The 57,671-nt window shown below is 39.6% G+C and carries 21 protein-coding genes (1 of these 21 running past the window's edge); 1 reads left to right on the top strand and 20 read right to left on the bottom strand.

Features of this window, described 5'->3' with window-relative positions:
* From VEI_RS00105 to VEI_RS00095, 3 genes are all read right to left on the bottom strand, one after another.
* Positions 1-8,287, bottom strand: partial view of an ESPR-type extended signal peptide-containing protein gene (locus VEI_RS00105; protein ID WP_059360998.1) — the 5' portion only. 2,921 nt of this gene lie to the left of the window's left edge; the window shows 8,287 of its 11,208 coding nt (coding positions 1-8,287); the start codon lies at positions 8,285-8,287; its stop codon lies beyond the left edge, outside the window.
* A gap of 691 nt (positions 8,288-8,978) precedes the next feature.
* Complete coding sequence (locus VEI_RS00100; protein WP_059360996.1) at positions 8,979-9,782, bottom strand: hypothetical protein; 804 nt, start codon at positions 9,780-9,782, stop codon at positions 8,979-8,981.
* A gap of 97 nt (positions 9,783-9,879) precedes the next feature.
* Positions 9,880-21,474, bottom strand: coding sequence for an ESPR-type extended signal peptide-containing protein (locus VEI_RS00095; protein WP_059360993.1), 11,595 nt, complete (start codon positions 21,472-21,474; stop codon positions 9,880-9,882).
* Positions 21,475-22,276: 802 nt separating this feature from the next.
* Between VEI_RS00095 and VEI_RS00090 the strand changes: the two genes are divergently transcribed.
* A complete protein-coding gene (locus VEI_RS00090; RefSeq protein WP_059360991.1) occupies positions 22,277-23,905 on the top strand; it encodes a class I SAM-dependent methyltransferase in 1,629 nt (542 codons plus the stop codon).
* A 202-nt stretch (positions 23,906-24,107) separates the two neighbouring features.
* Here the strand turns inward: VEI_RS00090 and VEI_RS00085 are convergent, their stop codons facing one another.
* From VEI_RS00085 to VEI_RS00005, 17 genes are all read right to left on the bottom strand, one after another.
* Positions 24,108-33,542 (bottom strand): YadA-like family protein, encoded by a 9,435-nt coding sequence (locus VEI_RS00085; RefSeq protein ID WP_059360988.1) that lies wholly within the window; start codon positions 33,540-33,542, stop codon positions 24,108-24,110.
* Positions 33,543-33,872: 330 nt separating this feature from the next.
* The gene (locus VEI_RS00080) at positions 33,873-36,032 is read right to left on the bottom strand and encodes an S-layer homology domain-containing protein (RefSeq protein WP_059360985.1); all 2,160 of its coding nucleotides are present in this window, start codon (positions 36,030-36,032) and stop codon (positions 33,873-33,875) included.
* A gap of 286 nt (positions 36,033-36,318) precedes the next feature.
* Positions 36,319-37,599 (bottom strand): YadA-like family protein, encoded by a 1,281-nt coding sequence (locus tag VEI_RS00075; RefSeq protein ID WP_059360983.1) that lies wholly within the window; start codon positions 37,597-37,599, stop codon positions 36,319-36,321.
* A gap of 35 nt (positions 37,600-37,634) precedes the next feature.
* Entirely contained in the window at positions 37,635-38,240 is a 606-nt protein-coding gene (locus VEI_RS00070) for a hypothetical protein (protein ID WP_005379131.1), read from the bottom strand.
* Between the two features lie 172 nt (positions 38,241-38,412).
* Complete coding sequence (locus VEI_RS00065) at positions 38,413-39,144, bottom strand: sigma-70 family RNA polymerase sigma factor (protein ID WP_059360981.1); 732 nt, start codon at positions 39,142-39,144, stop codon at positions 38,413-38,415.
* Between the two features lie 243 nt (positions 39,145-39,387).
* Positions 39,388-40,425 (bottom strand): AAA family ATPase, encoded by a 1,038-nt coding sequence (locus VEI_RS00060; RefSeq protein ID WP_059360979.1) that lies wholly within the window; start codon positions 40,423-40,425, stop codon positions 39,388-39,390.
* Positions 40,426-40,629: 204 nt separating this feature from the next.
* Positions 40,630-41,772 carry a glycoside hydrolase family 3 N-terminal domain-containing protein gene (locus VEI_RS00055; RefSeq protein WP_059360978.1) on the bottom strand — a complete coding sequence of 381 codons (1,143 nt, stop codon included), beginning with the start codon at positions 41,770-41,772 and terminating at the stop codon, positions 40,630-40,632.
* 339 nt (positions 41,773-42,111) lie between these two features.
* Positions 42,112-42,702: a hypothetical protein gene (locus VEI_RS00050; RefSeq protein WP_059360976.1), complete on the bottom strand. Its 591-nt coding sequence runs from the start codon at positions 42,700-42,702 to the stop codon at positions 42,112-42,114.
* Between the two features lie 102 nt (positions 42,703-42,804).
* Positions 42,805-44,019: a Fic family protein gene (locus VEI_RS00045; RefSeq protein ID WP_059360974.1), complete on the bottom strand. Its 1,215-nt coding sequence runs from the start codon at positions 44,017-44,019 to the stop codon at positions 42,805-42,807.
* Positions 44,020-44,178: 159 nt separating this feature from the next.
* Entirely contained in the window at positions 44,179-45,258 is a 1,080-nt protein-coding gene (locus VEI_RS00040) for an acyltransferase (RefSeq protein ID WP_059360969.1), read from the bottom strand.
* A 305-nt stretch (positions 45,259-45,563) separates the two neighbouring features.
* Positions 45,564-47,792: an autotransporter outer membrane beta-barrel domain-containing protein gene (locus VEI_RS00035; RefSeq protein ID WP_059360967.1), complete on the bottom strand. Its 2,229-nt coding sequence runs from the start codon at positions 47,790-47,792 to the stop codon at positions 45,564-45,566.
* Positions 47,793-48,071: 279 nt separating this feature from the next.
* Positions 48,072-49,280, bottom strand: coding sequence for a tetratricopeptide repeat protein (locus VEI_RS00030; protein ID WP_059360965.1), 1,209 nt, complete (start codon positions 49,278-49,280; stop codon positions 48,072-48,074).
* A gap of 749 nt (positions 49,281-50,029) precedes the next feature.
* Positions 50,030-51,349: a putative porin gene (locus tag VEI_RS00025; protein WP_059360963.1), complete on the bottom strand. Its 1,320-nt coding sequence runs from the start codon at positions 51,347-51,349 to the stop codon at positions 50,030-50,032.
* Positions 51,350-51,653: 304 nt separating this feature from the next.
* On the bottom strand, positions 51,654-52,985 hold the full coding sequence (locus VEI_RS00020; protein WP_059360961.1) for an S-layer homology domain-containing protein: 1,332 nt from the start codon (positions 52,983-52,985) through the stop codon (positions 51,654-51,656).
* A gap of 46 nt (positions 52,986-53,031) precedes the next feature.
* A complete protein-coding gene (locus tag VEI_RS00015; RefSeq protein ID WP_059360959.1) occupies positions 53,032-54,348 on the bottom strand; it encodes an S-layer homology domain-containing protein in 1,317 nt (438 codons plus the stop codon).
* 271 nt (positions 54,349-54,619) lie between these two features.
* Positions 54,620-55,906, bottom strand: a complete 1,287-nt coding sequence (locus VEI_RS00010; RefSeq protein WP_059360957.1) for a putative porin — start codon at positions 55,904-55,906, stop codon at positions 54,620-54,622.
* Positions 55,907-56,175: 269 nt separating this feature from the next.
* Positions 56,176-57,393: a putative porin gene (locus tag VEI_RS00005; RefSeq protein WP_059360955.1), complete on the bottom strand. Its 1,218-nt coding sequence runs from the start codon at positions 57,391-57,393 to the stop codon at positions 56,176-56,178.
* Positions 57,394-57,671 lie beyond the last annotated feature (278 nt).

Below are 57,671 nucleotides of genomic sequence, written 5' to 3'. Positions count from 1 at the left end.
TGAGGCCGATGGAGCCGTCTTTACCATTGATGACAACGGAGGAACCATCTTTACCGTTTACGCCGATCTTACCGTCAACACCTGGTTTACCATCTTTGCCGTCATGACCAACTTTAATATCATCGGACAATGCATAGTTGTATGTATGATCGCCAGTTACAGCATTAACGATTTGTTCTACAGTTAAGTTTTTACCTGCACCGAAGTTTACAGTTGTGCCAGGTTTAACGATTGTTGCAGTGTGGTTATTCACTGTGTTACCAGTAACATCACCTTTCCAGCCGGAGTTGTTGATTGTATCAACTACAGTTTTAACTGTTGCGATACCATCTTTACCATCTACGCCTGGTTTACCGTCAACGCCGTCTTTCACCTTACCGATTGTTACGTCGTATTTAACTTGACCATTTACATCAACAGAAGCAGATGTGTAGTTACCGTCAACGAAGTTCAAGCCTTGAGACAATTTAACGGATTGCGTATTAGTGCCGTTAGCGGAGTATTTCAATACTGCATCGCCAAGAGCTACGTCGTTCGCATTAACAGTGTAAATTGTATGACCGTCATTACCATAAGTTGTGTCTACAGTTACGTTATTACCAGCTTTAACTTCTGTTTTAGCTTTTTTCAATTGTTGTACGTTAACTGCATCAGTGTCGTTTACACCAGCATCTACGTTAACAATTGTTTTATTACCAGCGTTGATACCAGTCTTAGTGATGGAAGGACCACCAGAGATAGTCAAGCCATTGTTATTAACTACAGTATCGCCAATTGTTAAGGAACCAGACGGAGTCAAGTTAACTTCTTTGGACAATTGAACTTTCAACTTGCCATCTACGTTGTTCACGCCGATGTTGTTGTCAGTCAATTTGGATTTATCTGCACCACCAACAACGTCCATAGTTTCGTTCAATTTCTTAGCGATAACTTTGGATTTATCTGCGCCTTGTGCATCGTCGCCAGCATATTTCATGCCGTCATCCAAAGTAGCCACTTCGTGTGTATGCTTGCTGTTATCTTCGTATACGATACGAGTGATACCATCTTTACCGTTTACACCAGGTTGACCGTCTTTTGCTTTCATAGTAAGACCATCTTTGCCGTCCTTACCATTAAGGCCGATAGAACCGTCTTTACCGTTGATGACAACAGAGGAGCCGTCTTTACCGTTTACACCGATTTTACCGTCAACACCTGGTTTGCCATCTTTGCCATCGTTACCAACTTTGATGTCATTAGACAATGCATATGTATAAGTTTGTTCACCAGTTGCATTATCGATATGTTGAGCAATTGTCAAATTATCGCCTGCTGCGTAGGATACAGTTTTGCCATTGCCTACAGCTGTTACAGCATGGTTACCAACTACGTTGCCTTTTGCATCTGTAGAGAAGGAGTAGCCGTCTTTAATTTGATCAGCCAAACCGGACAAGTCGATTTTCGCGATTGTACCAGTTTGTGTAGTGCCGTTGCCATCGTTGTATTTCAAAGTAACGGATTTATCTGCAGTGTTATATGCATATGTTGCAGTTGTTTCACCAGCACGATCAGATGTAGTAGGTGCAATATGTAAATCGTTAGCTTTGGAGATACGTTTTACGTCGCCAATGTTAGCAGCGTTGTTGATTACATCGCCACCAGATTTAAGGTTTGTGATGTTGTTGTCGCCCATATTCACATTGCCGCCGCTGAATTTGAATTCATTGCCGCCAATTGTCAATGTTGCAGGACCATCATTCTTAATCGTAGTGATGTTTTTCAAATCTTTGTTCAATTGAACTTCTAGAGTATCAGTACCATCAGCTTTTACGTTGATGTTACCAGTAGCGCTCTTGAAAGTAGCAGAAGTTGTTTTATCTACGCCTTCACCTTGAACTTTTACAAGGCTGTTCAATTTATGGTTGTTCACTGTGTCAGTGTTATTACCAGTGAATTTTAAACCGTCATCCAAAGTAGCCACTTCGTGTTTAGTATTTGTTTTATCTTCGTATACGATACGAGTGATGCCATCTTTACCGTTTACGCCAGGTTGGCCATTTTCAGCTTTCATAGTAAGACCATCTTTACCGTCTTTACCATTTAAACCGATGGAGCCGTCTTTACCGTTAATCACAACAGAGGAACCATCTTTACCGTTTACGCCGATAGAACCATCTTTACCTGGTTTACCATCTTTACCGTCGTTACCAACTTTGATGTCATCAGATAAAGCGTATTCAACTTTAGCACCGTCATTGTTGCTAGTTTGTTTAACAGTTAAGTTTTTGCCTGCTACCATTTCAACTGTTTTACCATCAGTAATAGTTTTTGCAGTTGCTTCGGAATCAGCAGTTGTATTACCAGAGGATTTCACATTCCATACGGATTGTGCAGCACCTGGGGCTACGTGCAAGTCATAAGTAATTTGGTTACCAGATTCTGTCTTGTTGATTGTTACAGAATTATCGTTAGAAGTTACTAATGTACGAGCATCTTTCAATTGTTGTACGTTAACCGCATCAGTGTTATTTACGCCAGCTTTCACATTTGTAATGTTCAAGTTACCAGCGTTGATGCCAGTCTTAGTGATGGAAGGACCACCAGAGATAGTCAAGCCACCATTGTTAACGATAGTGTCACCAATTTTCAAGGAACCATTCGGAGTCAAATCGATATTGTTGTTAAGATCGTATTTAACCACGCCATCAGCAGCTACGGAAGCTGTTGTGTTGGAACCGTTTGTGAAGTTCAAACCTTTATCCAATGTAACTGTTTGAGCATTTTGGCCATTCGCTTTGTATGTCAAAGGAATTTGAGTAGCTGCTTTGTTACCATCGAATGTTACTTGGTAAGTTGTGTTGTGGTTTGTTTCATCTTGAACAGGTGTCACAGTAATAGGGTTGTTAGTTGTATTTGTAGTATTTACAGTTACCGCTTCACGAGCTGCGTCTTTTACGTCGTTACGAGATACGTTTACTTCATAAGTTGCGCCAGCATCACCAAATTGGTCGCCTGCTTGAGGAGTAACTTTAGCGATATTTTTGTCGCTAGAACCAGCTACGTCTGCTTTTGCTTGAACTTTTTCAGTAGAAGCTGCAGTTGGTTTTACATTATCAACATCTACAGTGTAGATTGTTTTCTTGCCACCATCAGCTGTATTTTCTGTTACAGAAGTAACCTTCGCAGCATTTTTACCACGAACTTCTACAGTGTTATTCAACTTAGCTTTTGCATCATCGGACAAATCAACAGCTACGTTGCTACCTGCTGCCGTTGTTTTGATGTATTGGCCATTGTTAGCACCAATTACGCCAAAGCTCAAACCACCAGCTTGATTTAATTTTTGAAGATCAGTAGCGCCTGTGTTACCAGTCAAGCCAACTGTATTATTGAAGCCGTTGTTAACAATCTTCAATTGCTCTTCAGTTGCTGCACGGCCTTTAGTAGCGAAATCAGCGGAATTCAATGTTACATTAGTCAAACCAGTGATATCGCCAGCTTTAGCATTAAGAGCGATGTTGTGGTCGCCTGCTACGTTAACAGTTTGGTTACCAACAAAGGATACTTTACCGTCACCAGTTTTGTTAGTGATGGATGTAACGTCTGTCAAATCACCTTCAACGTCTACTTTGAAAGTTTTAACGCCATTTACATCACGGTTGCTAGCTTTTGTATTCTTGCCGTCTTCCATATCAATGGATTTTTTAGCAATATTTTGAATGACAGTTTCGCCACCCTTGGTGATATTCGACAAATCAGATTTAGCAATGCCTGTGATAACAGCAGTTTCGTTAGAAATTTCTTTATTGTTACCATCAACATATGTCATGGTTACTTTGCCATTGTTATCTACACCATATTCACCCGGCTTGATATGTTTATCGTTAGCTTTGGAAATACGATTTACGTCACCAATGTTAGCTGCGTTGTTGATTACATCGCCACCAGATTTAAGATTAGTGATGTTGTTGTCGCCCATGTTCACATTGCCGCCTTCGAATTTGAATTCGTTACCGCCAATTGTGAAAGTTGCAGGACCTTCATTTTTAATCGTGTTGATGTTAGTCAAGTTACCAGATAAAGCGTATTCAACTTTAGCGCCGTCATTGTTGCTAGTTTGTTTAACAGTTAAGTTTTTGCCTGCTACCATTTCAACTGTTTTACCATCAGTGATAGTTTTTGCAGCTGTTTCGGAATCAGCAGTTGTGTTGCCAGTGGACTTCACATTCCATACGGATTGTGCAGCGCCTGGGGCTACATGCAAGTCATAAGTAATTTGGTTACCAGATTCTGTCTTGTTAATTGTTACAGAATTATCGTTAGAAGTTACTAATGTACGAGCATCTTTCAATTGTTGTACGTTAACCGCATCAGTGTTATTTACGCCAGCTTTCACATTTGTAATGTTCAAGTTACCAGCGTTGATGCCAGTCTTAGTGATGGATGGACCACCAGAGATAGTCAAGCCACCATTGTTAACAATTGTATCACCGATTTTTAAGGAACCATTTGGTGTTAAATCGATGTTGTTGTTAAGATCGTATTTAACAACGCCTTCAGCATCTACAGAAGCTGTTGTGTTTCTGCCGTTTGTGAAGTTCAAACCTTTATCCAATGTAACTGTTTGAGCATTTTGGCCATTCGCTTTGTATGTCAAAGGAATTTGAGTAGCTGCTTTGTTACCATCGAATGTTACTGTGTAAGTTGTGTTATGGTTTGTTTCATCTTGTACAGGTGTAACAGTGATAGAGTTGTTAGTTGTATTGCTAGTATTTACAGTAATTGCTTCACGAGCTGCGTCTTTTACGTCGTTACGGGATACGTTTACTTCGTATGTTGCGCCAGCATCACCGAAGTTTTCACCAGCTTTAGGTGCAACTTTAGCGATATTTTTGTCGCTAGAACCAGCTACGTCTGCTTTAGCTTGTACTTTTTCAGTAGAAGCTGCAGTAGGTTTTACGTTGTTAACATCTACAGTATATACAGTTTTTGTGCTGCCATCTGCATTTTGAATTACATTGCTTGTTACTCTCGCAGCATTTTTACCTTCTACTACAACAGTGCTGTTCAATTTGTTTTTAGCGTCAGCAGACAAATCTGCTACTACATTGCTACCAGCAGCAGTTGTTGTAATGTATTGGCCATTGTTAGCACCAACTACACCAAAGCTCAAGCCGCCTTGTTTGTTCAATTTTTGTAATTCAGTAGCACCTGTGTTACCAGTTAAACCAACTGTATTATTGAAACCGTTGTTAACGATCTTCAATTGTTCTTCAGTAGCGGCGCGACCTTTTTTAGCGAAGTCAGGAGCATCCAAAGTTACATTAGTTAAACCAGTGATGTCACCAACTTTAGCATTCAAGTTAATGTTGTGGTCACCTGTTACGTTAACAGTTTGGTTACCACCGAATACAACCTTGCCATCGCCAGCTTTGTTTGTGATGGATGTAATGTCGTTTAAATCACCTTCAACGTCTACTTTGAAAGTTTTAACGCCATTGATTTCACGGTTGCTAACCTTTGTATTCTTACCGTTTTCCATATCGATGGATTTTTTAGCAAGATTTTGGATAACTGTTTCGCCACCCTTATTGATATTGGAAAGATCTTGTTTAGCAATACCTGTGATAACAGCCGTTTCGTTAGCAACATCTTTGTTGTTACCGTCAAGGTATGTCATCGTTACTTTGCCGTTATTATCAACTGCGTATTCACCAGGTTTGATGTGACGTTCGTCAGCACGAACTTGTTTCAATTGGCTAACATTAACTGCATCGTTATCGTTTATGCCAGCTTTCACATTAGTAATCTTCAAATCACCAGCATTGATACCAGTTTTAGTAATGGAAGGACCACCGTTGATAGTCAAACCATTGTCAGTGATGTTAGTATCACCGATTTTGATAGACCCATCTGGAGTCAAATCGATGTCTTTGTTCAATGCAAATTCAACAGCGGCATTACCATTTTTATTAGTTTGTTTAATGGTCATGTTTTTGCCGGCTTGCATTTCCACAGTTTTGCCATCACGAATTTCTTGAATACCAGCGGAACCTTGTGCCACTTTACCTTCTGTAGCAGAAGATTTCACGTTGAAGGAGCTCATGTCGCCAGTTTTCAAACCGCTCAAGTCGATAACTGCTTTAGGACCGTTAACAGTTTTGCCATTACCATCTTGGTAAGTCAATGTAACCTTTTTATTAGCGTCTACAGTGTATTCAGTCACATTGTTGTTAGTGCCTGCTGTAGGTGCAATATGTAAATCATTAGCTTTGGAAATACGGATAACATCGCCAATATTTGCAGCATTATCAACTGTATCCCCACCGGAATGAAGGTGAGTGATATTTTGATCACCAAGATCTAAATTACCACCAGTAACACTAATATTGTTATCACCAAAGTTTAATGTCGGACCACCATTGTTAGTGATAGATGTAATTTCTTTTAAATCCTTGTTCAAGGAATATGTATAGGTTTGTTCACCAGCAGATTGGTTGATATCTTGTTTAACTGTTAAGTTTTTACCAGCTGCATAGCTAACCGTAGTACCACTTTCAACCTTAGTAGGTGTTGCAGTGCCATCTAATTTACCGCCATTAGCTTTTGCATTTGTTAAGAAATCGTATTTAGCAGCAGCGTCAGCAGCATGAATAGTGTAAGTAGTTCTACCGTTTACAGTTACTTCATCAACCTTAACGTTTTTACCAGCTTTCACCATGCCTTTGTCATCAAAGCCAACAGTGATTTTGGAATCTTTTGCACCATCATGAGCCGCTACAGTAGATACACGACCTTCGCCGATAACGTTTAATTTACCACCGTCAGCCAAGAAATCACTAGAACCAGTGTTACCAGTTACAGCAACACCAACGTTTTTCAATTGAGCTACGTTAACAGCATCAGTATCTGCTGTACCTGCAGCAAGGCCTGTCAATTGACGAGTCAATGTACTACCATTACCGATGGATACAGCAGCAGTAGTAGCTGTGCGAACATTGTTAGCTAAGTTTGTGTAATGACGTGTATGGTCATCTGAAGGATTGTAACCTTTAACACCTTTATCTGTTGTTGTAACAGAGCTAGAGCCTAGTGCTACACCATTGGCAATGTTAGCCTCTGCTGCATTACCTAATGCAGTAGCAGCTTCTGCATTCGCTTTAGTTTTACGACCTAATGCGACGCCATATTTACCACCAGCACGAGAGCCAGCACCTTCAGCGATGGCAGCTTCCCCAGTAGCTTGAGATTGCATACCGATAGCAATGGAGTTTACACCAGATGCAATTACTTTAGGAGAACCTTTACCACTTTGACCGATAGCAATAGAATTGTCACCAGAAGCCTCTGCACGAGCACCGACTACAGTAGAGCCAGAACCAGATGCAGTTGTTTCACGACCGATAGCAATCGTATCTAGGTGAGTTGCAACGTTGTCACGACCGATAGCGATTTGAGAGTTTTCATCTTTAGTATTTGCAGCATTTCGACCATCATTAGAAGAATCAGTCAAGTTATTTTTACCAATGGAGATACCACCCATTGTTTTTGCATTATTAAATTGACCCAAAGTTACAGTGTCTGCCACGTGGGATGTATTTTCAGAACCAATAGCAACTGAGTTTTGACCCTTTGCATTATTGTTGTAACCAGCAGCAAAGGAACCTGCACCAGTAGCATTAGTATATACACCCATAGCGGATGCACTTGTACCAGTTGCACTGGAGTAATTACCTACTACAGTAGAATATTCACCTGCTTGTTTAGGTGTTGTTTGCCAAGAGCCTTTGGTGTAATTAACATTATTGTAGGTACCAATAGCAATAGCAGCCTTAGCATCGGCATTATTTACATTACCAAGAGCAACAGAAGCTTTACCAGAAGCAGTATTACCAGCACCAACGGCTGTTGCCGCACCACCTGTAGCTTTATTTTCATTACCTACAGCTGTAGAAGCGTTATTTGTGGATGTATTTTTAGCACCAATTGCTACTTTACCATCATGGCCAGCTACGTTATCAGTAGTATTTTGATAACCTACAACGATAGAGTTTTGACCAACATTATAGTTTTGACCATTGCCCTTTGGATTTGTATCTGCCCAGATATTAACATGGCTATTGCCAGTATCTACTCCAGCCATTGCTTGTTGAGGAGCAATACCGCCAACAACGCCAGCTACAGCTAAACCAGCCAATACGCTAGCTAGGACTTTCTTTTTGCCGTTATTATTTTTCGCAGTTTCAGGTACTACAACGTAGCAGCCTTTAGATTTGCTATAAACGACTTTAAAGACCTTATTCATAAAACCTTTGAACCCCTTTCTCATAAGTACATGAAAAATGTAACTTTTACACTTTAGTTCACTTCATGAAGGGTGGAATTTCTCTCATTCACTCACACTTCATATAGGATAACCTAATAATATCAATTTATTAACTAATTGTAAATACTTTTAGACTTAATTATTTAATGAAATTTTATATTTTAGATGAAAATAAACTGAAATTTATATATATGTGTAAAAATCAACTCATTTCTATAAAAGTGCATTATAACAGCGTTTATACCTTATTTTAGATTAATTTCTTCACTTACTTTTCATATATTCGTCGGTTCTTTTTAGTTTATAAATATGTTAAATAGTACAAAGATAGTCACTTTTACGACTACATGTGGGCTTCTTTTAACTATAAATTCAATAAACTTACAATTAGTAATAATATAGTAAATACAAGGGTTTAATGGCAATAGCAAGACTTCTTATATTAAACAAATATACTGCTCATTTTTAATATTAATTAATATATATCTATTAATATATGTTTCTATTATAAAGATAACAATCGATTTGCTATAAAAGATGAAAAAATCATATGCACAAAAAAACGCCCACACCGTAGTGTGAGCGTCTTTTTATAGGCCCCCATAAAGAAAGGGGGGGAAAGTAAGAGTTGCTATGAGGGCCATATACGATTGTAATTGTTCTACTAGTCTTATCGACTAATAGCATCACGTAAATTAACTTTACGTGATTCTGGTTGTTCAACAGGTGGTTTTGCCATCGCTGCACGAAGATCTACTTCATGGTCATCGCCCACAGTAGGTTCTTCACTCGCTTTGTTTTTCACCGTTTGTTTTGAAGCAAACCAGATTGTGTCGTTCATGTAATGACGAAGTTCATCGTTATTTACATGTTCTTGTTCATGAGCCATGATATCCAAAATTGCATCTTCCAAAGCTTGAGATTCTTCGTCAGTCATAGGACCACCGATTTTCTTTTGCTCTTGGATAACTGCGTTAATTTGGTCTACCATGCTACGAAGTACATTATAACCGTAGCTATTAGTAAAACCATCTTGTTCATTATATTTCGGCATATCAAAGTATTCATATTCATTTTTGTTGCGGTTTTCACCGTTCCAGTTCATGAATACTTCTTGACCATGCACACGACCGATAGAATGTGTACGGAAATAGTCAGCATAATTATGTTTGTCATAAGAATGTAACCATTTTACGTCCGCTTTAGTTAATTGTTCATGATTATCGCGTTTTACCTTAGCTTTTGCGATGTTGATTTCCGCATTTTGCCAAGCTTTCACATAATCATGAACAGCAGCCACAGTTTGTGGACTCGCTACAGGAACGAGTACAACAGAACCAAGTTGTGGCGTCATAACAGGGTTTTTAACGATTAATACGTCATCATATGTAGGTGCACTAGCTGCGTGACCAGTAAGGGATGCAGCACTCATTAATACTGCTGCTGTGAAAGCAAGCATTGTAGATTTTTTCATATCTATTCCTCTTTTCTTAGTCGAATTAAAGGGGATTCGAGGATTCTCATTGATGAGAACCCTCATCCCAGCATCTGTGAAAGTTTAACGTTTCAAATTATAAACCTAATTTTGCCATCATTGCAGCAATTTGAGCTTTCATTTGTTCATTTTCTGCTTTCAAATCAGATACTTCGCCTTTTAATCCGGCATTTTGAGCTTTCATAGCTGCCATTTCTTGTTGCATTGCATATGTAGAGCTGATAGGACCTTTGCGGTAACGATCTGCTACTGCAGCTTCGCTATCACGGTTACCAACTTTCCAAGTTACACCAGCGTTCGCCATCATATGGCTAGAACCGCCAGCCCAGGATACGCCACCATGGATTAATGTAGATTCATTTTTGTAATGAGCTACGCCAAGAGCCACGGCAGAGTTACCACGGTAGTTACCATAACCAGCCATGATTTGAGTTGGTTCTAATGGATCGTATTGGATAGGTTTCAACGCTGCAAGAGCTGCGCCTTGAGCACCTACACGACCGATTTCTTCACCAAGTTTATCAACTCGAGGATCTGCACCAGGAACACCAGTTACAGACAAGTCGTAAACTTTAGCACCATTAGCATCTGTAGATTCAGTAATACCTACAGAGTTATTAGAGGATTTAACCTTAGTCAATTGACCTACTGTTGCAGCATCAGATACATCTGAACCTTTCTTAAGATTAGTAATTTTGTTACCACCCATGTTAAGGTCGCCACCAGAGATTTGTACTGCAGGAGTATTAGTTGCACCACCAGGATTGCTGTTAAACGTAATGGAAGAACCACCGTTGGAGATCTTATTGATGCCAGCTAATTCATTAGCTAATTGAACTTTCAATTTACCACCATCGTTATTCACGCCGATGTTATTGTCAGTCAATTTAGTTTTATCTGCACCACCAACGATATCGATAGTTTGGTTCAATTTTTTGGAGATAACTTTAGTTTTATCTGTACCTTGAGCGTCATCACCAGCGTATTTTACGCCATCATCGTGAGTTGCTACTTCATGATCGTTACCATCTTTATCTTTGTATACGATACGAGTAATACCATCAGTACCATTTAAACCAGGTTGGCCTTCTTTAACAGTAATATCAGCCGTTGCATTTTTACCATCTTTACCAGCAGGGCCAGTTAAACCAATGTGACCGATACCGTCTTTACCGGAGATAGATACAGCATCTTTGCCGTCTTTACCGATAGAAACTTTACCGTCAACACCATTCGCACCATCTTTACCAGTAATGGATACACCGTCTTGACCATCAACGCCATCTTTACCAGGAACGCTAACAGATTCTAAACCTTTAAGGTTTTTATTAAGACCAATCTTAACAGTTGTATTGCCAGCTCCATCTTGCTCGATGTTAGTTCTGATATTATCAGTGTTGTATTTATCTGCAAAGTTTTCGGTAGTACCGAGAGCGCCTGTACCAGCAATAGTTACTTTAGAACCAAGTTTGTTAGTCTTAGGATCTCCGTTATTTGCATCGAATACAAGGCCTTTGTCAATAAGAGCATCAGATGTAGATTTGAGGTCAGTTACATTAACTGCACCATACTTAGCATTAGGATCACCTGCTGCTGTATTAATCTTATCTAAGAATGTAGTACCAGTTTTATCAGCGATGGAGGAACCAACGTTTTGTAACTTAGTAGGATCTGTAGAAGAGTTACCAGCACTGTTCATAGATGCAATCACTTGGTTTGCAGGAACTACTGTACCACTACCATCAATATTTGTAGTGAAAGTACCATCTGGTTGTTTGTAAACTTTAGTGCCATCTTCCTTAGTATATACAACAGGAGTTTGTGCATTATTTACAACACCTTGGTTATTGACAGTGATGTCATATTGGTGACCTTTAGTTGCATCATAAGTTGCAGATGTAGGGTCGTTTTTATCAACTACTTTGATGGAGCTATCAGAGGATGTAACAGTTGTAACATTATCTTTCAATTGTTTTACGTTTACTGCATCAGTATTAGCTGTGCCAGCTGCAACATTAGTAATTTTGTTACCACCATTATCAAGACCTTGGTTAGTCAACTTAACATCAGTTGTAGTTGTACCAGGAGTTGTAGGAGCTTTAATAGTAATGCCATCGTTATTTACAACAGTATCACCCATTGTTACAGAGCCATCTTTAGTGAGGTTAAGATCTTTGTTCATCTTAACAGTTAGAGTATTTCGACCATCCGCTTCAACTGCGATGTTACCGGCTGCAGATTTGAACTCTTGACCATTAGCTTCTAATTTACCAGCTGTATTTTCAGTAACGCCTTCACCTTGAACCTTCACAAGAGAATTCATTTCTTGTTTATTTTCTTTAGAAATATTGTTACCAGTGAAACGCAAGCCATCATCCATAGTTGCTACTTCACGTTTAATATCGTTGCCATCAGCATCTTTCAATGGGTTGCCATTAGCATCTTTTGGTACGTAAACAATACGTTGAGATTGATTACCATTATTTGCTTCTGGTTTCACAAGAGTTTGTTTACCATTTTCAGTAGAAATATCTACAGATTTGCCGTTTGTACCAGCAGGGCCTTGAGGACCTGTCAAACCGATTGTACCAACGCCATCTTTACCAGCGATAGAAACAGCATCTTTACCGTCTTTACCAGAGATACCAACTTTACCATCGATACCATTTGTACCAGGAATGCCAGGGGCACCAGTAGCACCTTGAGGACCAACGATAGTTACGCCATCTTTACCAGCAATACCATCTTTACCATTTACAACAACTTTGTCTAAGTTAGTAAGATCTTTGTCTAAGCTAAATGTATAAGTTTGAGTTTTGTTAGTAGCATCAATATCTTGTTTTACAGTCAAGTTTTTGCCTGCTGCAAAGTTAACAGTACCACCATTTTCAACAGCTGTTGCCGCTGCAGGAGTTGTAGCATCATTTGCTACTGTACCACCATTAGCAGTTGCATTAGCTTTGAAACCAAAGTTATTGCCACCTGCTGGAATGTTCAAGTCAGTGAAATCAAGAACTGCTTTAGGGCCAGTTACAGCTTTACCATTACCATCGTTGTAAGTCAATGTAATAGTCTTACTAGCTGCGTCGTATTTGTATACCATATCAGTGGAGCCAGCAGTTTTTACTACGCCACCTTTATCAGTATCAGTACCACCAGATGTAGGTGCAATGTGAAGTTCATTTGCTTTCAACGCATCAGCAGTAGTCTTAAGATCTCTTACGTTAACCGCTGCAAACGGAGTGTTAGTAGCTGCATTATCAAGCTTAGTTAAGAATGTATTACCAGTAGCTGTACCAGGTTTATCGATTGCAGAACCAACGTTATTAACAATGGAGTTACCACCAGTTCTGTTACCAGCTGCATCTTGGAAGGATACGATTACATCGCTTGCAGGTACATCGTTACCAGCTGAACCATCAAGGTTAGTTGTGAAAGTACCATCTGGACGTTTAACTACTTTAGTACCATCAGCTTTAGTGTAAACCGCTGGAATTACAGCGTTTACAGTGTAAGTTGTTTGACCAGTCTTAGTATCAGATGTAGATGTAACAGTTACGTTATCGCCTGCTTTTACGATAGAACCAAGTTTAGTGATATTTTTCTTACCAGTCTCAGTGATGTTAGAAAGATCAGAATTAGCTACGCCTTTGATCTTAGTCATAATAGGATTGTTAGCTGGATCTTTAACAAGATCACCATTACCATCAGTGTAGGTTAATGTTACTTCATCATCAGCTGCATTAGTATCGATAGTTTTATCGCCAACTGTATAGTTGCCTTGAGTGATATGTTTTTCATCAGCAAGGTTAGCTACTTTATTAGTCTTTGTTGCACCAGGTGTTGCACCAGGAGTAGTGTCTGGAGAAGTGATAGTAATGTGATCACCATCAGTCTTAATTGTATTACCACCAAGTTCAACACTATTCAAACCTGTAAGGTCTTTAGCTAATTGAACATTCAATGTTGCATTATTAGTAGTTGGGTCAATGCCAGATGTAACACCAATGTTGTTACCAGTAGCTAATTTATTTGTATCTGTAATACCACCTTTAACGTCAACTTGTTTGTTGAGTTTTACAGAGTTTACAGTACCCATATCGCCACCGAATTTCAAGCCATCGTCCATAGTTGCTACTTCACGTACAATGTTCTTGCCATTAGCATCTTGAATAGGGTTGCCACTAGCATCTTTTGGAACATATACGATACGTTCTGCTTTGTCAGTATCAGCACTATGAGCTGGATCACGGTTGATAAGAACTTGTTCACCTTTAGCAGATGTCATGGAGATGTTAGCACCATCACGGCCATTGATACCATCTTTACCATCTTGGCCTTTAGGACCAGTCATGCCGATAGAACCATCTTTACCGTTAAGAACTACGGAAGAGCCGTCTTTACCAGTGGCACCAACAGAACCATCTTTACCATTAGCACCATCTTTACCAGCTGTGATGTTATCGGATAAGGAGAATTCTACAGTAGCATTACCATTAGTAGTATCATTAGTTTGTTTTACTACTAAGTTTTTGCCAGACTGGAATTCTACACCTTTACCATCTGCAATATTTTGAGCGTTTGCATTATGGTTATCAGCAACAGCACCACCATCTGTAGTATTAGCAGAAGACTTAACATTCCAAGAGGATGCAGTTGTACCACCAGTATTCAAGTCGGAGAAGTCAATAACTGCTTTAGGACCAGCTACAGCTTTACCATTACCGTCATTGAATGTCAATTCAACTTGTTTAGTTGTTGCATTGTATTTGTATGCTTGAGCTGCTGCGCCTGGGTTAGTATTTCCAGATGCTACGCCACCTTTATCAGCGTCTTTACCACCAACTGTTGGAGCAATATGCAATTCAGAAGCTTTCAATGCTTCAGCAGTGTTATGAAGATCAGATACATTAACCGCTGCATTCTTAACATTAGAATTGTCATCAGCTGCTGCTTTCAATTTATCCAAGTATGTAGCAGTTTGACCTGCAGGCATTGTTGGAGTTTGATTTTTAATAGCAGAACCAACATTGTTAACGATCATGCCGCCATCTTTTGTTGTTTGACCAGCTGCTGCTTTAGGGTTTTCGAAAGATGTGATGATATCGCCAGTATATTCAGCTGTTTCACCAACTTTATGGAATTTACCGTCTTTATCTTTCGTTAATTTTTCACCATCTGGAGTTGTGTAAACTGCTGGAGTTACAGCATTTACAGTATAAACAGTATGGTTATCCGTTGCATCCACATCAGAAGTTACAACTACATTGTCACCAGCTTTAACTTCTGTACGATTTTGTTTCAATTGTTTAACGTTAACTGCATCAGTATTATTCGTACCTTCAGCAACATTAGTAATTTTGTTACCGCCATTATCAAGGCCAGTATTAGTCAATTTAACATCAGTTGTAGTTGTACCAGGAGTTGTAGGAGCCTTAATTGTAATGCCATCGTTATTAACTTTAGTACCACCAACAGTTAAGGAACCAGCATTAGTCAAATCAACATCTTTAGCCAATTGAACTTTCAATTTGCCGCCATCGTTATTAACACCGATGTTGTTATCAGTTAATGTACCGGTAGCACCACCAATGATATCTACTTGTTGGTTAAGTTGTTTAGCAATTACTTTATTAGCATTTGTTTGACCATCATCACCAGCAAATTTCAAGCCATCATCCATAGTTGCTACTTCACGTTTAATATCGTTACCATCAGCATCTTTCAATGGGTTGCCATTAGCATCTTTTGGTATGTAAACAATACGTTGAGATTGATTACCATTGTTTGCTTCTGGTTTAACAAGAGTTTGTTTGCCATTTTCAGTAGAAATGTCTACAGATTTGCCGTTTGTACCAGCAGGGCCTTGAGGACCTGTTAAGCCGATTGTACCAACGCCATCTTTACCAGCGATAGAAACAGCATCTTTTCCATCTTTACCAGAGATACCAACTTTACCATCGATACCATTTGTACCAGGAATGCCAGGGGCACCAGTAGCACCTTGAGGACCAACGATAGTTACGCCATCTTTACCAGCAATACCATCTTTACCATTAACAACAACTTTGTCCAAGTTAGTAAGATCTTTGTCTAAGCTGTATGTATATGTATGAGTTTTGTTAGTAGCATCAATCTCTTGTTTTACAGTCAAGTTTTTGCCTGCTGCATAGTTAATTGTGCCACCGTTTTCAACAGCTGTTGCTACTGCAGGAGTTGCAGTATCATTTGCTACTGTACCACCATTTGCGGTTGCATTTGCACTGAAAGTATAACCGCTTGTAATTTGGTTAGCCAAATCGGACAAGTCGATAACTGCTTTAGGACCAGTTACGGCTTTACCATTACCATCATTGAATGTTAACTCAACTTGTTTAGTGTTTGTATTATACTTATATGCTTGTGTAGCTGCGCCAGCTGCAGTAGCTGTTGCGCTTGGAGTTACTCCTACGCCACCTTTATCTGCATCCTTACCACCAGCAGTTGGAGCAATGTGCAATTCAGAAGCTTTCAATGCTTCAGCAGTGTTATGAAGGTCAGATACATTAACCGCTGCATTCTTAACATTAGAACCAGCATCAGCTGCTGCTTTCAATTTATCCAAGTATGTAGCAGTTTGACCTGCAGGCATTGTTGGAGTTTGGTTTTTAATAGCAGAACCAACATTGTTAACGATCATGCCGCCATCTTTTGTTGTTTGACCAGCTGCTGCTTTAGGGTTTTCAAAAGATGTGATGATATCGCCAGTATATTCAGCTGTTTCGCCAACTTTATGGAATTTACCATCTTTATCTTTCGTTAATTTTTCACCGTCTGGAGTTGTGTAAACTGCTGGAGTTACAGCGTTTACAGTGTAAATAGTGTGATTATCTGTTGCATCCGCAGCTGAAGTTACAACTACATTGTCACCAGCTTTTACTTCTGTACGGTTTTCTTTCAATTGTTTTACGTTAACTGCATCAGTATTATTCGTACCTTCAGCAACATTAGTAATTTTGTTACCACCATTATCTAAGCCAGTATTTGTCAACTTAACATCTGTAGTAGTAGGTGTTGTACCAGCCGCAGGTGTAGGAGCCTTAATTGTAATGCCATCGTTATTAACTTTAGTACCACCAACAGTTAAGGAACCAGCATTAGTCAAATCAACATCTTTAGCCAATTGAACTTTCAATTTGCCGCCATCGTTATTAACACCGATGTTATTATCAGTCAATGTACCGGTAGCACCACCAATGATATCTACTTGTTGGTTAAGTTGTTTAGCAATTACTTTATTAGCATTTGTTTGACCATCATCACCAGCAAATTTCAAGCCATCATCCATAGTTGCTACTTCACGTTTAATATCGTTACCATCAGCATCTTTCAATGGGTTGCCATTAGCATCTTTTGGTATGTAAACAATACGTTGAGATTGATTACCATTGTTTGCTTCTGGTTTAACAAGAGTTTGTTTGCCATTTTCAGTAGAAATGTCTACAGATTTGCCGTTTGTACCAGCAGGGCCTTGAGGACCTGTTAAGCCGATTGTACCAACGCCATCTTTACCAGCGATAGAAACAGCATCTTTTCCATCTTTACCAGAGATACCAACTTTACCATCGATACCATTTGTACCAGGAATGCCAGGGGCACCAGTAGCACCTTGAGGACCAACGATAGTTACGCCATCTTTACCAGCAATACCATCTTTACCATTAACAACAACTTTATCTAAGTTAGTTAAATCTTTATCTAAGGAATATGCAACAGATGTATTACCATTACCGTCATTAGTTTGTTTAACTGTTAAGTTTTTACCAGCTTGCATTGTTACAGATTTAGTATCAGCAATCGTTTGAGTCGTATCACCAGAGTGAGTACCTTCTGTAGCAGATGCTACACCAGATTTAAGATCCCAAGTAGATTTAGATACTGTACCAGTAGTTGCTACTTTCAAATCATATGTTACTTGACCTGTTGTAGAATTTTCATTAGATGTAACCGTTACAGATTTATCTGTGGATGTTACAACTGTACGCATACCTTTCAATTGGTTCAAGTTAACTGCGTCAGTGCCATCTGTGCCAGGCGCCAAGTTCACAATCTTATTGTTAGCTGTGCCATTACCCATGGACAAGTTGCCGCCAGAGATAGTTACAGCAGGAGTAGTTGCACCAGCTGGAACATCACTAATAGTGATAGAAGAACTGCCATTAGAGATGGAGTTGATACCTTTCAATGCTTTAGCTAAACCAACATTAATTGTAGTGTTGCCATCAGTTCCTTGTTCAATATTAGTTCTGATATTAGCTGTGTTGTATTCATCAGCATATGCTTTACCAGTAGATAAAGCACCAGTACCTTGAACTGTTACTTTAGAACCAAGTTTATTAGTTTGTTCGCCACCTTCGTTAGCATCAAAACGTAAACCTTTGTCAATTAAAGCATCAGATGTATTTTTAAGGTCAGATACGTTTACTACTGCATTTTTAACATTAGAGTTATTATCAGCTGCTGCTTTCAATTTGTCTAGGTATGTTGCACCAGTTTGATTTTTAATAGCAGAACCAACATTGTTAACGATCATGCCGCCATCTTTTGTTGTTTGGCCAGCTGCTGCTTTAGGGTTTTCAAAGGATGTAATGATATCGCCAGTATATTCAGCTGTTTCACCAACTTTATGGAATTTACCGTCTTTATCTTTCGTTAATTTTTCACCGTCTGGAGTTGTGTAAACTGCTGGAGTTACAGCGTTTACAGTGTAAATAGTGTGATTATCTGTTGCATCCGCAGCTGAAGTTACAACTACATTGTCACCAGCTTTTACTTCGGTACGATTTGCTTTTAATTGTTTTACGTTAACTGCATCAGTATTATTTTGACCTTCAGCAACATTAGTAATTGTATTACCGCCATTATCTAAGCCAGTATTAGTCAATTTAACATCAGTTGTAGTTGTACCAGGAGTTGTAGGAGCCTTAATTGTAATACCACCATTATTAACTGTAGTACCACCAACCTTTAAGGAACCAGTATTAGACAAATCAACGTCTTTGTTCAAATTGTACTTAACAACACCATCATTACCGATTTCTGCTGTTGTATTTGTACCATTTGTAAAGTCTAAACCTTTTTCTAATGTAACAGTTTTAGCACCATTGCCATTAGCTTTGTATGTCAACGGAATTTGTTTAGCTGCTTTATTACCATCGAATGTCACAGCATAAGATGTGTTGTGGTTAGTATCATCTTTAGTTGGTGTTACAGAGATAGGATTGTTTGAATCAGCTGTATAAGAACCATCAGCTTTTGTAGTACCACCATTATTTACTGTTACAGCTTCACGAGCTGCGTCTTTAACGGCATTACGGGATACGGATACTTCGTATTTAGCACCTACATCACCAGTATTTTTATTATCGGCTACAGAAATGTCAGCAATGTTTGTATCGTTTGTTGCAGCGGCCTTTTTAACTACGCTTTCAGTGGAAGTTGCACCGCCTGCTGCTGCATCAATTTCGAATACAGTTTTACCGCCTTCAGTTTTTTGATTTACAGTTACGGAAGAACCAGCTTTAGCTTTCACCAAGCCATTGTAATCAAATTTAACATTTACGTTAGCATCTTTACCGTTTGCATCGTTTTCGGATACAGTTGTAACACGGTTATTATCGCCTTTAATGTTTAATTGACCATTGTATGCAAGGAAATCTGCGGCAACTTTGTTTGTGCCGATTGTAGCTGTATTTGTATCAGCACCAACACGAACGCCAACGTTTTTCAATTGCGCTACGTTAACAGCATCAGTATCTTGGTTACCAGCTGCTACGTTGATGATTTGACGTTTTTGATTGTCATTACCAACGGAAACGGCACCAAGTTGAGCACCATCATCCCATTTATCGCCTGCTGCAGTAACCGTCGCTTCATATGAACGATTACGGACTTTTGTACCATCTACGTATTTAGTATTAAGACCGATACTTTTAGTGTCACTTGTTTTACGACTTACTTCAGAGCCAGAACCGAGTGCTACACCAGATGTTACATCAGTAACTTGAGCACCAGAACCAATTGCTAATGCGTCATACGCAGTTGTACCAGAAACTGTTGCACCAAAACCAATAGCTTGGGAACGAACATTACCAGTACCAGATACGTTAGCAGTCTGACCGATGGCAATACTTTCACGAGCTTTTACATAGGAACCTTGACCTACTACAACGCCATCGGAAGCATTAGCATAGGAGTCTTTACCAACAACTACAGAGTAATGTGCATTGCCTTCTGTTTTCGCACCTTTACCAATTACTACTGCTGCATTGGATTCATCACTTACAGATGCACTAGAACCAATAGCGATTTCATCACCAGACCCGTAAATATCATTAGCACCATCTGTACCAGCTGTACTATGAATTGTTTTTGTAGATGTATTAACACCGCCAACTATAGCTCCACCTGTACCAGAATAGGAATATGTAGAATTAGCTTTTTGAGCAGTTACATTAGATTTTAAACCCATAGCAATAGATCGTTCAGCTGCTGCAGTTGCTGCACCACCTTGAGCGATGGAGCGACTACCCGTAGCTTTTGCTTTGAAACCAACGGCTACAGAATAATCAGCTGCTTCAACGGTACCACCTGCTGAGGAATTCCCGATAGCAACTGCATAGTCACCAGTTGCATTGATACGAGAACCTAAACCAACAGCTCCTGTACCGGTAGATTTTACTTCACGACCAACGGCTACTGTATCAATATGTGTTGCTTCATTATCACGACCGATTGCGATTTGGGAATTTTCGTTCCCACGACCACCACCTGTTTGTGTACCTTTATTAGTAGAGTCAGCTAAATTATTTTTACCAATCGCAATGCCACCACCAGTACTAGCAGTATTACTAGTACCCATTGTGATCGTATCTTCTACTTTAGATGTATTAGTTTCACCAATGGCAATAGCACGATCACCAGATGCTTTATTTTGGTTACCAACAGCTACGGCACCAGCTACTTGTGTACCATCAATAGTATTACCTGTACCAACAGCAGTAGAATGATCGCCAGTTACTTTATTGTTATAACCAAAAGCACTCGAATGTTGACCAGTCGCTCTACTCCAACCACCAACAGTAGTAGAGTATTCACCAGCAGTCAAACCATAACCAGCACCAGTAGTTGTATTAGTTGTCTCATAGTTAGTACGAGTACCAATTGCAATAGCACCCTTATTAGTTGCTTGAGATAAATTACCAAGAGCGACAGAAGCGGCTCCACTAGCTACAGTATTACTACCAATCGCGGTAGCGGAACCACCAGTTGCTGTATTACTACTACCTAAAGCAGTTGAAGAATTGCCAGTTGCGGTATTATAGCCACCATATGCAACTGTACCCTCTTCGTTATTAGTTGTATTAGCGTAACCAACGACCGTAGAGTTCTTACCTACACTATTTTTTTGAGATGCAGGAATATTATCTGGTTGAATATTAACCGCACTATTCTTATACTCTGCACCCGCTTGTACAGGTGTACCCATTTGTGCAGCAACGCCTACCATAGCCAAACCAGCCAATACGCTAGCTAACACTTTTTTCTTACCACCATTGTTTTTCGCAACTTCAGATACTACTACGTAGCATTCTTTTGTTTTGCTCCAAACAACTTTAAAAATCTTATTCATAGAAACTATGAACCCCTTTCTTAGTTAGACACAATTACAATCAAAATGATTTCTTACAATTCGATGAGTCAGTATATATACATTAAACGCTGTCCGAAACTATCGATTTTACAGCGTTTCATTTTTTACTCATCTTGCGTCATATATAAGATAGCAGAAAAAAGGCTTTTTGTAAATAGCTTTCTTCATTTTTCACTCACTTATTTTCAATATTTTAATTTCATTTATATTAATTTTATATTTTTACATAAAAAACATACATTTTATGAGTATTTTTTTGTTCTTTATAATTGCTCTTTTTATAATTTTCGATATAGTACTAGTTTTTTCGATGAATGTATCAGTTTTACTTATAAATTATCCATTTATCGTTTTAATGACTTTCACAAATATCGATATAATAAAAATTCATATATTATCCATGTTTTCTAATTTTCAATTTACTTTGTTATATCGCCATTATTTCATTTTTTAAATTTCATAAAACTGTTTATTTCGGGAAAATACACAGGGAATTATTGGTACATAAAAACAGCAGACTATCGATACATTACATCGACTGTCTGCTGTTCCTATTCATAACTATATACAATTACTATATAATCTAAACTTTTAATTCATAATACTGTTTACTGTCTACTCACTGTCTATTTACTGTCTATTGCCAATATATTACCATAAACAGTTAAAGGTGTTACACTCTATGTAACAAAAGTATATAATCCCTTTTCTACCTATGCGTAAAAAATGTCTTTGTAGTATACTAAGTAAATAAAGAGGTTAGTACTAAGGGGACTTTCATATGAAAAATAAAAATACCGAATTAGATACACAAACAACTGAGCCGACTGTAGCACAACATATTGCACCACCAGCTCATGATATAGCCGAGGCGCAAGCGGGGATTGATGAGTTAAAAGATTCATATGATAATTTTCTCTATGTCTCTAAAGCCTTTCCAAATACGAATATTAACTCGCTCCTAGCGAAGGGCAAAATATATGGACTTAACCCAGCACCTCTTAAAGGGGCTCGCGTGTTAGAGCTAGGTTCATCTTGCGGTGGGAATATTATTCCCCAAGCGTTGTATTATCCAGAGGCGACTTTCACAGGCATCGACCTTTCATCGGTACAGGTACAGCATGGTAATGAGCTCATTCATTCGATGGGGCTTACGAATGTGACATTGCTAGAAAAGAATATTATGGATATCGATGACAATTTTGGTACCTTTGATTACATTTTGGTGCATGGCATTTGGTCTTGGGTACCAGATGTGGTAAAGGATAAAATCCTCTCCATTTGTAATCGTAATCTATCTGACCGCGGTATCGCCTATATATCCTATAATACGTATCCTGGTTGGAAACGTCTGGAACAGCTGCGCGACATCATGCTCTATTCGGAAAAGCATGTACCTCATGATTCCTTAAAGGATCGCACTGTATATACAAAGAATGTGTTAAAGCTCATCGCTGAAACGATGAAGATGGACGAGCGATCTCGTGTACAATCTGATTACAAAATCAACAATATCAATCGTGTAATCGAGTCAAATGACTATTATGTAGGGCACGAATATCTAGAAACCTTCAATGACCCTGTGTATGTATCACAGTTTGTGGAACGGGCCGAACGTTTAGGTTGCACCTATGTTGGTGACGAGTCGTTACAACGTTCCTTTATTACGTGGCTTGACGATGCGGTGGTAGAAAACATCAACGCTTTATCCCAAGGAAATCATGTAGATAAGGAACAGTATTACGACTATGTCTACGATACACAGTTCCGCATGGCTTTACTCACTAAACCGAGAAATGCGGACAGAATCATTCGCAACGAAACCGTTACGATAGACACATTAAATAAGCTCTATTTCTATACAGCCATCAATGAATTTAATGGAGCGCCACCAGAATGGACAAATCCCGTATTTATTTCTATTAAGGAATTGATGGACCTTAGAAAACCATTCAATGTACAGGATGTAGTGAATTATGTGAAAGAGCATCATCCTCATATCGAAATCGATATGGATGCTATATATAAACGATTGTTCCTATTGGCTATCGTGGGACAGGTTTACGTTCTTGGTGAAAGATACGAGCAATTGCCGTTTATAGAAAATGAAACATATATTCCAGAACGGTTTATTAAATACATAGAAACACTCACCGAAGGTGGGGGCCAACAATATATGACCGTAGGCAATATGTATAATCAAATCGATCAAACTGTAGACCATGGCCTCTTATTCGTCATGAGATTGCTTGAAAAACCAACTACTAAAGAAGCAATGATAGCTATTATGGACTCCAACTTAAAGGTAGAACATACCAATAGTGACGGAACTACATTCATCGTACCGAGCGAAGAATATTTAGAACAAAAATTACTACATATTGAAGGATTGGGATTTTTTAGAAAATAATTAGCCTATTCGGCATATAAAAATAGCAGCTACTAGCCCTTAAAGGGGGTTGGTAACTGCTATTTTTCATTACATATCTAGCTAGTATCAATGAATGTCCATATGCTATTTTAATACTATTTACTACTGTGGTAGCTTCAGTAAAATTTTGTTTTATGTATTACATCATCTTAAATTCTATATAGTATCTTATATCATACTATTATTGTAATTTAGCAAGAATCATATCGATTTTACGTTGCATATCGTCATTTTGTTTGCGAAGTACATCAATCTCATCAGCTTGTTTAGAGATAATAGCATCCTTTTCTTGGTCTTTTGCCAATAAAGCTTGCATTTCATCTTGCATTACATAGATGGAGCTAATCGGTCCCCCCTTGTAGCGATCAGGGATAGCTTTCTTTTCAGGACTATATCCAAATTTATGGGTTATACCAGCGTTAACCATATTATCATGGCTATCGAGAGATATGCCGATGTTAAACATGGTATTTTCGTTGGTATAATGCGCCATACCGAGTGCCACAGCAGTTTGTGATTTGTAATTACCCACGCCGGCCATAATTTGTGTTGGCTCTAATGGATCATATTGAATTGGCTTCAATGCTGCTAAAGCGGCTGCATTGGCGCCAGCCTTACTAGCATATTGTCTTGCTGCATTGTCTGCCATACCCGTAAGTCCACGAAGGGCTTGATCCACTTGTTGTTTATTTACCGCATCGGTTGGTTTTTCCGCAGGACCTACACCGGTAATACGATGGCCGCCCATATCCAAATTAGAATTAATGGACACATTGGCTGGGGTATTGCCATTTTGACTGTTGAAAGTCATCATTGGCGCTCCATTACCAGCACCGGTAATGGACGTGATACCAGACAAGTTAGAGTTCAGCGCATAATGAATAACACCATTGTTGACTGCATCTTGAGTAACTTGAATGTTGCCATCGCCTTTAAAATCAAATCCTGTTGACAAGGCAACGGAACGTACTGGTGTGCTACCAGCGCGATCAGTAGTACTGCTGGTTGTATAGTTAATATTGCTTACACCAGAAATCGCATTGTCTAATTGTTGTTTATTTACTGCAGAATTTGCTGTTGTACCAGCAGCCACATTTTTAATTTCCTTGTTACCGGCATCCATACCATTGTTATCGAGGGTCATACCACCAACAATGACCTTGTTAAAGGTTACATCATCTTTAGTGGCAACAGTAATCTCTCTGCCAGTGTTGGTAATTGTAATATTCTTACCATCCACGAAGTTAACATTATCCCCACCGGACACGGCTGTTGTAGCACCACCATTGGTTTGAACATTCCAGGATGCAGCAGATTTTGCCAAGTCTTTGATACGGGATTCACCATTCGCACTAAGATTGGATAAATCTTTATTAGCTGCATTTTCAGCAGCCGCTACAGCATTACTCAATTTCGCAGTAGATGCGATAGATACGGTATTACCCGATGCAGTTGTTGTAATCAACGCATTGGCACCGCTTTCACCATTAATATTAAATTGAATACCACCAAATGTATTCAATTTTTGTGCATTAGTAGAACCAGTATTGCCACCAAGGGTAATTGTATTATTACCCAAAGCTGTTGTAGCATCGGAAGCTGCTTTTACAGCATCATCCATTTGTTTCTTATTAACCGCAGCATCGTCGGTAGTGGCTTTGCCAACATTCTTAATTTGTGTATTACCAGCATCGATACCAGAACCATTCAACTTAACAGTGTTAGTACCATCGGTTGCAGTGACACCAGTCGGTGCTACTGTCGTTGTATTCGTACCGTCAGTGGTAGATAGACCACCTTTAGTCATAGTGGTTGTATTACCTGCACCATCAGAAATGATAGAGGACGCACCTGTTAGCGTTTGTGTATTACCGGATGCATCTGTGAACGTAGCAGATGTTAAACCGCTCAATACCTTAGCAAGGCGAATGTTCAATGTGCCGGCCCCATCGGATACAACACCGATATTACCTGCTACTAAATCAGCAGGATTGGTTACGCCACCTTTGATGGATAATACTTCGCCATGTTTACGTACAGATGTGGTACCTGTATCACCATCAAATTTATGCTCTGCATCAGCTAATGCTTGAGCAGTATTCGCATTGGATTTAGTAATCGCATCGTTAATAGCAGTTGCTACGTTTTGGGTTGTAGCTACGCCATCAGTACCTACGGCACCACCTGCGCCTGTTGCACCAGCAGCACCCGCTTGTCCATTGCCATCTACTACTAAATTACCAGCCTTCACATCTACAGTGTATATTTTTACACCACCTGCTGTATTGTTAGATACTGTAGCAAGGCCTGTACCTGTTACATTAACAGCATCTTGTGCAGATGTTACTGCCAAGTCTTTGATCACTGTTTTGCCAGCAGATGAAATATTAGACAAATCCTTATCAGCAGATTTTTCTGCAGCTGTCACAGCCGCTGTCAATTTAGCAGTTGGTGCAACAGTTACATCATCACCGGTAGCAGATGTAGTGATCAAGGCGTTAGCACCTGTATCACCTTTAATATTGAATGTAATAGCATTTGTGCTAAGTTTCTTCGCTGTTGTAGAACCAGCATCACTACCAAGAGCAATTGTATTGTTACCTAAAGCTGTAGTTGCATCGGTAGCGGCTTTTACAGCGTCATCCATTTGTTTCTTGTTAACCGCAGCATCATCTGTAGTAGCTTTGCTAACATTCTTAATTTGTGTATTACCAGCATCGATACCAGAACCATTTAACTTAACAGTGTTGGTACCATCGGTTGCAGTGACACCAGTCGGTGCTACTGTCGTTGTATTCGTACCGTCAGTGGTAGATAGACCCGCTTTAGTCATAGCAGTTGTGTGACCTGCACCATCTGTAATAGTAGAGGAACCACCTGTTACAGTTTGTGTATTGCCGGATCCATCTGTAAATGTGGCAGATGTTAAGCCGCTCAATACCTTCGCAAGACGAATGTTTAATGTGCCTGCCCCATCGGATACGACACCGATGTTGCCGGTTGCTAAATCAGCTGGCGTTGTTACGCCACCTTTAATGGATAATACTTCACCGTGTTTACGTACAGATGTTGTACCTGTATCACCATCAAATTTATGTTCTGCATCGGCTAAGGCTTGTGTTGTGCTTGCTTTTGCCTTAGTTACAGCATCGTTAATAGCAGTCGCTACGTTTTGTGTTGTAGCTACGCCATTTTTACCAGCTGTAGTACCTTGTGTAGCACCATTAGCACCGATTTGGCCGGTTGTATCATCGAGGACAAGTTTACCTTCTTCTACATTAACAGTATATGTTTTTACACCGCCAGTTGTATTATCAGATACTGTAGCAAGACCTGTACCTGTTACCTTAACAGCATCTTGTGCAGATGTTACTGCCAAGTTTTTAATTACTGTTTCACCAGCAGATGTAATATTGGACAAATCTTTATCAGCAGATTTTTCTGCAGCTGTCACAGCCGCTATCAATTTAGCAGTTGGCGCAATAGTTACATCATCACCGGTAGCAGATGTAGTGATTAAAGCATTAGCACCTGTATCACCTTTAATGTTGAATGTAATAGCATTTGTGCTAAGTTTCTTCGCTGTTGTAGAACCAGCATCACTACCAAGAGCAATTGTATTGTTACCTAAAGCTGTAGTTGCATCGGTAGCGGCTTTTACAGCGTCATCCATTTGTTTCTTATTAACCGCAGCATCATCTGTAGTAGCTTTGGCAACATTCTTAATTTGTGTATTACCAGCATCGATACCAGAACCATTTAACTTAACAGTGTTGGTACCATCGGTTGCAGTGACACCAGTCGGTGCTACTGTCGTTGCGTGCGTACCGTCAGTAGTGGATAGACCACCTTTAGTCATAGCAGTTGTGTTACCTGCACCATCTGTAATGGTAGAGGAACCACCTGTTACTGTTTGTGTATTGCCGGATCTATCTGTAAATGTGGCAGATGTTAAACCTGTTAAGGCTTTTGCTATCTTGATATTTAATGTACCAGATGTTGTATCACCTACGACTGCGATATTACCAGATGTAAGGTCTGTAGCAGTTGTGGATGCACCGCCTTTGATGTTAAGTTGTTCACCATGTTTACGGCTAATTACGGTAGCGTCATCGCCAGCAAAATTGTGTTTTGCATCAGCTAAAGCTTGTGCATTATTGGCATTTGCTTTAGTCACAGCATCGTTAATAGCAGTCGCTACGTTTTGTGTTGTAGCTACACCATTTTTACCAACTATAGTACCTTGTGTAGCACCATTAGCACCGATTTTACCGGTTGTATCATCAAGAACAAGTTTACCTTCGTCTACATTTACAGTATATGTTTTCACACCGCCAGTTGTATTGTCAGATACTGTAGCAAGGCCTGTACCTGTTACAGTTACAGCATCTTGTGCGGCTGCTTTAGCTACGTTCTTAACAGCATTTTCAGATACGGCTACTTCATAGGTTTCACCTTTAGCTGTACCTGTTTGACCTGTTACAGTAGCCAAATTGGTATCACCAGATAATGTTTTAGCGACTACCTTTTCAGTAGATGTAGCTGCTGTTTGTGCATTAGCAATGGCTGTTTCCATTTGGCCTTTGCTAACGGCGGATGTAGCTGCTGTACCATCGGCAATATTCTTGATTTCTGTACCACCAGCATTGATACCAGCTGTTGTCATAGAGATAGCAGAAGTACCAGTACCACTTGGTGTAATGGTTACACCATCACCATTAATAACAGTAGTATTGCCACCAGTAGTAGTGAAGGATGCAGATGTTAAACCACTTAATGCTTTAGCAAGGCGAATGTTCAATGTGCCGGCCCCATCGGACACAACACCAATGTTACCTGTTGCTAGATCAGCTGGCGTTATGACGCCACCTTTAATAGATAATACTTCACCGTGTTTACGTACAGATGTTGTACCTGTATCACCATCAAATTTATGCTCTGCATCAGCTAAGGCTTGTGTTGTGCTTGCTTTTGCCTTAGTTACAGCATCATTGATAGCAGTCGCTACATTTTGTGTTGTGGCTACGCCATTTTTACCAGCTGTCGTGCCTTGTGTAGCACCATTAGCACCGATTTGACCTGTTGTATCATCGAGGACAAGTTTACCTTCGTCTACATTTACAGTGTATGTTTTTACACCACCAGTTGTATTGTCGGATACTGTAGCAAGGCCTGTACCTGTTACATTAACAGCATCTTGAGCAGATGTAGCTGCCAAGTCTTTAATCACTGTTTTGCCAGCAGATGAAATATTGGACAAATCCTTATCAGCAGATTTTTCTGCCGCTGTCACAGCCGCTGTCAATTTTGCGGTTGGCGCAATCGTTACATTATCGCCGGTAGCAGATGTAGTGATCAACGCATTAGCACCTGTATCGCCTTTAATGTTGAACGTAATAGCATTTGTGCTAAGTTTCTTCGCTGTTGTAGAACCAGCATCACTACCAAGAGCAATTGTATTGTTACCTAAAGCTGTAGTTGCATCGGTAGCGGCTTTTACAGCGTCATCCATTTGTTTCTTGTTAACCGCAGCATCATCGGTAGTACCATTAGCAACATTCTTAATTTCTTTGTTACCGGCACTAATACCACTAGTAGTTACAGAAATTGGTGTTGTGCCTGTACCAGCAGGAGTTACCGTCACACCTGTAGGTGCTGTTGTAGTTATGTTACCTGCTGCATCAGTAGTTGTGACCCCACCTTTAGATACAACAGTAGAATTACCAGCTGCATCAGAAATCGTAGAGGAACCACCTGTTACGGTTTGTGTATTGCCAGATCCATCTGTATATGTAGCAGATGTTAAACCTGTTAAGGCTTTTGCCATCTTGATATTTAATGTGCCAGATGTTGTGTCACCTACGACTGCGATATTACCAGATGTAAGATCAGTTGCTGTTGTACTTGCACCACCTTTAATGTTTAGTTGTTCGCCATGTTTACGGCTAATAACGGTAGCATCATCGCCAGCAAAATTGTGTTTTGCATCAGCTAATGCTTGTGCATTATTGGCATTTGCTTTTGTAACAGCATCATTAATAGCAGTCGCTACGTTTTGTGTTGTAGCTACACCATTTTTACCAGCTGTAGTACCTTGTGTAGCACCGTTAGCACCGATTTTACCTGTTGTATCATCAAGAACAAGTTTACCTTCTTCTACATTAACCGTATATGTTTTCACACCACCAGCTGTATTGTCAGATAACGTAGCAAGGCCTGTACCTGTTACTGTTACAGCGTCTTGTGCGGCTGCTTTAGCTACGTTCTTAACAGCATTTTCAGATACGGCTACTTCATACGTTTCACCCTTAGCAGTACCCGTTTGACCTGTTACAGTGGCTAAGTTAGTATCGCCGGATAATGTTTTAGCTACTACTTTTTCGGTTGATAAGGATCCACCAGCTGCAGCCGTAATGGCCGCATCCATTTGAGCCTTATTAACTGCCGCATCAGCAGTAGTACCCGTAGCAACACCTTTAATTTCCTTATTGCCCGCATTGATACCAGCTGTTGTCATAGAGATAGCAGAGGCACCAGCTGCACTTGGGGTAATGGTTACACCATCACTATTAATAACAGTAGTATTGCCACCAGCGGCAGTAAATGTAGCAGATGTTAAACCGCTCAATACTTTTGCAAGTTGTACATTTAATGTGCCTGCACCATCAGATACGACACCGATGTTACCTGTTGTCAAACTAGCAGTATTTGTTACACCGCCTTTAATGGATAATACTTCACCGTGTTTACGAACGGATGTAGTACCTGTATCGCCAGCAAATTTATGTTCTGCATCGGCTAAGGCTTGTGTTGTGCTTGCTTTTGCTTTAGTCACAGCATCGTTAATAGCAGTCGCTACGTTTTGTGTTGTAGCTACGCCATTAGAACCGGCCACACCAGATGCACCTGTTGTACCAGCAGCACCGACTTGACCGTTAGCAGCTACCACCAAATTACCGGTATTCACATCAACCGTATATGTTTTTACACCACCTGCTGTATTGTCAGATACCGTAGCAAGGCCCGTACCGGCTACTTTCACAGCATCTTGAGCGGCTCCTTTGGCTAAATCTTTAATAACAGTTTTACCACTCGTAGAAATATTGGATAAATTTTTATCTGCTGCATTTTCAGCGGCCGCCACGGCATTGGTCAATTTAGCAGTTGGTGTAATGGACACATTATCCCCTGTAGCTGCTGTGGTGATTAAGGCATTAGTGCCTGTATCTCCTTTAATGTTGAATGTAATAGCATTTGTGCTAAGTTTCTTCGCTGTGGTAGAACCAGCATCACCGCCAAGAGCAATCGTATTATTCCCCAAGGCTGTAGTTGCATCGGTAGCTGCTTTTACAGCATCTTCCATTTGTTGTTTATTCACTGCAGATGTGGCAGTTGTACCAGCAGCAAGACCTTTAATTTCTTTATTACCTGCATTGATACCTGCAGTTTTGTCGATGGATATACCACCTACAGTGATTTTATCAAAGGATACATTCTTAGCCGTACCGATTGTAATAGTACGACCCGTATTAGTTACAGCAATGTTATCGCCATTAACAAAGTTGACTGTGTCGCCACCGGATACGGCAGTTGTACCACTGCCATTAGTCGATACATTCCAAGCAGCTGCTGTTTTTGCCAAGTTTTGGATTTTCGTGTTACCAGCCGTAGATAAGTTAGACAAGTCCTTATTCGCTGCATTTTCAGCAGCCGTTACAGCATCAGTCAATTTATTCGTTGGTGCAATTGTTACATCATCGCCACTAGCAGATGTCGTAATCAACGCATTAGTGCCAGTTTGGCCCTTAATATTAAATTTAACATCCCCAGAAGCCAATTTTTTAGCCGTCGTGGATCCTGTAGTTCCACCAAGGGCAATAGTACGATTGACAGCAGTTGACGAATCCGTAATCGATTGTTTCGTTGTCGTATTCAAATCAAAGGATACTTGACCATTACTACCTACCGTAGAAACTGTACTTGTACCATTGGTGAAATTAAGACCATCCGATACTTTAGCCGTATTAGCCGTACCACCATTGGCTTTATAGCTAATGGTTTGATCCGCATTTGCTTGGTTAATCGCTTGCGCTACATTATTGGCGTCCGCCATACCTGCGCTAGCACTAGCCGTACCATTCGTAACGGTAATAGTTTGCTTTTTACCAGAAATGGTGAGCGTTTGATTATTGCCCTTTGTCGTAATATAGGTACTATCACCGACTACGTTTAATGCACTATTTGTCAAATTAACGTCACCCTTTGTGCTGCCGTCGGCTGTGAAAGCAAGGTTCATGCTCTTAAGTTGTGCTACGTTGACCGCATCAGTATTGTTAGTACCAGCTGCAAGGCCTGTTAATTGACGTGTATTGGTACCATCGCCAATAGAAACAGCGGCCCAAGTGCTTGTTAACGCATTACCAGATAAGCCAGTAAATGTATTTGTTCGTCCCGTATTAGGATTATAGCCAGCACCAGCTACTATATTCGCTATGGATCCAGCACCCAATGCTACGCCACCTTCTACAGTCGCTTGTGTATTTGCACCTAGTGCTAATGAGTTCTTTCCGACTGCCTTTGCTGTGTTACCATAAGCGGCAGCATTTTCACCACTCGCAGCAGAATTATAACCAACAGCAACCGTAGCACTTTGATTAGCCTCTGAATTGAGACCAATTGCCACCGCAGTAGAACCAGTTGCCTTTGCTTGTGGCCCTAGTGCAGTTGCAGAGGCGCCAGTAGCTTTAGAAGTCTTGCCGAGTGCTACAGAATTAATATTGTTAGATACTGTATCTTGACCAATGGCAATGGAATCACCATTGCTAGCATTCGCACTTTTCCCTAATGCGATAGCGTCTCCACCAGTAGCTTGAGATGACGTACCAATAGCTACAGCATCACCAGCAGTAGCAACGGTACCATTACCTACTGCTACAGCAGACTCACCACTAGCACTAGCAGATTTACCAACCGCAATAGCCGCCTCGCCACCAGATTCGGAGTTAAAACCTCCAGCATAAGAATAGGCCCCTGTAGCTTTTGCATTCGCACCAAGGGCCATACCAATTAACCCTGATGCACTAGCCTTTTCACCTATTGCCATACCATGAACATTTGATACTTGCGTTTGATAACCAATAGCAATCCCATAGTCCGATCCGGATGTTACTTTACTTTCATTCCCCAATGCAACACCATAGGAAGCTCTATTCTCTGCAACAGTACCGATAGCCACCGTATTATTGCCTTCAGCATGTGCCCCAGCCCCCACTGCAACAGATGGCTTAATAGAACCACCTAAGAAGGTACCTGATGCAAGACTTCTAAAGCCAATTGCAATGGATTGATTAGAATCGCTATAGGCTGCATTACCTATAGCGACACCATTGGTTGTCGCTGGTTTAACCGAACCATTGGCAAGTGCTGATGACGGTTTATCAGTAAAAGGAATTGTGGATACAGCCATTACATGAGTCCCCATTGTTGACATCGCTAGCCCTGCTAGAATACTAGCCACCACAATCTTCTTTTTCCCTGTTGTATTCTTCGCCACTTCCGATACAACAACATAACATTGTTTTGATTTTGACCAAATCACTTTAAAAATCTTATTCACAGTCCACGTATCTCCTCATACTAATATATATATATCATTTATTACTGATAACTCATTCATTTACAAAACTAGACAATAATAGTCTACTTTTATGCATACATGAATAAAAATATCATATTACATTCATATTTTCAATATTTTCGACATCGTTTTATGAAAATATTATGAATTTATATGAATGTGACTTACTTTTTTATACTAAATTTATTTATACGACAAATAGCGGCTAGCACATCATATGCGATGTACTAGCCGCTATTGTTTACGGGTCTTATATTATTTTGCTATGAGCCATATATAAATACGATTATATATGCTGTATAAAATCAACTATTTTTTATTCACTCTAACACGTTCAATTGTCGGTTGACCTTGGTTGTTTCTTGCTACTGTATCAACGCGGAACAATGCCATTTCAGGGCTGAATTCTGTTACCAGTTGTTCATCCACTTGTACGCCATTTTGAAGGGCACGATATACGATTTGAGCAAATTCGTAGCGTGTTAATAAGCGATCGCCACCGAATGTGCCATCTGGGTATCCTTCTACCAAGCCACGGCGAGATAGATCACTTACTGCTTCGTATGCCCAGTGGTTGCTAGCCACATCTGGGAATAATGTAGTGTGGTCTGCTTTCATGCGAGTACCTGCTACATCATTTAAGAGGGCTGTTAATTTTTGGATTTGTGCATTTTGAAGAGCTACTGTTTTCTTAAGTTCTAACACTTCTTTACCGATGGCTACGCGAGAACGAGATACATTGCTATGAGCACCCACTTTCACAGAAAGGCCGGCATTCACAACAGTTTCCCCATTACCCAATGTAGAACCTACGCTCAATTGCACATCCTCGTTAGGTCGATAGAATGCACCAAGTGCAGCAGCATTACCATTGTGGTAATGACCATAGCCTGCAGCAAAGTCCCATTTAGCATCTGGATCAAAGTCGAGCGGATGAAGGGCCGCCAATGCCGCTGCACCAGCAACACCACGATTTACGCGTTTGTCCAAGCGAGCTATATTGCCATTAATATTTATAATATTGTTTTGGATATTCGTAATATCGCCGCCTACATTGTTACGCAACAATTTAAGTTGAGCCACATTTACCGCATCAGTATCATTTGTACCAGCAGCAACAGATGTAATTTGACGTGTTACATTATTATCTACATCACCAACGGATACAGCAGATGCTGTAGACACCCAAGTAGAAGATGTTTCGGTGGATGGCGCATTGGTGAGGACATCATAACCTACTGCACCAGCTGCAACAATTGCTTTAGAGCCACTACCAATAGCAGCACCACCTACTACGGTTACTTCTGTATTGTGACCTACAGCCACTGCATCGTTTACAGTCGTTGTTGTGCCATTATCGCTAGAGCCTAAGATAACTGTGTTGTTTGCACTCGTTACAGTACGATTATCACCGAGAACAAGGATATTAGTTGCATCGGATACTGTATTTTTAGAACCGATAACAGTCATATGCTGTACCTTAGTACCTGTATTACCCACACCGATAGCCAAATTATCTTTACTTTGGTTACCACGTACGCCGGTTACAGTGTTGTTTACACCAATCATAGATGTACGTAGTGTATAGTCTGCTTTGTTACCGCCACCAAACGCCATTGTAGCTCCAGCACCATTAGAGGATGTTACGGCATTTCTTAATTTATCTGCAAAATCCTTGGCAGAGGTAGCACCCTCTCCTGGAGTGGTGAAAGAAGCAGTAGAATTAGTAATTTCATTACCCGCTCCATATACAAGAGCGCCGTTGGAATTAGCCACACGGTTTGCAACACCAGTAATAGCTGTTCCTACGCCGGCTGTAGAGCTACTTGTTGTAGATTCAATGCTGTTGAAAGCACCATTTACGGTAGCACCGAAGTTTTGAGTAGGTGTTGAGAAACGACCTCCTGTGTAAGAGGAACTAATGATATTGTAAGTACCAGTATTAGTGGTGAAAGCCCCATTACTAAAGCTATTCGCACCAACAGTTGTTGCATATACATTTAAATTTGCACCACGCGTACCATTATTATCTGTATCTATCGTCGTATCACCAATGGCTCCACGATAATTATGAGAACCAATCATAGTACTACCTGTACGAGCATATGTGTTATTACCAATCGCAATAGAACCTACTACTTTAGATGGATCTGCAGGTACACGAGCCGAAGAGAACCAGTTGCCAGAATATGATGTTTGACCCATACCTACAGCTGCTTCTGCACCACCTGCCATGTTTTCTACATGAGAATTTGCCCCGATAGCGATGCTACCATTTTGACCAACGTAATTTTCTACATTAGCTTTATTACCCAAGGCAACATCTAAGGTGTTATTTGCAGTACTACCTGTACCGTAGGCAATACCATTACCAGCCCCAGTTGTTGTATCAGCTGCACTAGCCACACATAAGCTAGATAACAATACACCATTGATCAATAGTGTTAAAATGCGTTTACGATTGTTCATGTTCTTCTATCCCCTATATAACAAAACAATAAGTCCACTCTCAAAACTCATCATTTCTTCATGATGATTACATGAATATATTAACACATTTTAAATATTTGTAAACAGTTTATTTATAATTAAGTGCAAAAAATTAGAATTATACGATAAAATTTAATATATTTACAGGATTATTAAATAAACCAAAAAGCGGATAGCTAATCACAAAGGATTAACTATCCGCTTATGTATTGAGGTTTTTATGAAAAATCTGTTTACACTATACAGCTATTTAAGCATCTCAATATTATCTATTATTTAATTTTTCTACCAGCATATCTACTGTTTCTTGTAATTTCTTATTTTGAGCCTCTAATGTATCAACCCGTTGTTCGAGAGCATTATAGGAAGCAGGAGAGATTTTTTGCACCATTTTGCTTTCACCAAATTTATAGGATACGCCAAGGTTTGCCATGATATGGTTATTAACGGTAGCACCTGCAGTAAGGAGCAAGTTTTCCTTTGGATAATAACCAACACCTAGGGCAAGAGCATTCGCATCTTTATAGTGTCCGATACCACCCATTACTTGTACTCGATTATCTGGATCAAATTGCATTGGATGTAATGCAGCTAGTGCCGCAGCACGAGCATCGCCTTTATTAGCTTCTTTTCCAATATTGCTAATTGTATTGTATAGATTATCGATTTGTTGGTTTGCACCGTATAGTTGGGAACCATTGATGGCATCCGTAGAATCTGCACTAACACGGCCAGCTGCCACATGAGTGATGGTACGTTCTTGACCTGTAGCACCTACAGAGACTGTAGATACTGGTGTTGTACCAGCAAAGTTAACGGTACCACCTGCATAGGTGTAACTTGGGGTGCTCACCACATCACTACTTTCAGCAGTGGAATTACTACCAAGCACAACTGCATTATTCAAAGTCGTATCTACGTGATCACCTAAGACATAGGTATTATTAGCCGTCACATGATTATAGGCACCAACAACAGCATTGCTTTCACCCTTTAACTCTGCATTATGACCTATGCCATAGTTAAAGTTGCCATCCACTGTTGAATTAGACCCAATCAACACCGTATTGTTACCTTTACTGCCACCAGCTTGGCCTGTGCCAAGCCATACGTTTTTATTACCAGTCGCACCAGAACCAGCGAAGGAGCCGATGGCAATCGTATTGGATATAGTCGAATTAAATCCAGCGGCAAAATTACCGAGGAAATTATAATCGCCCTTACCATTTAAAAAGGTCTTTGAACCTAGTGCAACATTGGCACCACCACTGGATCCATTCAACGATATCCGGCCAATGGCGATATTATTGCCCTTTGCATTAGGATCGTTAGGGTTTTGATATGGATTGCCATTACTAGTACCCGCTTGTCCACCAAGGGATACATTGTCCGAATTAGTAAAGTTAGAATTTCCTGGTATGCCGATATTATAGGCTGCACCACCAGTTGAAACGATAGGTGTATCGGCGGCTTGCACCAAGCCATTTGAAGATATACCGAGCATACTAACCATTGCTACGATACCTAATTTTGTTGCGTAATTCATTTTACGACCCTCCCATACTCTCTAACAATGTGTTGCTATACTCCCGCTAGCGTTCTCGATGCGCCATAAATTTCAGCCACTACGTAGGGATTGCCACAGGTACTCAGTTTCGCGAGTATCCGTTTTGTATAGTCTAGATGTTCTAACAAAGCGTCACGCAATTTACGTTGCACGTGGTCAGGGGAATGAAATACGAGTATAGGATCAAAGTCTCCTATGATGATATACGTTGTATGTGGTTCTGGTCCTGGCTCAATGTGGTATTGAAATGGAATGATAACATTGAATAAACCATACACCACATCGCGCGCAATTGGTTTCCGTGCTTTAAGACAAGCAAATGTCATGTTAGGACCTAACGTTCGTGGATCCGTATACATGGGCTTTGACCGTCTTGTTGATTGAATGCCGTTTGCTAGAACACCCTCGTGTCGTGCTATCTCTCGCAATACCGTTTTAATGGATTTGTGAATGATATCACGCCGACCATCTACATAGTAACATGCAGTGCAGTCACCACCATCTATGTAAACTGGAATTAAGCAACATATATGGTGAGCTACATCGCCATATATCGCATTTGGATTACAAGAAATTGATTCTTTATTACTTACCGTTTGATACGCTGTATTATGCATCATTATAACCTTTCTTAAGATTAATGAGTAATAAAACTAAGGAATTCCTCTTGTAAAATTGTATAAATAACACGTGTTATATAAATGTGCTTTAGCAGCACTTATGAGTTAATTGTATACCTATAATTACAAGCTGTAAATATATAAATTAAAAAATATTTTAGATTTTTTAAAGTCACTTATAACTATGCATATTTTGCATATCTTGGATATCCGATTCTTTGTTGTCTGCCACCATCATGTAATATCGCAATTGGTCGATGGCCTTTTGATGGCGTTGTTGCACAGCCTGCCTCGACTGGTGCGATTCACAACCAATAGAGACACAGCTTTTACCATCCTTATATAAGGCATACAATAATTCTTGTTGTTCTACCGGTAGTTTTTGAAATGCAGTCCACAGACGAGTGCGCAATTCGTCCTCATTGGAGGTGCCAACGATGTCTCGCTCGATATCTACATCATCGGGAAATTGGTCCATCGCCAGCTCAGATACATCGTCACCCGTGCAGGGCGGCAAGGTCAATTCCCATTTCCATTGCTGAACGGACCGCTTGTAAAAGTTCAGATAACCGTAGCGAATGGCGGCTTTCACATACCCTGAAAAGGGTACCTTACCTGATGTATGAAAGCTGTAAATGGCTTCGATAAAGATGATCCACAGAAATGATTCAACATCGTCCGTCAGTGCTTCGGTGCTATATCGGTTCGCATAGCTGATAATGAGTGGCCGATAGCGACGGCATAGTTCGACTTGTGCTGCATCGATGGTGAGTTCCTCGATGGGCCACACCGCCCGTTCTGTGCTGAGCACAGATACGCGGTGTTCTTGGCAGACGCGTACTAAACTAAGGTCTGTCACCGCTTGTAATACCTTTTGGGGACATACCACATGTTTCATATTCATATTCGTTCCTTTCTGCCTAGGCTCAATTGAAATATACACCCAAGTGAGTATTTAGACAAATAAGAAATTCCGCTAAAAATGCATAGATTTACAGCGGAATTTTTGTTTTCGAATATGTATTTGTATAAAATTTCAACGCATTTTCAATGAAGTACGCCAATTATATGAATTTACTTGTTTCGCAGATTATATGATCTTTGTTAGCGCTAATATACAGCTTTCAACAGGATAATCCAGACTTAGTTAGTACACCAATGATAGATTCTTAGCGAATACTGGTTTCACCATGGTATCGTAGACATGCTGCCCATCCCCACAATGAATGTCCTCCATGTAAGGGAATACGTATTCAAACCAAAATTGGAACATGGTATTCACAAAGTGATAGTCCGAATAGCGCAATGGACCTCGGCTGCCCCCTTGGAGACGGCCTATAATGGCCATGTCTAACAAGTCGGCCATACGGGTCGCAAAGGTACCACTTTTCAGTTCGCTAGCATGGCACAACTCTGTATAGAATGGTTTATCTAGCTGTACTAGTGCATATAAAATGGCATTGGCTGCCCCAGCGTTACGAATATAACGCATGAGTAGTCGTTGCGGTTCCATATATAGGGCGCCTTCTGGTCTAAAGAATAGACGCACAATATTATCATCTACGGATGCAGTAGGGTCGATATGCACTAGATTGCCTGGCATACCTCCTGTTACATGGTATAGTTTCGCAAGATCTTCATCGGTATAGTTCCACCCTAATGCTCTCACATCATCAAGGGTGAAAGGTTCTACCTTAAAGTGACTATGAATATATGGGGCAATCAAGCTAGATTCGCCCAAGATTCGCCCTTTTAATTCGTCCACATGGGTTCCCATGAGGAGTACAAACATCTTGCCATAGTCCCGATAGGTTTCCATCAATTCCCGTAATAGGATAGGCACCTGTGGTGCCGTATCTACTAGAGCCGGGTAATCGTCAATAATAAACATCATATGTTTATCAACGCTCATTTGAAATACTCTACGCAAAGCCTCCTCTAGGGTGCGAAATGACCCAGATGGCATATCCAATCCTCTCTCAATGGATCGAATATGAACGGATTCGTTCGCTAGTCGCCCTAGCAAGTAAATCACATGATTCGATGTTAATCGGTTTTGCAGTTCCTTTGCAATATAGGTTTTTCCTACGCTATAAGGCCCGTATACAACACTCATATCCATACAGGCCTTCTCGTATTGTTCCATGATAGAATCAATTACCGCCTCATGGTTTACACACTTCATATAAGATCTCACCTCCCTTAAATTCAGTCCTTAGGAACCTATTATATCATAATCTAAATAATCTATAAAATATATTTTATGTATTTTAACAAATATATAATAAATTCATCATTTACACATAAAAAAACTCTCTCCTCAAATGATATGTCCCCCTTTCACTGAACAAGCAGTAAAGGGGATACATATCCAAAAGAGAAAAGAGTTTTATTGATTGTTGGTAAATTTCATAATCATGATACGCCGCACCGCAGCATTGAGTTCTGCTTCTGTAATAGTGCCATCTTCTACGGCTTGTGTTAAGGCGGTATGAATTTCCTTGATATGATTCGAGTGTTTACACACGGCTACCATATCGCCACCAGCCTTGATGGTACGTACCGCATAATCACCTACGGCGATGCCGGTAATGGCCGCACCGACTTCGATATCATCGGATAAAACTACGCCAGTAAAGCCCAATTCACCGCGCAGCCAATCGGTGATAATCGGTTTAGACAAACTAACGGGATTTTTTGCATCCATAGAGGTGACTTTCACAGAATTCACCATAATCATAGGTCGCTCCTGTGCCGTAGATTGGATCAGCTGCACAAAAACGCGCGTATCATCGTCCATCAGTGCGTCCTTCGATACATCGACTCGCATGCCAGGCACCGTAAAATCGGCCCCACCTGGGAAAAATTGGTACGCCGTGAACACTTGATTCGCCGCATATCGCTTCGTAATCAATTCGCCAATCTGTGCGGCCCGGTCGAGATCCTGTGTATAGGAATAGAAGGAATGTGTATTTACCATGGGCCCTAAATTTAGATTAAATCCAAGGTCGCGCATCTCAATGGAGGTACGCGTCGCGAGGCTACCCACCGCATCAAGGCCCTTTTTAGAGATAATGTTAGGTTCCACCCAAGGAATCATCACATTAGGGCGATAAGGCATCCGTTCCCGATGAATCGCGATGAACGGAGGCGCTAGGCTCGCAATATTTGCATTATCTCGAATCCCTTTTGTGAAAGTCCGTAGTTGTTCCTTGGATTCCATATTATTATTATCTAATAAAATACCGCCTACACGGTATTTGCGCATCATTTCTTTTTGAGGCTCATCTAATGTGGTACCGTCGAGGCCCATGAGAATCAATTGGCCGATTTTGTCCTCGCGAGACATATTTTTCACCATTAAATCTGCCTTATCCTCGACCGATGCATTGGTTGCAGCTATAGCCCTAAAACTTGTAGGTGTACGTTCTTCCGCTACAGTCTTTGCTTCATCTTTGTAACATCCGGCCACAGCACACACCGTTGTTACTAGCAATACACCACATATAAACCTTTTAACGAACTGCTTCATCGCTCTCTCTTTCTGTTGCAAGCTCAATTTCAATATAGATGTAGTATGATCCTATCCCCTCCCAGTTATAGAATCGTCCATCCTAACTCTCAGATATTTCTAATCTATTATATACTATATAGTTCATTAATGCCTCATTAAAATGCTGACTTGCAAATTTTGTATACTAGCCAAAAATAATGCATACAATTTGAGAACGACAACCTTCTAACTATAAAAAAACTGCAAGCTAGCTGTATATCCAATCAAGCTATTCTCAATTGGCATACAACTAACTTGCAGTTGATTCTATTTAACCTGCAATTAATTCTATTTGACTTGCAGTTGATTTTATTTTACCTACTGATGATTCTCTGTATCTGTAGTATCTTGGGGATCAGTTTGTCCTTGATGCGGTGTTTTATGATTCGTCATCACCGTTTTGGCCGCCACCTTTTTCACAGGGAACGTAATTGGCACCTGTGTATTAACTTGTACTGGGCCATTTTTTGGTACAGCCACCTCTTGCGGCGTAGACAAGGCCTTTACTACTGTAGCTGGAGGCGCTGTTTGCGCTATTTGCGGTACTGCCTTTGGCGCTTGTTTAGGCGCATCCGGTTGTTGACGTGCCACCCGTGCTGCCGCCAAGATTCCAGGGTTACGATATAGTAATTGACCACCTTCGGTAGATAATTTTTGATCATAATAATATACATCAGCATTATAATATTCGCTACCGCTCGCCACATCATAGCGCAAACCAATCATGGTATACACCGTAAAATGAAGCAAGCCGTCCGGTTTACTGCGATCAATGGAATCACGATCCACGTACCAATTATTACCATTATAGGTGAAAGCATATATATCTTGACGTGCATCGGCATTAGGTATAACAGATATAAGCAGCGCTACTACAAACAATATAACTGCACACATACGTTGTAACATGAGGCCTCCTCATATGTATAAAATGATTGTATACGATTTAACAACTTATTATACCATATTTTAATAGGTCAATATGAAATATCACTTTATCATATATAAAAACTAATCCAATATACTCGTCTTAAGCATATAAGACTCAGTACGTCCTTGTTTTACCGTATCGAGGTATTTATTCGGAATTTGTTTAAACCTATTATGAATTGTGCCTCTACTCTTATTACAAGCTTTTAGAATCTCAGCTTTACTAATACCCGCCCCTAAGGAAAATAAACGAGCCTCTAATAACAAAAAGTATATATTTTGTAATACTTGATCAGTGATCTGATGACTTTCAAAAAATGCTTTCAGTTTTATACGCTCATCTTCTAAACGTTTTATACGCTTGTCTAATAGAGCAATCGCATCATCAATTGTTTTCTCAATAATAGATATAAACTCCATAACAAAATTCGTTATATCCCCACCGTTAATTTCAGCTGTTGTCATTTTAAAAGCATCATAATATTGTTTTTTATTATTTTTAATAACAGCAGATAAGCGTAATGCAATCAGAGGATGAAAATGTTTTGCTAAGTAAGCTGTAGATATAAATCGATTTGTACGGCCATTACCATCATAAAATGGATGAATGTAGCCAAAGTAATAATGAAATATCGCAACACGTATAGGTAATTGTATATCATCATTATTAAGAATCATTAAAGCTTGATCTATTTCTTGAATAATACTAGATTCAGGCAATGTACCACGATGAATTATCTTATCTTGATGATTTACGATATCTACAGAATCTTTTCTAAAAATCGCTCCATCAGGTTGATTCTTCTTTGAAATCTCATCACGTATAATATCATCATATAATCGCCTAATATCTGAACTACTGGTATATATAAAACGCCTAGGCTGCTCTAAAATGGTTTTATATTTTGTGATAATACTAGAAAAACGTAACTTCTTATTATCTATATTATGTATGGCATCTTGTATTTCACGCCGACTACTGCGTACACCTTCGATATCATTACTCGCCTTAATTTCACTAGATAAAAAGCCATTCATAACATGCCATAACATAACTAGAGGCACACGTTGTGCCAAATTAACAAATTCATGTTTTTTCTGTTCGATAGATAGAAGCAAATTCACTAATTCAGGATGATACATGAAAAAAGCTGTATAAGTATGACGGCGGTTATATTCATGAATAGCTATCGGTAAAACAATAGAACTCTCAGAATAACGTCTATTATCCAGTATACGTTTCCATTCATCTTCACCTTTTCTGTAATATATCTTATACATTGGTTCAAATTTCATGCTATCCCTCCTATCTGCCTCTATACTATATAATCTATGATGTTCAAAATAATGCAATTTTGTACTTCATACCACATTTTCTTATTTTGATGTTCAAAAATAGCGAATTTTGAACATCAGTTTACAAAATTATATCAATGGTGTATAAAAAATGCAAGATTAGTCTAGATGCCTTTGCACCCATTCTTGCCCTTGCTCAAGTATGGGTGTAATGTGTTGCATCAGAGGTTTCTCAAGAAATTGAATTCGCAAATAATCTATACTCATACCAACCACAAAGACGATTGCTACTACACATACCGCATATATAGGTAATAGTAAAGAATCATAATACTGATAGGTATAAAAAATATGGTCCCACATATAACGAGCAAATAAGCCATTGTCATGTATTAGGTAAATACCAAAGGTCGTTGCCGCTACTGTATTAATCCAAGAGCGATAAGCTATGTTCGATTTCAAGAAAAGAATAAATGCACCTAATCCTATAGCGAGCAGGAATACACCGTAGTCCTTCAGCGAAAAATAAAGGGTTTGTGTTACATATATAGGATTTATCATCGCCAATATATCAACTAGAATAATCCCTAGTGTGGAGCCTGCCAAACCAATGGAAGTTACTATAACACCTGTCTTTTGGGTGATGCTTTCACCATATAACCTAATATAAGCACCGATGGCGTAAAAATAGACAAATGAAAATATATGTTTAAAACCAAAGGTCGTATGTGGTAATTGAGGAAATAGATTCAGTATGGTCGGTGTTAAGAACCAAATAACCAGGCCGATTAATAAAAGCAGTCTTAAGTAATTCTGCTGTAAACGGTGTATGATAGGGTTGATAAATGGCGTTAACAAATAGAGGACTAAAAAGTTCTGCCCGAACCAACTCATAGCACCAATGGGTAATAATGATTTGATGATATTTGTTGATGTCACCGTATCTAAACCTAAAACAAGAGCAACCCCAAGCATAGCTAAACTATAAAACCAAATCTGGCCTACTAGTTTTGCAAACTTATGCAGTTTAAATTTTGCATTAATCATAAAGTATCCCGTTATGATGACAAAGGCGGCCACACCCGCTTTGCCAAAAAGGGAGAAAAATTGAAGGAATATTTTGTTAACGGTTATATCAGGGGTAAAGGTAAAACTACCATGCACACAAAAATGATGCATCACGATGCCAATCATGGCAATAATCCGCAGAAGTTCTATATTACTCTGTCGCTCTCTCATGTTCTCAAACCTCATAAACTCTCTCAAAATAATTTAAATTACTATTTATACAATATACGTTATACCAACAAAATGATTAATTTATGACTATCTATGGGACAAGCCCCTTGATACCTCTTCTAAGAATTAGTAGAGACCTGTAGTAATTACTAGGATGAAGTTGATATGGTGTCTCAAGAATTATAAACATAATGAAATGGCCTTTCATTATGAAAGCCCCCGAGTACTAATATATACAGCTATTAGTACTCGGGGGCTATTTTATATATCGACTATATTCTCAGATTGCTTTAGGTAAATATATCTTAGAATTTATGCGTAAATCCAGCGTTCACAGACCATCCTGCTTTATAGTCGCCAGATAGACCTTTGCTAATATCAGCGTAGATACTGTTGTTAGCGTTGATACCATAACGGCCACCGAATGCAAGGTCAGTCCATGTCCCTTTAAGGTCTTGTTCTGTGGATTTCACAGTAGAACCACTTGTGTATGTAGTTTTTACCGAGCCAGAGAAGGCATGGTTAACGCCGACACGAGTATAGATACTCCCTGAGCCAAAGGTCTTACCAATTTCAAGGCCAAGACCGCCAGCAGTGCTGCTTACGCCAGCTTGGTCTACATGCATGGTGCCTGCATTAAAGCTATCTCCACCAAAGTGAGTATAGCTCAATTGTGCTTGCGGTTCGATGTATACACCATTTTGTAATCTCACAGTTTTACCATAGCGAGCGCCGATAGTGTATGCATTAGCCTTCGTTTCGCCAGATAGGCTTTCACCAATTTCATTACGAGCTGTGAAAGTATTCGTTACACGACCAACTTGGGATTCAAGTTGAATGTATTGATCTCGGCCGAGTTCTTTCAAACCATAGACGCCAACAGCAAAGGCCTTTTCTTTGCCAGAGCCATTGAACACATAATCATCATGGCCACGAAGGTAAGACACTTGACCGCCTACGGTCCAACCGCTACCAGTTTTAGCGTCGTAACCACCTTGAATGCGTGTATAGGTTGTGTCCGTATCAATACCTTGTGCATCATAGCTATATTGACCGCCACCGATATGGGCCCAAATACCTGTTGTTGCGCCTTGTTGCAATGCACGAGGACGATAAGTATTTGTTAATGTGCGCCAGCCGTTGATGTTGCTCATAATCGCAGAACGAGCACCACGCATATGCGGAGTATCATATGCCGTTGATTGGGCCGGTGCCGGTTGCGGTGCTGGTGTTGGTTGTGGCGCCGGTTGCGGTGCTGGTGTTGGCGTTGGTACTGGTTGCGGTGTTGGCGCCGGTTGTGGTGCTGGTGTTGGCGTTGGTACCGGTTGTGGTGCTGGTGTTGGCGTTGGTACCGGTTGTGGCGCCGGTGTTGGTTGTGGTGCAGGTGTTACTGTTGTATTACCGTACACATATTTACCTTGGCCATTTTGATCCGCTTGCCATGTAATAGCACCTTCTTTAGCATAACCAGATGTTAATACCTTAAAACGGCCAGATTCAGCACCTTCAGAAGCAATGGCTACTGTGCCTTCAAGGTTTCTTTCACCAGTCACATAGTTATGGTAATACACCTTATGTGCAAGATTATCTAAAACCTTGTTTACATTATCCTCAGTAGACAAGTCTAATCCTTTGCGGCTAGTGTATAGATGAGCGCCAGCATTAGGGGCTGCACTTGTTATATGAATGTCACCACCCCAGAAGGAATCGGCCGTTAAACCATTATATGTTGTGGTTGGCGGTGTATATTCTGGATCCTCGGTATCTGCATATTCATCATTAGGATCATAAATAAAATTCACATGGCCTTCGAGTTTATCAATATAGAGTTTATTATGCTCATTTTGTTCTACCATATTTTGAAAATTGCGATTCGTAGAACCAACGAGTCGATGTACACGGCTAGGCATAGTACTACTATCAAGGTTAGTACCATCAAGGCCACCTTGATATAATAGCTCCCAATCCCCTCTTTCACCAAGGAACACATTGATATGATTATAGTTTCGCCTATTTTCATCAGCTAAATTGAAAGCTAGCCCAGACCAATTGGATTCCTCACCATCTATACCGATATTAATGGTTGAGCTATAATTTGGATCATTTTTAACTATAACATCGCCTTCAACGAATATTTTATCACCCGTAAATTCGCCGTGATGATCATGAACACCTATATTAATTGTACCCCCTTGAGCAAGGGCAACAGGTGTACTCACTCTACCAGAATTATATACACCTTTTTTCAATTTAATGTCTCCACCATTTTTACTGGTAGCAAATGCACTATGACCATAGCCAATATTAGAATATCCATCTTCAATAATAACCATACCACCATTCGCTACTATAGAAGATATATTTTTATCGTATTCTGGGAATACACGTATCATATCATCACTGTTAGCTACAAAATCTGTATTATCAGTATACGGAGCGGTATAAGCCGCATCTACCACCATATTAGGCATTACAAATCCAGCAATCGCCAGTGCCACAGCTAACGATAGCTTTGCTTTACTTACATGTCTCATAAAAATCCTCTCACTCTCATAGTATAAATAAACTGTAAATTATCTTAAATTATAATTTACAATTTGTCGTTTGTAAATATGAGAGAAATAAAATTAGTACAGGCCTGTAGTATTGCCTGGACCCTTTAATACCTCTCCTAAAAATCAGAACAGGCGTGTTCTAATTTAAAATCCCCTTGATAAGAGTATCGAGATACTCATCAAGGGGATTGTTTTAGTTATGGAAAAGACAAATAGCCCTTCGTTATCCTAGGATAGCTATTGAAATCAAGTCACATTTTAGGCTTTAAATATAACACCATTATGCTCTAGTTGTTCCACAGTCTTTTTACCAATACCCGGTAGCATCAACACTTCTTGTTTAGTAATTGTTTTAAAATCAGCTACTGTGTATAGGCCAGCTTGTGAAAGTGTAATCTGTGCACCAAACCGTATATTATCATATACCGGATTGCTACGCACAGCCCCGCCTTTAGCAACCTCTACGGGACTCATATGAGCGGACTCGCGTTTTCCTATATAACTATCATTAGAATACCGATTCGCAACAGTTCGACCGGTAACACGTTCATACGCATCATATAAAATCTGCCATAATGGACTTTCAAAAATCACCAATTGAGTCGGTAAAAATGAGATAGCAGTATATAAACTTATCAATTCCCGTGGGTCAAAATCTATGTTAATCATTTGATGTACCATATACATAATGGTCTCTAAGTGGTCTTCTACAAAATCGTTCCACCGTGTTGCATCTTGTAATAACCACTCAATATCTTCATATTCATCAACAAGGTCTGCTAATACATCATGGGCAACCTTGCTTTCACCACACTGTAAAGCCAATAAAATATACAGCATATGCATCGGTAACATGATATCCGGAGCCTGATTAAATGCATTTTGTATATCATCACAACATGCGAGATAGCGCTGATACACCTTGCGACCACGATCCCAATTGGCAGCGCCACAACAAGTAACCATCATGTACACAAGGAATCCTGAATGGTCTTGCTTGTCCCCGTGAAAGACAGGAGTAAAGCATGCAATCGCATCATTATACATATTGTATTCTAAATATATCATCCCCATGTCGATGAGGCATCGCATATAAGGACGGGCCTCTAGCACATTCCAATCTATTCTCTTAGGTTTTTCTAACGATTCTACTAGTTGTTGCAGCTGATGAAGTTGAAAACTTGGATGTAACTCAAGGGCTATAAGTTCCCGTTTAGCATCTACTTCGTCAGGGCATAACGCAAGAATCTTATTGTACAATTTCTTTGATTCCTCAGTCGTATCAGCCTCTTCTGCAGCCTCGTATAAATCACATAATTTCATTTCTATCGTATCATTAAAATCACCACGATTATATTGAGTCATAAATGCTTCTATCAAAGCCTCAATAGATTTGAATTCAGCCTCATGTTCAGATACAAATTGTTGCTGTAAACGTAATAATAACTCACTTTGAAAGCTAAACATAGAGTGTCTCCTTATACATATGAACGTAAGAATACTACTTATCTGTAATATATCATGAGGAGATATATTAATTCTAGAGGTAAGGCCTTGTTCTATTAATATCTCATCTGAAAATTAGAACACGCCTGTAGTATTGGAGGGACCTCTTAACATATCTCCTAAAAATTAGAACAGGCCTGTTCTAATTCTGGAGAGACCATATCAGGCTCATCTTACTAATTAGTACACGCCTATTCTAATGTAAAATCCTTATTTTCCTTTAATTCGTATATCTGTATTTATAGATGCTTATTGCTCAACTCATATGTTCGCATTATAATTAGTTTAAGATAGTCAGCGAGGTTGGGCCTCTCTTCGTTAATGGAGGGAGGGGTGCTCTATGAGTGATTATGAGTTAATCATGATAATTCTAGAGGTGATGACTGTTGTTATTGCCTTTGGTGCACTTGTGGCTCTTATTTGTCTTGGAAAAGACAAATAGCCCTTCGTTATCCTAGGATAGCTAGGTAACTGAAAGGCCATTTCATCATGCATTTGAATTACTGAGATGAGCCTGACGGATCTACTCGTCCGACTATCTTCTTATATTATAAAGATAATTATATATATCGTCAAATTCAAATGAACTCAATACATATATAATGTTTCATAAATTAGAACAGGCCTGTTCTAATTTAAAATCCCCTTGATAAGTACCGAGATACTCATCAAGGGGATTGTGTTAGTTATGAACGATACCAATCATCATATTAGAATTGGTAGTTAAGGTCTAGGCGGTAGTAGTTGGAAAGTTTTTCGTTATCGCCAGTAGCTTTATTAGTTTTGTTGTTGAAACCGTAGTATGCAGTCATGCCAAGATTGTTTTGTAATGCGTAGTTAGCAGTTAACAACCAGCCTTTGAAGCCTTGATAGTTCATTGCACTAATTGTACCAGCTGGTGTAGCCATCCATGCGGTATTAGTTGTATCGTATGCAATGTCCCATGTGGAGGATGCAGCGCCTAAGTTTTGGCCGAAGTTGAAGTATTGTGCTTTTACGTCCCAAGAACCGCGTTTTGCTTGGTCGTAGTTGCCATAGCCAAGGCCAGCAGTCCATGCAGAACCGTGAGAAACGCCAGCAGCTTTCACCCATTCGCCACCAACCCAAACTTTATCAAAGTTCATGTCTGTGCTGAAGCCATACATGTTTTTGAGGGCATCATTGCCGGATTTGTGTGCATTTCTACGGGCATAGAAACCACCAAGGTTTACATGTTTATTAAGTTGACCTTTAACGCCTGCATAGGTGAAAGTTTTGTTGGATTTTTTAGTTAAGCCCTCAAAAGCTCCTGCCACTGCATAGCCGTAGGCTGCTTGGAATTGAACCTTGTCGTTGCCTGCATTGAATTGAACGCCGTCGAATGTGTCATCGTAAATCAAACCGTTTCCAAGCATTTGATCGAAACGACCTGCTTTTACAGATACTCGTTCACCAAATTTATGATTTACATAAGCGCGGTCGAATGTTACATCTGCGGAATTAGTCGCGTCACCGAATTCAAAGTTGCCAGTTGTTACACGAACAACAGCATCTGTGCGATCATTTACCTTTGCATTGAATTGTAAACGAGCACGAGCGTCGAATTTAGAGCCTCTGTTATAATCGCCTACAGCATTTACGTAATGGCCATCTCTTTGTTGAGCACCAAGATAACGAAGACGCATATCGCCTGTTACTTTCACATTACCTACGCGGTCCTCTAAACGAGCTACGCGAACGCCCAAGTTATTTAATTCATTAGAGAATTCATCAGCCAAGCGGTTGATTAGAGCTTGTTGTTCCGCATTAGCGCGGTCTTGGTTTACGAGTGCTTTTGCAACCATTTGCGCTACTTGGAAACGAGTAATACCGTTTTGGCCTCTGAAAGTCCCATCTGGATAGCCAGTGATGATGCCAGTGCTAGCCAATTGAGACACGGCTTGGTAGGCCCAAGAATCAGGGGTTACATCGGAAAATGGGTTCGCTGCAAACGCAGTTGTTACACCCAACACAGCTGTTGCTGCAAAGATAGCGGCAAATTGTTTTTTCATAACTATACCTCTCTCACCATAAAAAGAACTATACACATCTGCAAATCGGCGCTACCAGACTGATTTTCCCTATCCCCTTATAAGTGATAACCGTCCCATTACAGAATATAACATAAGTATAACATACTATAACAAATATTTTATATTTCAGATAAAAGTTCATTGGATTTTCATAGGATTGTAAAGGTAACCTCAACACCTGTTAAAAAACCGCAAATATAACAAAAAAGATGACGAAATATACATTTTATCATCTTATTTCGCCATCTGTTTGCATTTTATTAAGTTGTGCCAATCTATTGAATTAGAATTGGTAATTTAACTCTACGCGGTAGTAGTTTGCTAAGTATTCATTAAGTGAACCATCGATTCTATTAGTTTTATTTTTAAAACCATAGTATGCACTGATGCCCACATTGTCTTGCAATGCATAATCAACAGTAGCTAACCAGCCTTTAAAGCCACGGAATATACTGTTCGTAGTCGGAGTTGTTGCAGTAATATCATAATGAATGTTGTTCGCATCATATGGGAATTTCCATTTAGAACCATAAGCACCCAAGTTTTCACCAAAGCTAAAGTATTGAGCCTTTACATCCCAGCTACCTTTTTTAGCTTGGTCATAACGACCATAACCAATACCAGCTGTCCAAGCATTACTATGATCAGTATTAACGGCTTTCACCAATTCACCGCCAATCCAAACTTTATTAAAGTTCATATCCGTACTTACACCATACAAGTTACCATAGGAATGATAATAATCCTCTGTAAATCTTCTATGGCGAGAATAGAAACCGCCCAAATCAATATGCTTATTTAATTTCCCTTTTAAACCTACATAATTATATAAATCCTTTTCTGGTAAAAAACGAGTTTCATTGTCTATGGCAGATGCATAACCATGAGCTACTTGCAATTGAATCTTATCGTTACCAGTGGTCAATTGAATACCATCAAAGGCATCATCATACAAGAGACCATTACCTATTGTTTGATTGAAACGACCTGCTTTTACAGATGTGTGTTCACCAAATTTATGATTCACATAAAGCCTATCGAGTCTAGTCTCAGTTTCATAGTCGGAAAAGGCATCGCCTAATTCCATAGAATAGGATTGAATACGCGCAACAACATCTGTGCGATTGTTCACCTTCGCATTAAATTGCAGACGACCACGCACATCATATTTAGTTGGTTTATAGTATTGACCACCTGCACTGACTAAACGACCATTTTTCTTAGATGAATGACGTACTAAGAATCGTACATCCCCTGTTACTTTCACATTGCCAACGCGGTCCTCTAAACGACCTACGCGAACGCCCAAATTATTCAATTCGTTAGAGAATTCGTCTGCCAAACGATTAATCATCGCTTGTTGTTCTGCATTAGCGCGATCTTGATTAGCCATCGCCTTTGCAATCATTTGAGCCATTTCAAAACGGGTAATATCCTTTTGGCCTTTGAAAGTCCCATCTGGATAGCCATTAATAATGCCCGCACTCGCCAATTGAGATACGGCTTGATACGCCCAAGAATCTGGCGTTACGTCGGAAAATGGATTTGCTGCGAAGGCAGTCGTTATACCTAGTACAGCCGTTGAAGCTAATATAACAGCAAATTGTCGTTTCATACTAAAACCTCTCAATTCTTACTAGAATAATCTATACACACAATTATTAGAATTGGTAATTTAACTCAACACGATAGTAGTTAGATAATTTACGATATCTAGCATATTGTTCAGGGTTATTACGACCTTTAAAGCCCGCATAAGCACTTAAACCTAAGTTATCTTGTAATGCATAGTTCACAGTTGTGAGCCAACCTTTATAGCCATGGAACTCGATATGACCTGTATTATCTGACTGTGTTGAATCATAAGCAATATTCCATTTAGAGGAGATAGCCCCCATATGCGAACCAAAGTTAAAGTATTGAGCCTTTACGTCCCAAGTACCTTGTTTAGCAATGTCATAATCGCCATAACCGATACCAGCCGTCCAAGCATATGCATGTTTTGCATGCGTATCTTTCACAGTTTCCGCACCAATCCAAAGCTTGTTAAATTTCATATCTGTGCTAAAACCATACACATTTTTTAGGCTATGATCTAAAACCTTTTGTGTGTTAAAGCGCGTAAAGAAACCGCCTACATTGATATGTTTATTTAACTGACCTTTAACACTAGCATAAGAAATCGTATGATTATACTCTGCCGGAACGTTTACATAAAGCCCTGTAAGTAGATACCCATGTGCGCCTTGAAATTGGAATTTATCATTGCCAATATTTAGTTGAACCCCATCAAATTTATCATCATGGATCAAACCATTACCAATCATTTGATCAAAACGACCCGCTTTTACAGATACACGTTCGCCAAATTTATGATTTACATAGACGCGGTCAACAGTAAGTAGGCCAATAGACTCTCCACTCGGATTATAGGCAGCGCCTAATTCAAAATTATCAGATGCAACACGTACAACCGCATCAGTGCGGTCATTTACCTTCGCATTAAATTGAATGCGAGCACGAGCATCAAAACGTGTCTTCTCACTATATTCCCCGTCGCTTCTTATAAAATCTGGTCCCATTGCTTTAGTGCCAAGATATCGAAGTCGCACATCACCAGTCACCTTTACATTGCCAACGCGGTCCTCTAAACGACCTACGCGAACGCCCAAATTATTCAATTCGTTAGAGAATTCGTCTGCCAAACGATTAATCATCGCTTGTTGTTCTGCATTAGCACGATCTTGATTAGCCACCGCCTTTGCAACCATTTGAGCCATTTCAAAACGAGTAATCTCTTTTTGGCCTTTGAAAGTCCCATCTGGATAACCATTAACTATACCAGACGCTGCCAATTGGGATACAGCTTGGTATGCCCAAGAATCTGGCGTTACATCGGAGAATGGATTAGCACCGAAGGCAGTCGTTACACCTAACACAGCTGCTGCTGCCAACATAGGAGCAAATTGTGATTTCATAAAAATACCTCTCTAAAAGACTATATATTCACAAATATAGTTGAATCAATCATATATGTATCCTCGTTTCCATATATGAAAAGTATACAACTACAGTATTCTTTTATAGTATAGCAATGAGAAATAAATAATCATTAAGAATATTGTAAAATTTTCATATTATTTTCACTTTTTACAATAATATACATCATTATGTCTATATATAAAAAAGATGGCAAAACTCGAGTTTCGCCATCTTTGTTTATTTCTTATGCTATATTACTATAACAAATTAGAACTCGTAATTAAGATCTACACGATAGAAATTAGGCTCACAACCACAATCTTGATATTTCCAATCGAAACCATAATAAGCGGATACTCCAACTCTGTTTTTCAATGCATAATCAAGTGTTGCCATCCAACCTTTAAAACCAGCCCCATACGGTTGATTCCAAGTAGTATCAATAATCAAAGCATTATTTTTCATATTAAAATGTTGAACTTTTACCCCCCAAGTACCTTGTTTTGCAATGTCGTAGTTACCATAACCAACACCTGCCGTCCAAGCTGTAGATTCTTCAATATTAGAGGCTTTCAACCATTCACCGCCAACCCATACTTTATTGACATTTACATTAGCATTGAAACCATATAATCCTTTAACAGGTTCATTGATTTCATAATCTTCACCGTTAAAACGAGTGTAGAAACCACCTAGATCAAGGTGTTTACCAACTTTACCATTCAAGTTTAATACAACGAGTTCTGGATTTATATCTGTCACCATATATCTAAATTCACCAGACACCATATAGCCATACGCTGCTTGGAGTTGAACTTTTTCATTGCCTGCATTGAATTGAAGGCCATCAAATTCGCCATCAAAGGATAAACCATTACCCAACATTTGACCAAAACGGCCGGCTTTCACAGATACATGTTTACCAAATTTATGATTTACATAAGCGCGATCAAATTTTACAGTAGTAGTATCCTCACCAAAACCTAACATTGAATGTGAATTATATGTTTCACCTAGCTCGAAATTACCAGTTGTTAAACGAACAACAGCATCTGTGCGATCATTTACCTTGCCATTAAAGAGAATGCGGGCACGAGAATCAAATCTGTATCTACTTTGAACGCCTCCATGCCCAATAGTTGGAGATGGTATAATGTCGTTTACACTCTTAATATAGCGGAATCTCATATCGCCAGTTATTTTAACATTGCCCACCCGTTCCTCTAAACGACCTACACGAACACCCAAGTTATGCAATTCGTCGGAGAATTCCTCTGCTAAACGATTAATCATCGCTTGTTGTTCTGCATTAGCGCGGTCTTGATTAGCCATCGCTTTGGCAATCATTTGAGCCATTTCAAAACGAGTAATCTCTTTTTGACCTTTGAAAGTCCCATCTGGATAGCCATTGATGATGCCAGCACTCGCCAATTGAGATACAGATTGATAGGCCCAAGAATCTGGCGTTACATCTGAAAATGGATTAGCGCCGAAGGCAGTCGTTACACCCAACACGGCAGCGACCGCAAACATTACAGAGAATTGTCTTTTCATAATTAAACCTCTTACTACTATATAACACACACAACTGTACTAGTGCCTAAATACATATTACTTATATCTCTATATTCTCATATGCATTTCACGCATTAGTAAAATGTATTTTCAGTATAACAGTAAGAATTAAATAATCCTTAATAAGAGCATAAATATTTCATTTATATTTCATCATGTATTCATATGTACTATTTTCATATAAAAAGATGGCGAAGCCTATGTCTCGCCATCTCTATTTGCTTTATTAAATTATGTAATCTTATAGATTAAAATTGGTAATTAAGGTCTACGCGGTATAAATCGTCTTCTTTAGCACCATCCTGACTTTTCCAATCAAAGCCATAATAAGCAGTTAAGCCAACATTATTTTGTAATGCATAATTAGCTGTTGCTAACCAACCTTTAAAACCTGTCCCAACGTAAGGTTGATCCCAAGTAGAATCAAAGATTAGAGCATTATTTTTCATGTTAAAGTATTGAGCTTTTACACCCCAAGTACCTTGTTTTGTAATGTCGTAATTGCTGTAACCAACGCCTGCCGTCCAAGCTGTAGATTCTGTGATTTTAGAAGCTTTCAACCATTCACCACCAATCCAAACTTTATTAACGTTAACATTAGCATTGAAACCATATAATCCTTTTACAACTTTATATACTTGTAAATCTTCACCGTTAACACGAGTATAGAAACCACCTACATCAAGGTGTTTACCAACTTTACCATTCAAGTTTAATACAACAAGTTCTGGATTTAAATTTGTAGCCATATTTTGGAAGTCTCCAGACATCATATAGCCATAAGCTGCTTGGAATTTAACTTTTTCATTACCAGCATTGAATTGAATACCATCAAATGTACCATCAAATGCTAAACCAGCACCTAACATTTGGCCAAAACGACCAGCTTTAACGGATACGCGTTCACCGAATTTGTGGTTAACATACGCACGGTCGAATTTAAATTGGTTTTCGTTAGTAGCATTACCAAATTCAAAATTGTCAGTAGTCAAACGAACAACTGCATCAGTGCGATCATTTACTTTTGCATTGAATTGTAAACGTGCACGACCATCAAAATTAACCTGGTTATTTGTAAACTTTTGATAACGAAGACGAGCATCACCAGTAACTTTTACATTACCAACGCGATCTTCCAAACGAGCTACACGAACGCCCAAGTTATTCAATTCGTTGGAGAATTCGTCAGCCAAACGGTTAATCATAGCTTGTTGTTCAGCGTTAGCACGGTCTTGGTTAGCCATAGCTTTAGCTACCATTTGAGCCATTTCGTAACGAGTGATATCGTTTTGGCCTTTGAAAGTGCCATCTGGATAACCGTTAACGATACCAGCTGCTGCCAATTGGGATACAGCTTGATATGCCCAAGAGTCAGGAGTTACATCAGAGAATGGGTTAGCTGCGAAAGCTGTAGTTACACCCAATACTGCTGTTGCTGCAAAGATTGCGGCGAATTGTTTTTTCATAAAACCACCTCTTATACTAACTACACACATACAATAGTGTTACCTCGATACATGATGCATATGTGTCCACGTTTCCATATGCATTATATTCATCGATTAAATGTACTTTTAGTATAACAACGATAATTAAATAAACCTTAACAAAAAAAATAAACTATTCATTTATATTTCATACTTTTATACAAAAAAAGCTACCCACCGGCTTAGCCGGTGGTTCTTCTTTTCGCCTATAAGGCGAATGCTACCGGCCGCGCGTGGGAGCGCATGTCGATCCGTCA

Source organism: Veillonella tobetsuensis, from assembly GCF_001078375.1.
GTDB lineage: Bacteria > Bacillota > Negativicutes > Veillonellales > Veillonellaceae > Veillonella > Veillonella tobetsuensis.
Note: the sequence above shows the minus strand (reverse complement) of the source record. Positions and strands in the feature narration are given on the sequence as shown.

Excerpts from the sequence above, each read along its gene's own strand:
- VEI_RS00060 (WP_059360979.1), bottom strand. The coding sequence starts at position 40,425 with ATGAAGTGTGTAAACCATGAGGCGGTAATTGATTCTATCATGGAACAA.
- VEI_RS00095 (WP_059360993.1), bottom strand. The coding sequence starts at position 21,474 with ATGAATAAGATTTTTAAAGTTGTTTGGAGCAAAACAAAAGAATGCTAC.
- VEI_RS00015 (WP_059360959.1), bottom strand. The coding sequence starts at position 54,348 with ATGAAATCACAATTTGCTCCTATGTTGGCAGCAGCAGCTGTGTTAGGT.
- VEI_RS00040 (WP_059360969.1), bottom strand. The coding sequence starts at position 45,258 with ATGAGAGAGCGACAGAGTAATATAGAACTTCTGCGGATTATTGCCATG.
- VEI_RS00020 (WP_059360961.1), bottom strand. The coding sequence starts at position 52,985 with ATGAAACGACAATTTGCTGTTATATTAGCTTCAACGGCTGTACTAGGT.
- VEI_RS00045 (WP_059360974.1), bottom strand. The coding sequence starts at position 44,019 with ATGAAATTTGAACCAATGTATAAGATATATTACAGAAAAGGTGAAGAT.
- VEI_RS00035 (WP_059360967.1), bottom strand. The coding sequence starts at position 47,792 with ATGAGACATGTAAGTAAAGCAAAGCTATCGTTAGCTGTGGCACTGGCG.
- VEI_RS00030 (WP_059360965.1), bottom strand. The coding sequence starts at position 49,280 with ATGTTTAGCTTTCAAAGTGAGTTATTATTACGTTTACAGCAACAATTT.
- VEI_RS00070 (WP_005379131.1), bottom strand. The coding sequence starts at position 38,240 with ATGATGCATAATACAGCGTATCAAACGGTAAGTAATAAAGAATCAATT.
- VEI_RS00100 (WP_059360996.1), bottom strand. The coding sequence starts at position 9,782 with ATGAAAAAATCTACAATGCTTGCTTTCACAGCAGCAGTATTAATGAGT.
- VEI_RS00075 (WP_059360983.1), bottom strand. The coding sequence starts at position 37,599 with ATGAATTACGCAACAAAATTAGGTATCGTAGCAATGGTTAGTATGCTC.
- VEI_RS00090 (WP_059360991.1), top strand. The coding sequence starts at position 22,277 with ATGAAAAATAAAAATACCGAATTAGATACACAAACAACTGAGCCGACT.
- VEI_RS00010 (WP_059360957.1), bottom strand. The coding sequence starts at position 55,906 with ATGAAAAGACAATTCTCTGTAATGTTTGCGGTCGCTGCCGTGTTGGGT.
- VEI_RS00055 (WP_059360978.1), bottom strand. The coding sequence starts at position 41,772 with ATGAAGCAGTTCGTTAAAAGGTTTATATGTGGTGTATTGCTAGTAACA.
- VEI_RS00025 (WP_059360963.1), bottom strand. The coding sequence starts at position 51,349 with ATGAAAAAACAATTTGCCGCTATCTTTGCAGCAACAGCTGTGTTGGGT.
- VEI_RS00050 (WP_059360976.1), bottom strand. The coding sequence starts at position 42,702 with ATGTTACAACGTATGTGTGCAGTTATATTGTTTGTAGTAGCGCTGCTT.
- VEI_RS00065 (WP_059360981.1), bottom strand. The coding sequence starts at position 39,144 with ATGAATATGAAACATGTGGTATGTCCCCAAAAGGTATTACAAGCGGTG.
- VEI_RS00005 (WP_059360955.1), bottom strand. The coding sequence starts at position 57,393 with ATGAAAAAACAATTCGCCGCAATCTTTGCAGCAACAGCAGTATTGGGT.
- VEI_RS00080 (WP_059360985.1), bottom strand. The coding sequence starts at position 36,032 with ATGAACAATCGTAAACGCATTTTAACACTATTGATCAATGGTGTATTG.